The sequence below is a fragment of the Geobacillus proteiniphilus genome, assembly GCF_001908025.1.
GTDB classification, from domain to species: Bacteria; Bacillota; Bacilli; order Bacillales; family Anoxybacillaceae; genus Geobacillus; species Geobacillus proteiniphilus.
In genome coordinates, this window is sequence record NZ_MQMG01000023.1 from 1 (window position 1) to 52,294 (window position 52,294).

The 52,294-nt window shown below is 51.5% G+C and carries 60 protein-coding genes, 1 tRNA gene, 2 pseudogenes and 1 riboswitch; of the genes and pseudogenes, 23 read left to right on the forward strand and 40 right to left on the reverse strand.

The annotated features are described in order from the left end of the window. Positions 1-303 precede the first annotated feature (303 nt). Positions 304-2,022 carry a methyl-accepting chemotaxis protein gene (locus tag BRO54_RS09365; RefSeq protein ID WP_044743661.1) on the forward strand — a complete coding sequence of 573 codons (1,719 nt, stop codon included), beginning with the start codon at positions 304-306 and terminating at the stop codon, positions 2,020-2,022. 227 nt (positions 2,023-2,249) lie between these two features. Here the strand turns inward: BRO54_RS09365 and BRO54_RS19470 are convergent, their stop codons facing one another. From BRO54_RS19470 to BRO54_RS09400, 8 genes are all read right to left on the reverse strand, one after another. Further along, positions 2,250-2,591: a hypothetical protein gene (locus BRO54_RS19470; protein ID WP_044743662.1), complete on the reverse strand. Its 342-nt coding sequence runs from the start codon at positions 2,589-2,591 to the stop codon at positions 2,250-2,252. A 47-nt stretch (positions 2,592-2,638) separates the two neighbouring features. Then, complete coding sequence (locus BRO54_RS09370) at positions 2,639-4,069, reverse strand: restriction endonuclease subunit S (RefSeq protein ID WP_074043773.1); 1,431 nt, start codon at positions 4,067-4,069, stop codon at positions 2,639-2,641. Further along, positions 4,066-5,547, reverse strand: a complete 1,482-nt coding sequence (locus BRO54_RS09375; protein ID WP_074043774.1) for a class I SAM-dependent DNA methyltransferase — start codon at positions 5,545-5,547, stop codon at positions 4,066-4,068. The genes BRO54_RS09370 and BRO54_RS09375 overlap by 4 nt, the downstream gene beginning before the upstream one ends. Positions 5,548-5,549: 2 nt before the next feature. Beyond that, the gene (hsdR, locus tag BRO54_RS09380) at positions 5,550-8,792 is read right to left on the reverse strand and encodes a type I restriction-modification system endonuclease (protein WP_074043792.1); all 3,243 of its coding nucleotides are present in this window, start codon (positions 8,790-8,792) and stop codon (positions 5,550-5,552) included. A 189-nt stretch (positions 8,793-8,981) separates the two neighbouring features. Next, complete coding sequence (locus tag BRO54_RS09385) at positions 8,982-9,527, reverse strand: P-loop nucleotide/nucleoside kinase family protein (RefSeq protein WP_066232106.1); 546 nt, start codon at positions 9,525-9,527, stop codon at positions 8,982-8,984. 213 nt (positions 9,528-9,740) lie between these two features. Next, positions 9,741-10,796 carry an RNA-guided endonuclease TnpB family protein gene (locus BRO54_RS09390; RefSeq protein ID WP_074043775.1) on the reverse strand — a complete coding sequence of 352 codons (1,056 nt, stop codon included), beginning with the start codon at positions 10,794-10,796 and terminating at the stop codon, positions 9,741-9,743. Between the two features lie 4 nt (positions 10,797-10,800). Further along, a complete protein-coding gene (tnpA, locus tag BRO54_RS09395) occupies positions 10,801-11,199 on the reverse strand; it encodes an IS200/IS605 family transposase (protein ID WP_074043776.1) in 399 nt (132 codons plus the stop codon). Between the two features lie 324 nt (positions 11,200-11,523). Beyond that, a tRNA-Val gene (locus BRO54_RS09400) sits at positions 11,524-11,596 on the reverse strand. A gap of 311 nt (positions 11,597-11,907) precedes the next feature. On the opposite strand from BRO54_RS09400, the gene BRO54_RS20805 reads away from it, so the two are divergent. Continuing rightward, entirely contained in the window at positions 11,908-12,369 is a 462-nt protein-coding gene (locus tag BRO54_RS20805; protein WP_066232113.1) for an HD domain-containing phosphohydrolase, read from the forward strand. A gap of 38 nt (positions 12,370-12,407) precedes the next feature. Here BRO54_RS20805 and metC read toward each other — a convergent pair whose 3' ends face one another. Further along, positions 12,408-13,586 carry a cystathionine beta-lyase gene (metC, locus tag BRO54_RS09410; protein WP_074043777.1) on the reverse strand — a complete coding sequence of 393 codons (1,179 nt, stop codon included), beginning with the start codon at positions 13,584-13,586 and terminating at the stop codon, positions 12,408-12,410. Between the two features lie 3 nt (positions 13,587-13,589). Beyond that, on the reverse strand, positions 13,590-14,693 hold the full coding sequence (locus BRO54_RS09415) for a methionine biosynthesis PLP-dependent protein (protein ID WP_074043778.1): 1,104 nt from the start codon (positions 14,691-14,693) through the stop codon (positions 13,590-13,592). Between the two features lie 201 nt (positions 14,694-14,894). Then, positions 14,895-15,005: riboswitch (SAM riboswitch) on the reverse strand. Positions 15,006-15,191: 186 nt separating this feature from the next. On the opposite strand from BRO54_RS09415, the gene BRO54_RS09420 reads away from it, so the two are divergent. The 3 genes from BRO54_RS09420 (at position 15,192) to BRO54_RS09430 (ending at position 16,976) form a co-directional block, all read left to right on the forward strand. Next, positions 15,192-15,920 (forward strand): alpha/beta hydrolase, encoded by a 729-nt coding sequence (locus BRO54_RS09420; protein WP_025038942.1) that lies wholly within the window; start codon positions 15,192-15,194, stop codon positions 15,918-15,920. A gap of 98 nt (positions 15,921-16,018) precedes the next feature. Further along, complete coding sequence (locus tag BRO54_RS09425; protein WP_011230365.1) at positions 16,019-16,540, forward strand: YjcG family protein; 522 nt, start codon at positions 16,019-16,021, stop codon at positions 16,538-16,540. Position 16,541: 1 nt separating this feature from the next. Then, the gene (locus BRO54_RS09430) at positions 16,542-16,976 is read left to right on the forward strand and encodes a GNAT family N-acetyltransferase (RefSeq protein WP_011230364.1); all 435 of its coding nucleotides are present in this window, start codon (positions 16,542-16,544) and stop codon (positions 16,974-16,976) included. A 117-nt stretch (positions 16,977-17,093) separates the two neighbouring features. Here BRO54_RS09430 and spoVIF read toward each other — a convergent pair whose 3' ends face one another. The 3 genes from spoVIF to BRO54_RS09445 form a co-directional block, all read right to left on the reverse strand. Next, complete coding sequence (gene spoVIF / locus BRO54_RS09435; protein ID WP_011230363.1) at positions 17,094-17,351, reverse strand: sporulation-specific transcription regulator SpoVIF; 258 nt, start codon at positions 17,349-17,351, stop codon at positions 17,094-17,096. Between the two features lie 126 nt (positions 17,352-17,477). Continuing rightward, entirely contained in the window at positions 17,478-17,606 is a 129-nt protein-coding gene (locus BRO54_RS09440; protein ID WP_013146038.1) for a YjcZ family sporulation protein, read from the reverse strand. A gap of 76 nt (positions 17,607-17,682) precedes the next feature. Next, on the reverse strand, positions 17,683-17,919 hold the full coding sequence (locus BRO54_RS09445) for a hypothetical protein (RefSeq protein WP_011230361.1): 237 nt from the start codon (positions 17,917-17,919) through the stop codon (positions 17,683-17,685). A gap of 128 nt (positions 17,920-18,047) precedes the next feature. On the opposite strand from BRO54_RS09445, the gene BRO54_RS09450 reads away from it, so the two are divergent. Beyond that, on the forward strand, positions 18,048-18,368 hold the full coding sequence (locus BRO54_RS09450; RefSeq protein WP_011230360.1) for a thioredoxin family protein: 321 nt from the start codon (positions 18,048-18,050) through the stop codon (positions 18,366-18,368). A gap of 139 nt (positions 18,369-18,507) precedes the next feature. Here BRO54_RS09450 and BRO54_RS20050 read toward each other — a convergent pair whose 3' ends face one another. The 11 genes from BRO54_RS20050 to BRO54_RS09500 all read right to left on the reverse strand — a co-directional run bounded on the left by BRO54_RS20050 (position 18,508) and on the right by BRO54_RS09500 (position 23,775). Continuing rightward, a complete protein-coding gene (locus BRO54_RS20050; protein ID WP_011230359.1) occupies positions 18,508-18,678 on the reverse strand; it encodes a hypothetical protein in 171 nt (56 codons plus the stop codon). 20 nt (positions 18,679-18,698) lie between these two features. After that, complete coding sequence (locus BRO54_RS09455) at positions 18,699-19,559, reverse strand: DUF421 domain-containing protein (protein ID WP_013523193.1); 861 nt, start codon at positions 19,557-19,559, stop codon at positions 18,699-18,701. 12 nt (positions 19,560-19,571) lie between these two features. After that, entirely contained in the window at positions 19,572-19,778 is a 207-nt protein-coding gene (locus tag BRO54_RS09460; RefSeq protein WP_011230357.1) for a DUF1657 domain-containing protein, read from the reverse strand. A gap of 12 nt (positions 19,779-19,790) precedes the next feature. Next, positions 19,791-20,147, reverse strand: a complete 357-nt coding sequence (gene spoVAE, locus BRO54_RS09465; RefSeq protein WP_013146042.1) for a stage V sporulation protein AE — start codon at positions 20,145-20,147, stop codon at positions 19,791-19,793. Between the two features lies 1 nt (position 20,148). Continuing rightward, positions 20,149-21,165, reverse strand: coding sequence for a stage V sporulation protein AD (gene spoVAD, locus BRO54_RS09470; protein WP_042379684.1), 1,017 nt, complete (start codon positions 21,163-21,165; stop codon positions 20,149-20,151). Next, positions 21,165-21,644: a stage V sporulation protein AC gene (gene spoVAC, locus BRO54_RS09475; protein ID WP_011230354.1), complete on the reverse strand. Its 480-nt coding sequence runs from the start codon at positions 21,642-21,644 to the stop codon at positions 21,165-21,167. Before spoVAC ends, spoVAD begins: the two co-directional genes overlap by 1 nt. Positions 21,645-21,655: 11 nt before the next feature. Next, a complete protein-coding gene (locus BRO54_RS09480) occupies positions 21,656-22,132 on the reverse strand; it encodes a YhcN/YlaJ family sporulation lipoprotein (protein WP_011230353.1) in 477 nt (158 codons plus the stop codon). Between the two features lie 97 nt (positions 22,133-22,229). Further along, a complete protein-coding gene (locus tag BRO54_RS09485) occupies positions 22,230-22,436 on the reverse strand; it encodes a DUF1657 domain-containing protein (RefSeq protein ID WP_011230352.1) in 207 nt (68 codons plus the stop codon). Positions 22,437-22,594: 158 nt separating this feature from the next. Beyond that, on the reverse strand, positions 22,595-22,798 hold the full coding sequence (locus tag BRO54_RS09490) for a hypothetical protein (protein WP_013523190.1): 204 nt from the start codon (positions 22,796-22,798) through the stop codon (positions 22,595-22,597). A gap of 27 nt (positions 22,799-22,825) precedes the next feature. Next, positions 22,826-23,056 carry a hypothetical protein gene (locus BRO54_RS09495; protein WP_074043779.1) on the reverse strand — a complete coding sequence of 77 codons (231 nt, stop codon included), beginning with the start codon at positions 23,054-23,056 and terminating at the stop codon, positions 22,826-22,828. 380 nt (positions 23,057-23,436) lie between these two features. Then, positions 23,437-23,775 (reverse strand): spore coat protein regulator YlbO, encoded by a 339-nt coding sequence (locus tag BRO54_RS09500; RefSeq protein WP_042379665.1) that lies wholly within the window; start codon positions 23,773-23,775, stop codon positions 23,437-23,439. Positions 23,776-23,929: 154 nt separating this feature from the next. Here BRO54_RS09500 and BRO54_RS09505 point away from each other — a divergent pair, with 154 nt between their 5' ends. Both BRO54_RS09505 and BRO54_RS09510 read left to right on the forward strand, forming a co-directional pair. After that, entirely contained in the window at positions 23,930-24,649 is a 720-nt protein-coding gene (locus tag BRO54_RS09505; protein WP_042379664.1) for a BMQ_0737 family morphogenetic spore coat protein, read from the forward strand. 101 nt (positions 24,650-24,750) lie between these two features. Beyond that, a complete protein-coding gene (locus BRO54_RS09510; protein ID WP_042379662.1) occupies positions 24,751-25,515 on the forward strand; it encodes a hypothetical protein in 765 nt (254 codons plus the stop codon). On the opposite strand, the gene BRO54_RS19830 is transcribed toward BRO54_RS09510, so the two are convergent. Together BRO54_RS19830 and BRO54_RS09515 are read right to left on the reverse strand one after the other, a co-directional pair. Beyond that, complete coding sequence (locus BRO54_RS19830) at positions 25,499-25,636, reverse strand: hypothetical protein (protein ID WP_156100166.1); 138 nt, start codon at positions 25,634-25,636, stop codon at positions 25,499-25,501. The two genes, BRO54_RS09510 and BRO54_RS19830, sit on opposite strands and share 17 nt — an antisense overlap. Positions 25,637-25,823: 187 nt before the next feature. Then, a complete protein-coding gene (locus BRO54_RS09515; RefSeq protein ID WP_042379660.1) occupies positions 25,824-26,174 on the reverse strand; it encodes a DUF1360 domain-containing protein in 351 nt (116 codons plus the stop codon). A 179-nt stretch (positions 26,175-26,353) separates the two neighbouring features. Here BRO54_RS09515 and BRO54_RS09520 point away from each other — a divergent pair, with 179 nt between their 5' ends. The 3 genes from BRO54_RS09520 (at position 26,354) to BRO54_RS09530 (ending at position 28,901) form a co-directional block, all read left to right on the forward strand. Further along, complete coding sequence (locus BRO54_RS09520) at positions 26,354-26,656, forward strand: hypothetical protein (protein ID WP_042379658.1); 303 nt, start codon at positions 26,354-26,356, stop codon at positions 26,654-26,656. 160 nt (positions 26,657-26,816) lie between these two features. Further along, the gene (locus BRO54_RS09525) at positions 26,817-27,812 is read left to right on the forward strand and encodes an aminoglycoside phosphotransferase family protein (protein ID WP_074043780.1); all 996 of its coding nucleotides are present in this window, start codon (positions 26,817-26,819) and stop codon (positions 27,810-27,812) included. A 3-nt stretch (positions 27,813-27,815) separates the two neighbouring features. Next, complete coding sequence (locus tag BRO54_RS09530) at positions 27,816-28,901, forward strand: glycosyltransferase (RefSeq protein ID WP_239691240.1); 1,086 nt, start codon at positions 27,816-27,818, stop codon at positions 28,899-28,901. Between the two features lie 14 nt (positions 28,902-28,915). Here the strand turns inward: BRO54_RS09530 and BRO54_RS09535 are convergent, their stop codons facing one another. Further along, positions 28,916-29,101, reverse strand: a complete 186-nt coding sequence (locus BRO54_RS09535; protein ID WP_074043781.1) for a hypothetical protein — start codon at positions 29,099-29,101, stop codon at positions 28,916-28,918. A gap of 143 nt (positions 29,102-29,244) precedes the next feature. Here BRO54_RS09535 and BRO54_RS09540 point away from each other — a divergent pair, with 143 nt between their 5' ends. The 5 genes from BRO54_RS09540 to BRO54_RS09560 all read left to right on the forward strand — a co-directional run bounded on the left by BRO54_RS09540 (position 29,245) and on the right by BRO54_RS09560 (position 35,556). Then, positions 29,245-30,528: a UDP-glucose dehydrogenase family protein gene (locus BRO54_RS09540; RefSeq protein ID WP_074043782.1), complete on the forward strand. Its 1,284-nt coding sequence runs from the start codon at positions 29,245-29,247 to the stop codon at positions 30,526-30,528. After that, positions 30,525-31,481 (forward strand): NAD-dependent epimerase/dehydratase family protein, encoded by a 957-nt coding sequence (locus tag BRO54_RS09545; protein ID WP_074043783.1) that lies wholly within the window; start codon positions 30,525-30,527, stop codon positions 31,479-31,481. Before BRO54_RS09540 ends, BRO54_RS09545 begins: the two co-directional genes overlap by 4 nt. Further along, on the forward strand, positions 31,478-32,632 hold the full coding sequence (locus BRO54_RS09550) for a glycosyltransferase family 4 protein (protein WP_074043784.1): 1,155 nt from the start codon (positions 31,478-31,480) through the stop codon (positions 32,630-32,632). Before BRO54_RS09545 ends, BRO54_RS09550 begins: the two co-directional genes overlap by 4 nt. Before the next feature lie 255 nt (positions 32,633-32,887). Next, positions 32,888-33,982, forward strand: coding sequence for a CotS family spore coat protein (locus BRO54_RS09555; RefSeq protein ID WP_074043785.1), 1,095 nt, complete (start codon positions 32,888-32,890; stop codon positions 33,980-33,982). A 2-nt stretch (positions 33,983-33,984) separates the two neighbouring features. Beyond that, a complete protein-coding gene (locus tag BRO54_RS09560) occupies positions 33,985-35,556 on the forward strand; it encodes a glycosyltransferase family 4 protein (RefSeq protein WP_074043786.1) in 1,572 nt (523 codons plus the stop codon). A gap of 157 nt (positions 35,557-35,713) precedes the next feature. On the opposite strand, the pseudogene BRO54_RS09565 reads toward BRO54_RS09560, so the two are convergent. From BRO54_RS09565 to fabI, 6 genes and pseudogenes are all read right to left on the reverse strand, one after another. Then, positions 35,714-35,860, reverse strand: a pseudogene (locus BRO54_RS09565) (zinc ribbon domain-containing protein); the annotation flags it as partial. Positions 35,861-35,964: 104 nt separating this feature from the next. Beyond that, the gene (locus BRO54_RS19475; protein ID WP_137088705.1) at positions 35,965-36,294 is read right to left on the reverse strand and encodes a hypothetical protein; all 330 of its coding nucleotides are present in this window, start codon (positions 36,292-36,294) and stop codon (positions 35,965-35,967) included. A gap of 323 nt (positions 36,295-36,617) precedes the next feature. Next, positions 36,618-36,761 (reverse strand): hypothetical protein, encoded by a 144-nt coding sequence (locus tag BRO54_RS20055; RefSeq protein WP_167367375.1) that lies wholly within the window; start codon positions 36,759-36,761, stop codon positions 36,618-36,620. Positions 36,762-37,263: 502 nt separating this feature from the next. Further along, positions 37,264-37,411 (reverse strand): annotated as a pseudogene (locus BRO54_RS09570) (zinc ribbon domain-containing protein); the annotation flags it as partial. A 170-nt stretch (positions 37,412-37,581) separates the two neighbouring features. Beyond that, a complete protein-coding gene (locus BRO54_RS09575) occupies positions 37,582-37,992 on the reverse strand; it encodes a CotO family spore coat protein (RefSeq protein ID WP_011230336.1) in 411 nt (136 codons plus the stop codon). 119 nt (positions 37,993-38,111) lie between these two features. Continuing rightward, positions 38,112-38,888 carry an enoyl-ACP reductase FabI gene (gene fabI / locus BRO54_RS09580; RefSeq protein WP_011230335.1) on the reverse strand — a complete coding sequence of 259 codons (777 nt, stop codon included), beginning with the start codon at positions 38,886-38,888 and terminating at the stop codon, positions 38,112-38,114. 198 nt (positions 38,889-39,086) lie between these two features. Between fabI and BRO54_RS09585 the strand changes: the two genes are divergently transcribed. Together BRO54_RS09585 and prpE are read left to right on the forward strand one after the other, a co-directional pair. Beyond that, positions 39,087-40,262, forward strand: coding sequence for an FtsW/RodA/SpoVE family cell cycle protein (locus tag BRO54_RS09585; RefSeq protein WP_011230334.1), 1,176 nt, complete (start codon positions 39,087-39,089; stop codon positions 40,260-40,262). Positions 40,263-40,468: 206 nt separating this feature from the next. Beyond that, complete coding sequence (gene prpE, locus BRO54_RS09590) at positions 40,469-41,206, forward strand: bis(5'-nucleosyl)-tetraphosphatase PrpE (protein WP_074043788.1); 738 nt, start codon at positions 40,469-40,471, stop codon at positions 41,204-41,206. Here the strand turns inward: prpE and BRO54_RS09595 are convergent. The 4 genes from BRO54_RS09595 to BRO54_RS09610 form a co-directional block, all read right to left on the reverse strand. Then, complete coding sequence (locus BRO54_RS09595) at positions 41,203-42,114, reverse strand: RluA family pseudouridine synthase (RefSeq protein ID WP_042379637.1); 912 nt, start codon at positions 42,112-42,114, stop codon at positions 41,203-41,205. The genes prpE and BRO54_RS09595 overlap by 4 nt on opposite strands. A 157-nt stretch (positions 42,115-42,271) precedes the next feature. Beyond that, positions 42,272-43,087: an NAD kinase gene (locus BRO54_RS09600; protein WP_042379634.1), complete on the reverse strand. Its 816-nt coding sequence runs from the start codon at positions 43,085-43,087 to the stop codon at positions 42,272-42,274. Further along, positions 43,084-43,722, reverse strand: a complete 639-nt coding sequence (yjbM, locus tag BRO54_RS09605) for a GTP diphosphokinase (RefSeq protein WP_011230330.1) — start codon at positions 43,720-43,722, stop codon at positions 43,084-43,086. Before yjbM ends, BRO54_RS09600 begins: the two co-directional genes overlap by 4 nt. Before the next feature lie 150 nt (positions 43,723-43,872). Next, positions 43,873-44,250, reverse strand: a complete 378-nt coding sequence (locus tag BRO54_RS09610) for a UPF0738 family protein (RefSeq protein WP_042379630.1) — start codon at positions 44,248-44,250, stop codon at positions 43,873-43,875. A gap of 135 nt (positions 44,251-44,385) precedes the next feature. On the opposite strand from BRO54_RS09610, the gene BRO54_RS09615 reads away from it, so the two are divergent. The 5 genes from BRO54_RS09615 (at position 44,386) to BRO54_RS09635 (ending at position 47,474) form a co-directional block, all read left to right on the forward strand. Next, positions 44,386-44,979: a CYTH domain-containing protein gene (locus BRO54_RS09615; protein ID WP_042379628.1), complete on the forward strand. Its 594-nt coding sequence runs from the start codon at positions 44,386-44,388 to the stop codon at positions 44,977-44,979. Further along, positions 44,976-45,599: a lytic transglycosylase domain-containing protein gene (locus tag BRO54_RS09620; protein WP_042379626.1), complete on the forward strand. Its 624-nt coding sequence runs from the start codon at positions 44,976-44,978 to the stop codon at positions 45,597-45,599. Before BRO54_RS09615 ends, BRO54_RS09620 begins: the two co-directional genes overlap by 4 nt. A 102-nt stretch (positions 45,600-45,701) precedes the next feature. Further along, the gene (locus tag BRO54_RS09625) at positions 45,702-46,115 is read left to right on the forward strand and encodes a globin domain-containing protein (RefSeq protein WP_042379624.1); all 414 of its coding nucleotides are present in this window, start codon (positions 45,702-45,704) and stop codon (positions 46,113-46,115) included. Further along, on the forward strand, positions 46,108-47,004 hold the full coding sequence (gene spxH, locus BRO54_RS09630; protein ID WP_074043789.1) for a ClpXP adapter protein SpxH: 897 nt from the start codon (positions 46,108-46,110) through the stop codon (positions 47,002-47,004). Before BRO54_RS09625 ends, spxH begins: the two co-directional genes overlap by 8 nt. Before the next feature lie 272 nt (positions 47,005-47,276). Continuing rightward, entirely contained in the window at positions 47,277-47,474 is a 198-nt protein-coding gene (locus BRO54_RS09635; protein WP_074043790.1) for a hypothetical protein, read from the forward strand. Positions 47,475-47,487: 13 nt separating this feature from the next. Here the strand turns inward: BRO54_RS09635 and pepF are convergent, their stop codons facing one another. The 3 genes from pepF to cls all read right to left on the reverse strand — a co-directional run. Then, on the reverse strand, positions 47,488-49,311 hold the full coding sequence (gene pepF, locus BRO54_RS09640) for an oligoendopeptidase F (protein ID WP_074043791.1): 1,824 nt from the start codon (positions 49,309-49,311) through the stop codon (positions 47,488-47,490). Beyond that, positions 49,311-50,639: a competence protein CoiA gene (locus tag BRO54_RS09645; protein ID WP_033004673.1), complete on the reverse strand. Its 1,329-nt coding sequence runs from the start codon at positions 50,637-50,639 to the stop codon at positions 49,311-49,313. Before BRO54_RS09645 ends, pepF begins: the two co-directional genes overlap by 1 nt. A 188-nt stretch (positions 50,640-50,827) precedes the next feature. Further along, positions 50,828-52,294: cardiolipin synthase (cls, locus tag BRO54_RS09650; protein WP_239691242.1), on the reverse strand; the 1,467-nt coding region annotated here is incomplete at its 5' end.

Sequence of the window (52,294 nt, forward strand, 5' to 3'; positions counted from 1 at the left end):
ATCCTATCCTGCGTGCTTCCCAAAAGGGAGCGACATTCCGTGGTGCACCAGGCTGCTGGGGTTCGTCTATCTTTCGGACTTTTCCGTACCATAGATACCACGACCTTATGACCTCAGCTACAAGGAGACTATTCGACAGAAGGGGATTTTCATCCTTCCGATGGTGACAACATTTTTTGTCACGGGAGTCTCCCTTGAAAGACAGCAAAAGCAAATTAGGAACGATACACTATTTATGCCCCTTCTTCTTCTTAGTTATAATAATGGATATGTCTGACAAAGGATGGAGAGGAGGAGCACTCATTGAAAACCTTGAAGCTAGGAACAAAGATCAATATTTTGATTTTTTGCATCATTATTCTATTAACCGCTGCTTTGACGGCTGCTGCCATCATCCAAATCAAAGAGGGAATCCAAAAAGAAACGCTTGAAAGAGTCAAATCCAGTCTTTCCTTGGCCTATCGCTATCTTGACGAAAAATATGAAGGGAGTTGGATTGTAAAAGACGGAGCGCTTTATAAAGGAAGCGAGAAAATCAATGGCAACAATCAACTCGTTGACGAAATCGGAAAACTAACGGGCGGAACGGCAACGATCTTTCAAAATGAAACACGGGTTGCCACCAACATTATCGTGAACCATCGACGGGCTGTTGGCACAACCGCGCCGCCAGAAGTCGTGGAACAAGTGTTAAAGAAAGGGAACACCTTCTTCCGTGAAGTGAATATTTTACATCAATGGTATCAAGCTGCATATATGCCTATCAAAAACGATCGCGGAGAAATTATCGGGATGTTTTATGTTGGGATTCCCCAAACATATGTGGACACAGCCGTGTCTTCCCTTTTGAAAACATTGGTCCTTTCTGCAGTCATCATATTCGTGATTGCATCAGCAGCCGCAATATGGTTCTCGCGTCGCATCCATGCTCGATTGGCCGCCGTCTCTAGCGCCCTCCAGCGAGCAGGGAATGGAGACTTTACTGTTGCCATCAACGACAGAACTCGTGATGAAATTGGACAAATTGTCGAAAGCTATAACAAAATGAAAGACGATCTTTCTCAAATGCTGACCCGAGTCGCGGATGCATCAGAGCAAGTCGCCGCGGCTGCAGAGGAACTGACAGCGAGCGCGGAGCAAACAGCCTTGTCAACTGAACAAGTTTCTGTCGGCATCCAAGAAGTCGCCAGCAGAGCGGACAGCCAAAGCAGCCAAACCGATGAAATCGCCGCCGCCATGGAGCAAATGACGCAGGGCGTCTCGCAAATCGCGGAGCGCACGACAGCCATCGCCCACTTGTCCGTCCATATGACAAACTTAGCCGAAGACGGGAAAACATCTGTAGAAAAAAATGCCGAGCAGATGCAGGACATTCATCAAGCCGTGCTCCGGTCAGAACAACTGATTCACACGTTGCAGGAGCGGTCAAAAGAAATCGAAGCGGTCGTCCACACGATTCATCAAATCGCGGAGCAGACGAATCTCCTTTCCTTAAACGCCGCCATAGAAGCGGCGAGAGCAGGAGAACATGGGGCGGGATTTGCCGTCGTGGCCGATGAAGTGAGAAAATTGGCCGAACAAACGCAAGCAGCGACAAAACAAATTACCCATTTGTTGTCCAGTATCCATCAAGATGTAGAGAACACATCAACGAGCATGGAAGATGTGATGCAAAATGTTCAAGACGGCATCGATGCTTCACAAGAAACAGCAGAGAAATTCAACACAATTTTAGCAAACTCGAAAACAATCTCAGCCCAATTGGAAGACGTATCAGCATCCGTACAGCAGCTTTCAGCAGGCATACAAGAACTGGATTCAGCCGTTGCTGAACTAGCCGCTACAGCCGAAAAGACGATGGAGACGTCCAAAACAATGGCCCATTCCGCCGAAGAGCAACTCGCTTCCATGGAAGAGATTGCGTCAGCAGCCGCTTCATTGGCGAATGTATCAGAAACGTTGCAAGAAATGGTGCAAAAGTTTACGATTGCACCAAAAAACTCGCTTGATTCAAACGGGTAAAACAAAAAATGTATATGTTTTACATTCACCCTTTTTCTTTCTAAAATAAGCCATTTTTGATCATTCTGATTCAACCGGGTTCGACAGTGGCCGGGCAGACAAAATGCCTCTCATCCTTTGAGACAGAAAGGTTGGGAGGCATTTCAACCCACCCCATGGTGATTTAGGGGCAATGTTTAAAGAAGGCTTCAGCCCCAAATCTGTAAAGCACTGCGCTTATTTGACCGTCAGTTTGGTTCATGAGCAACTGAAATCGTTCTGCGTGCTTCCACAATCCTCTGCAGCTCTTCAATAGATAAATTCCCCCGATGCAACATCGCATGGCAATTTGGACAGACCGGGTGTTTTCGAACAATGCGTTTTCCTAACCTTCCTATTTGAGCGTTGAAAGGGGAATGACTCGCTTTGTTTAAAACGCGCGCTAACTCTTTTCCCGATGCGCGGCAATCTGGGAAATAATATAAGGTTCGAATCAATTCCACATCCTCTTCATGGAAAACACTTCGATCGTTTAGCATGGACAGCCATTGATCCGCTGATATCGCCAACGGCTCGTCATAAATTTTCATCGCCATCCCCCACAATGCAAAATCATGATTGGATCAAGCGAACAGCGTCACCGCTGTCCGCTTGACGAGAGCAACGCTTCTTTGACCAACTCCATCGCGTGTCCATCGTTCGGGTCATTCGTCCCCAACTCGCCGCGGAAGGCTTTCTGGAGAACGGATTGTTTTAATAAATCGAGCTTTTCCTCCACTGCCAAAACGAGTTGTTTTTCGTTCTCTAATTTTTCTAATAAGTTGTCGAGTTTCTCGGCGATGCGTTTTTGTTCGTTTAGCGGGGGGAGTGGGAAAGGCAGACTTTCAATGAGAGCACCACTTATATTTGGCTGTGCTCCACCATACGCCAATTTCGAAATTTCTGTCGAGGAACTAATCACAAAATAATTTCTATACGCTGCATATAAAATGTTATCATTAATCGTTTTGATATTTCCAACGCGTTGGTTTTGCATAGCGATTTCGTCCGAATTATATATACCTATTTTCCCAGTAGTAGCCCCAGACATTGCGATTAATAAGTCGCCTTTGCGCACCAAAAACTTTTCATTGTAGAGCTCCCTAGGAACCCTAACAGCGGTTTCGGGAGTTGTTTCCATACCATTTAAATCGGATATTCGAATTATTGGTATACCCTCATCAGAATAATCAGTGCTTTTAAATGCATATCCATTAAATAACTTGGCAACAACTCCAAATTTCACCCACACCCAATTCCCCGGCACCTCATAAGGCCATTGTTCTTTCGGAATGACGTCTTTTTCACTTAGATCATCGGATGTTTCCAATATACTTTTCTCGCTCGGATCATTTGTCCCTAATTGCCCTTTAAACGCCTTCTCCAAAATTACCGCCCGCCGCTGTTCGATCGACTCCTTCACTTCTTCAATCAGCCGCTTTGCTTCGTCGATTTTCGCAAACAGCCGCTCAATTTTATCGGCGATGCGTTTTTGTTCGTTTAGGGGGGGGAGTGGGAAAGACAGACTTTCAATGAGAGCACCACTTATATTTGGCTGTGCTCCACCATACGCCAATTTCGAAATTTCTGTCGAGGAACTAATCACAAAATAATTTCTATACGCTGCATATAAAATGTTATCATTAATCGTTTTGATATTTCCAACGCGTTGGTTTTGCATAGCGATTTCGTCCGAATTATATATACCTATTTTCCCAGTAGTAGCCCCAGACATTGCGATTAATAAGTCGCCTTTGCGCACCAAAAACTTTTCATTGTAGAGCTCTCTAGGAACCCTAACAGCGGTTTCGGGAGTTGTTTCCATACCATTTAAATCGGATATTCGAATTATTGGTATACCCTCATCAGAATAATCAGTGCTTTTAAATGCATATCCATTAAATAACTTGGCAACAACTCCAAATTTCACCCACACCCAATTCCCCGGCACTTCGTACGGCTGCTCGTCTTTGGGCACGAGCGCTTCTTCGAGCAGCTGTTCCATCGATTTTGGTTTGGCCTTGCTCATCGTTCTGACACCTCGAGTCGTTCAGCGACGTGGAGCATTTCGGTTTTTGCCGGTTCGTAGCGGGTCGGGTGTTCGGCCGCTTTCAGTTCGGCAATGACTTCATTGAGCAGCGAGATGGCGAGCTCTAATTTCTCCACCGCTTCTTCAGCCGAGTCGATCGGGTCGGGCAAGTTGTCGTACACGGACAGCGATTCGTCGGCGATGAGACCGATGTCGAGGCTGTCGCCTTTTTTGGCGATGTCGTCGCGGGTGAAGACGTTCCACCGTTCATCGTCGACTTGATGGCGGTCTTCGGCGGTGTAGGCTTTCATAAATCCGGCGAAATGGTCTTTCGTCAGCGGATTGCGCTTGCCAAACGACGGCATGTTCGTGCGAAGATCGTACACCCATACTTCTTTCGTGTTGCCCGTGTCTGTTTCCCCGCGGGTGAAGAACAAGACGTTCGTTTTCACCCCTTGGGCGTAGAAAATGCCGGTCGGCAAGCGCAAGATCGTATGGACGTTGCATTTGTCCATCAAGTCGCGGCGGATGTCGGCGCCGACGCCGCCTTCAAACAGCACGTTGTCGGGCACAACGACCGCGGCGCGCGCCTTGCCGTTTGGTCTGAGCGCCCGGTAAATGTGCTGGAGGAAGTTCAGCTGCTTGTTTGACGTCATAAACGTAAAGTCGGTCCGTGTCGCCCGTTCCCCGCCTTTTTTTGTGCCAAACGGCGGGTTTGTCAAAATGACGTCATACCCTTTCAGCTGTTCGCCAAGGGGAGAGAGCGTGTCGCCAAGCAAAATGTCGCCGTGCACATCATGCAAGAGGGCGTTCATGACCGCGAGGCGGTGCGTGTCGCGGACGAGCTCGACCCCGGAGAACGCTTCATATTTCTGGAACCGAATTTCTTCTTCCGATAAATCAAAATAGTCGTCCGTTTTCGCCCGGACGTGGCGGCTGGCGGCGATCATAAAGCCGAACGTCCCCGCCGCCGGGTCGTGGCAGCGCTCGCCGGGCTTCGGGTCAACGAGTTCGACGATGACGTCAATCAGCACGCGGGGGGTGAAATATTGCCCCGCGCCTGATTTCAATTCGCTCGCGTTTTTCTCGAGCAGCCCTTCGTACAAGGCGCCGAGCCCTTCTTCTTTCGCGTTGTACCAGTCAAGCGCGTCGATGGTGCGGATGATTTTTTCCAAGTTTTTCGGCTCACGGATGTTGGACGTCGCTTCGGTGTAAATTTGCCTTAACAGTTCGTTCTCTTCCTGCCCAAGCGCCATGAGCAGCTGTTGGTAATACGTTTTCAGCTCGATTCCATCCTTTTTGGCGAGCACGTCCCAACGGTATGGCTCGGGGATGATGTATTCTTGCCCGGTTTCTTTCATCATTTTCAAAAACAGCAAATACGTCAGCTCGGTGACATATTGGTGGTACGTGATGCCGTCGTCGCGCAAGACGTTGCACAAGTTCCACAGCTTTTGGACAATTTCTCGGTTGTTCATCTCTAGGCTTGCTCCTTCTTGGCGTAGTTGTACAAGTTTTCATTAATTTCGCGCACGATTTGCGGCAATTGACCGCCGAAAATATTGTTCAGCTGCTTAAAGCCGCCGTGGCTTTTAAACGGTTCGTAGTCAAACGCTTTTTCCGGGTCGGGATGGAGGACGTATTCTTGCAGCAGCTGTTTTTCGATCCGCTCAAGCCATTTCTTTTGCAGCGGCGGCCATGGTTTCATCCGGTAAATGGCGTTCATGGCGCGGCGAATTCGTTCTTCATGACTGATGAGCGGGTCGCCGAGCGCCTGTTGGCGGATGAAGGCGATAATGTCGGCGGCGATGTCCTCATTTTTCGCCTCCCGCCATGCCGCCTGCAGTTTTTTCTCGGAAAAGCCTCTTCGGTCAAGTTCCAATCGCAGTTGTTTCAACTCTTCCCTCGTCAGTTCGGACGGCCGCTGGCAGACAATCATCAGCGCCGGGATTTTATTCATGTTCGTGCGGATAAATTCACCGAACGCCTCTAAATAGTCGTCCGGTTTTTCCGCATTGCCGTAGCCTCGTTTGACGCCAAGCAGCTTGTCTTCATGGTGGGAAATGTATTGCTTGCGCTCGCGGTACCGGTTTTCGTCCAAATAGCGGAACATCGATTTATATTCTTTCAGCCCGTCTTTCAGTTCATCAGACGGCAGCGATTTCAGCCAGTCGATGAATTCATCGACCGTTTTTCCGCCGGAGAGCACGCGGAAATCTTCGTGCTGCCTGTCGGACCACGTCCGCTTTTTCCGTTGCATCTTCGCAATGATTTGTTCTTTTTGGTATTCCAGATGGGCGGTCTGTTCAAGCGGTTCGAGTTCATCGAACAGCTCCGTCAGCGTCGCCTGCGGGCGGGCGACGACCGGTTTCATGCTTGTATACGGCTTTAACGTTTCGTAAATGCCGACGGCGTCAAAGATGTTGAAATGGTCTTTCCCAATCTCATCGCACCGCCTTGTCGCCCGGCCGAGCATTTGTTCATACAAAATGCGCGAGCGAACGCGGCGCAAAAAGACGAGGTTCGTAATCGCCGGCACATCGACCCCTGTCGTTAACAAATCGACCGTCACCGCGATTGTCGGGTATTTTTCGTTTTTAAACCTGCGGATCGCTCCTGACGGGTCTTTGATCGATCCGGTGATTTTCATGACCGCATTGTCATCGAACTCTCCGTATATGCGCGCAAATTCTTCTTTCAGCAGCCGGACGACGAGATCAGCGTGATCGTCCGTCGCGGCAAAAATGAGCGTCTTCCCTTCATCATCCGGAGCGATATAGTTGACGAGCTCGCGAATGATGACGCGGTTAAAGCTTTCCGTTACGACTTTCGTGTTAAAGTGCGAAACATCAATGTTCAGTTCATCCTCCAAATACTCTTGCGACACCGTATGGGATACGGCGTCGTAGACATCAACCGTCTCTCCTTTCGCCCACGTAATCCCTTCCCGTTTCAGCACCGTATCAAACTGATACGGCGGCTCATGGTCGACCAAATACCCGTCGATGACCGCCTCGCGATACGAATACGTAAACACGGGCGGGCCGAAAATGTCCGTCGTATGCAAGGCGGGCGTCGCGGTCAAACCGATGCGGACGGCATCGAAGTAATCGAGCACTTGCCGATACTTGCTTACATAATCGCGATGGTCTTTAAACTCCAGCTCGATTTCGTTCATTTCTTTATCCAACGTATAGCCGCGGTGGGCTTCGTCGACGATGATGCAGTCATACTGGTCAATCGGCGGAACGTCTTCGGGACGGTCGTTGTAAAAAATGCGCTTCAACATTCCTTGAACGGTGGCGATATGCACTTTCGTCTCCGGATCGGGCTTTTGGTCGTACAGCGACTGCAAACCGTAAATCTCGGCAAACGTCTGAAAGTGCTCCATTCGGCTTTCTTTAAACGCCGCTTCCGCTTGTTCGGCGAGCGCTTTTCGGTCAACGAGAAACAAAATGCGCCGAAACCGTTTCGCTTTGAGCAAGCGGTAAATCAAGCCGATCGCCATGCGCGTTTTTCCCGTTCCCGTCGCCATGGCGACAAGCACGCTCCGGCGCTTGTCTTCAAGCGCCCGCTCAACAGCCTGAATCGCCCGCACTTGGTACGGCCGCAGTTTCAAATAATCGAACGTCTCATCGCGCAGCCGCTGTTCGGATCGTTCAATGTCTTGTTCCAGCAGCTGTTTCAACCCGTCCGGCGTATACCAGCCTTGCAGCGGGCGCGGATGGTTCGTCGATTTCCGGGCGTCCAAAAACCAAATGCCGGACTTTTGTTCAAGCTGTTTCACGTACGGACGGCCGTTGGTGGCGAACAAAAATGGAACGAAATACTCCCCCCACGGCTCGTGAATCACTTCTTGCCCATGGCGCACAACGAGACGGGCGTATTGTTTTGCCTGTTCGATATCGGCGGGGATGTCTTTGCTTGCGCGTTTCGCTTCAATGAGGCCGACCAGCTCCAAGCCGATAAAAAGAGCATAATCGGCAACCCCGTGCCGAAGCGGCCATTCGGCAATCGCCAAATTCCGCCCCTTCTCTGGCCGCGCGCCTTTGGCAAAGCGCAGTTTTTCCGAATCAGCCTCCCAGCCAGCCGCCCGCAGCTGTTCATCGATGATGAGGCGCGTCTCTGCCTCAGTCAGTTCGAAATTCGCCACCGCCCGCCGCGAATAGTCACGCCGCTTTTGTTTTTCCTCGGCACTCGTATACAGCCCCGTCTCGCGGATGTGCGAAAGCTCCGCTTCCAAGTCGGCAAGCCGCTGTTTATACGATTCGATGAGCCGATTCAGTTCATCCGTCGATTCAGACGATGGCGGCAGCGGCTCTCGATACTGGGGAGCTTCGAACGACCAGTCGCCGTACACTTCCATAAACCATACAGCTAGGCGAAACGCCATGTGCAATAGCGTCTTTGCCTCATGCACGTCCCCATAATTGGGATCATGCACCGCTTGATTGCCTTTTAAGCGGATCATCGTGAAGATGTCATATATCTCTTTTGGGATGATTTGTTCATACAGCAGCACCTTGAGGCGGTCTTGCTGATCGGTGCCGCGCTCTTCGCGAATGCCTTCGAACGCCAATATGTATTTCGTCATCGCCTCGGCCAACTTGCGCAGCTCGCTGATCGCCACGTTTGGGTTTTGATGCACATGCCGCTCGGCCGTCTCCCCTACCCGGGCAAGCACATCCCATTTTCCTTCTAGAAATTGAAAGTTATGCGCCATGTCCATCCCTCATCTTCGTCTCTTTTGCAACTTTCTTCTTTTGTTATTATCATATCATGAAAAAAAGCCCGCTGAAAACGGGCTGTTTGTGTTCACCGGCAGAGCAATAAAATTCGCAGTGTCATTGCTTCAAAGATGTGAGAATCAACTCGCGATGGCAAGGAAAGAGCAGCGCCAATGAAACATCTTTTAACAAATTCGAAATCTTTGATTGCTCATGATTTCATCAATCATCTCATCTATGTCATCCTTACGTTTCCCGCTAGTATCCAAAAGATGCTTTCGATCGAATCCTGATGCATGGAACTCATTCAGCAAAATGAGGCAGCGTTCCCCCATTTGTTGCTCGGGGGCCCTCATCTCATCCCTTTGCCTTAACGTTTTCCCATCTGCCCACAAAACAACATACATAACCGTTACGTTTAAATTCTTTACATTTTCATACAACCATATCACTTCATGAGGAAAGGCAATATAATCCACTACCACATCATTGCCGTATTTTACAAAATTTCTTGCAAGACTTAGAATATTATCCCAAATTAATGAAAGCTCTTCTTTACTTTCCCACGGTTTTTTCCGTCCATTGATATGCATATGGCTGATGTCATCGCCCGAAATATACGCACTACGCTCCAACTTGTTCGCCAATGCTGTTGAAATTGTTGATTTGCCAACCCCAGCGGGGCCTGATATGACATAGACTGTGCTTGTTTGATTATTTTTCATATGCATCCCTTTTTACCTATCTTTCAACCAAATTTTTTATAGAACGATCGACTTCTTTTTGACACTCCGCACGCCTAAATCCGTGGGATTCTTGGGTCATTCGCGTCCTCATCCATTTCTGGTTCGGACAACGCCCAAGTTTAGGGGTGTGTCATCACCCCGTCCCATCGGGTTAAGCTGTACCCCCATGGGCGGCGCACCTGTGACCAGTGCGCTAGGTTAGGAGGCGAAACCCGAAATCGCTTTGGCGATGTTGATCGCGCCATTCAAGTCGGCGTGGAGGGTGTATCCGCATTGTTTACACTGAAAGTGGATGCCATTGCGATTTCCCTTTTCCCGATGTCCACATTTACACGTTTGGCTCGTGTAGGTTGGATCCACCCACTCCACCCGAATGCCTGCCATTTCCGCTTTATAGGCAATCATCGTTTGCAGTTGGTGAAATGCCCAAGCATGAAGGCTTCGCCCCGCTTCTTTGGCCGATTTGGCCCGTTTCCGAATCCCCGTCAACGCTTCCATCCGAATCACGCCAACACCGTTGGCGAGGGCAAAATTCACGAGTTGACGGCTGATTTTGTGATTTTGATCCTTCATCCAGCGGGACTCTTTACGGCCGATTTTGCGAATCATATGGAGCTTTTTGGCTTTGCCCAACGTTCGCCGCAAAGCCGCATAGCGTCGGCGCACAAAGGCGCATTGGTTCCCTTTGAAAAACAACGATTTCGTTCCCACGCTGGCCACGGCGATATAGCGAAGTCCCAAATCAACGCCCATTGCCTTTGTTTCGTGCTGTGGCTTCACGTCAAAGGTGATCGCGATCGCCAAATACCATCTCGTTCTCTTTTTGTAGAGCTTGGCGGCCCCTTGTTTGGCGGTTCCGTCCAACAGCCGCTTCAGCCACCCTTCTTGATAGGGGCGCGCAACCACTGGCACGCCAATTCGCTTCTCCAGTGTGGGGAAGGAAACCGTGTAGAACGCTCCTTTCTTTTCCACCTTCACGTTTTGATTGTTAAAGCAACACCAGAATGTTCGGAACTTCTTTGCCTTTTGTTTTTTCTTTTGGGACTTCACTTCTCGAATCGTCTGATTGACGACGGCGGAAGGAAACCGCTGCGACGAAAACGTTTTAAAAATTTTGCTCGTCGCTTGATTCAGTTCGGGATGATTCAACAGCCAATTCGCAAACGCGGTATTCACTGCTGTCATCCGTTCATACATATCTTGTTTGGCTTTCGTTGGCTTGTGCAGCTCCAGCCTTAGGGTGATCGTCGGCATGGATTCACCCCCTTTTCTTTTGAGATTCCACATAACGTTTTATTGTCTCACTTGATACATTCCCTGCTGTACTAACGAAGAAAGAGCGTGTCCAAAGACTCGGCAGATGAGACAAGTGTTGAAATTCTTGTCTTAATCGTCTGGAAGTCGCTCCTTTCACTTTTGCCATCATATCTGATGGAGAATCAGAAGGGAGGCAATTCAAGAACAAATGACAATGATCAGGCATCACTTCCATAGCAAGGATGATCCAATCATTCTCCTGGCAAATTTCTTCTACTAACTGCTTGAATCGCTCTTCCACTCTGCCCACTAACACCTTTCTTCGATACCGTGGACAGAAAACAAAATGATAGTTAATCAACGATACAATTGTTTTCGTTCTTCGATATTCTTGTTCCATATTATTAATTGTATCGGTTTAATGGTTATACTGAAACGCCATACCGCCAAGATACGGTTGCTTTTGCCATTCTTGTATCGGTTTAATGGTTATACTGAAACCCTTAAAGATAAACATTGTTGCGCTAAACAATCCCATTAAGGGATTTACCGAGCAACACCGTCTTTCATCCCACGATTGAAACCGTGGGCTTTCATACGGTTTTTTCTGTAAATGTTTTCGCTAAACATAGTCTCCCACATACAACCCAAACATTCAAATTAAAAACGACAACATAAACAAAAAAATCCCTTTAAGCCTTGCAGCTCAAGGGATTTCACTTGATGATTCCGACTGGGCTCGAACCAGCGACCTCCACCCTGTCAAGGTGGCGCTCTCCCAGCTGAGCTACGGAATCATATGTTGTTGTTCACTGTTAAACACATTTTTAATTATATAAACGGGAATACAGGTTGTCAACTATTTTTTTAAAAAATGAGTGTTCACCGTGAAAAAGGGGAAGCTCGTGCCGCCCCCTATCAAAACAACCCGCTCTCAAACGGCTCGAGCAAAAGCGGGGTGTACCGGCGGCGGGCGGATTCGTACTGCGTGATGATGCGGCAGCGCTGCTGTTCGGCAAGGGGGGCAGGGAGATCAGCTCGGTGGCAAGCTGCAAGCTGGCCGTCGAGATGACGCAGCGTTCAAGGGCGCGTGAGACGGCGAAGTCGAATGTTTTTATTGGCACAGCTTCAACAAATCCTCAATGTGCTCGTTAACGTGCAAACCGCTTTTCAGCAACGGCTGCCAGCTGTTTCCCTCACGACAATAGAACCTCCGACCATTTCCTCTGTCTTGCATCCCGTCAGCTTACTGCTTACCCATATGAAACGGGAGGAAAAAGAAGTGTATCAACCGATCGTTCATAACGTCTATCACGAGCGCATTGATGGCAAGGGATATCCGGACGGCTTAACAGGCGACGACATTCCGTTGTTTGGCAAAATCATCGCGGTGGCCGATGCATTTGACGCCATGACTTCGGATCGTCCGTACCGTAAAGGGATGGATATTCATCAAGCGGCAGACATCTTGAGAAAAGGAAAGGGAACCCAGTGGGACGGCGAACTCGTCGATCTCTTTTTGAAACACTTAAAAGAGGAGCGGCTGTTGTCAACCTCAGCGGCATCTTGACCCGCCCGCCGAGCTGTGAAGGCTTGGCGGGCTGATGGCTATGTCGTTGAAACCGATGGCCGCTCTTTCACAAACGACAGCGCCTGCTCAAAATCGGCGATCAAATCGTTGACATCCTCCAGTCCGACGCTCAGCCGCAGCAAGCCGTCGGTGATGCCGCGACGAAGCCGCTCGTCTTTCGGCATGGCGGCGTGCGACATTTTCGCCGGGTGCGATAAAATCGACTCGACCGCGCCAAGGCTGACGGCGAACACGGGCAGGCGGACGTTGCGGACGAACGTCCGGGCCGCTTCTTCATCGGCCAAGCGGAACGACAGCACGGCGCCAAACCCGTCCGCTTGATGGCGCTGGATGTCATGGCCTGGGTGGTTCTCGAGCCCCGGATAATACACTTCTTCGACCTTTGGGTGACAAGCCAAATATTGGGCGATGGCGGCCGCTGATTCAGATGACTGCTTCAGCCGGACGTGGAGCGTTTTTAATCCGCGCAGCACAAGCCACGCATCTTGGACGCCAAGGACAGCGCCAAATGCGTTTTGCAGTTTGTACAGCTCTTTTCCCAACTCTTCATCTTTCACGACCGCCAGCCCGGCGACGACGTCGCTATGGCCGGCTAAAAACTTCGTGGCGCTGTGAAGGACAATATCGACGCCAAGGTCAAGCGGCCGCTGCAGCGCCGGCGTCATGAACGTATTATCCAAGAACGTCAAACAGCCGTGCGCTTTCGCCAGCTTGACGACGCCTTGAATGTCGGTCACTTTTAACAGCGGATTGGACGGCGTTTCCATATAAATGACTTTCGTGTTCGGACGAATGTTTTCCGCTACTGTGTTTAAATCCGTCATATCGACAAACGTATGCTCGATGCCAAAGCGGGTCAACACTTCCGTGATCATCCGGTACGTGCCGCCGTAGACGTCTTCAGTCACGAGGACGTGGTCGCCTCGGGACAAGAGCAAAAACGCCGTCGAAATGGCGGCCATGCCAGAAGCGAAGGCGAATCCGCGCACGCCGCCTTCTAACGCCGCGATCGTTTCCTCGAGCGCCTCGCGCGTCGGGTTGCCGGAGCGGCTGTAGTCGTATTTGCCGAATAAATCGAAATCGAACTGATGGAACGTGGAGGCGTGCTGGATCGGCACGCTCACCGCCCCCGTCTCGCGGTCGACTTTCCATTCGTTATGGAGCAGTTTCGTCGAAAACGCCCATTCCCGTTCCATCGCTTACACCTCTTTCATGTTTTTCAATGCCTGCGCCAAGTCGGCGATCAAATCGTCAGCGTGCTCAATGCCGACCGAGAAACGGAGCAGCCGGTTGCAAACACCGTTTTGGATGCGGATTTCCTCAGGAATGTCCGCATGCGTCTGCGTCGCCGGGTACGTGATGAAGCTTTCGACTCCGCCCAGGCTTTCCGCGAACGTAATGAGGCGCAAGCTTTTTAAAAACCCGTTCACCCACTTTTCATCGGCAATCCGGAACGACAGCATCCCGCCTCTTCCCGGATACAACACATCGGTGACATCTTCATGTTCGCGCAAAAAGGCGCTGATGCGCTTGGCGTTTTCTTCATGTTGGCGCATCCGCAGCGCCAGCGTTTTCATCCCGCGAATCAACAGCCACGAATCAAACGGCGACAAAACCGCGCCGATGGCGTTCTGATACTCGGCCAGGCGTTGACAGAGCTCCTCGCCCTTGGCGACGACAAGGCCAGCCAAGACGTCGTTATGGCCGCCTAAATATTTCGTGGCGCTGTGGATGACAATATCGGCGCCTTGTTCGATCGGGCGTTGAAGCACCGGTGTATAAAACGTGTTGTCAACGATCAACAAAAGCCCGTGCCGCTTGGCGAGCTCGGAGACGGCGCGGATATCGGTCTCATGCATAAGCGGGTTCGTCGGTGTTTCCAAGAAAATCGCTTTCGTTTTTTCGGTGATACACGCTTCCACCGCAGCGAGATCGGTAAAATCGACGTAATGGAACCCAAGACCGTACTTGCGCCAGCCGCGCTCAAACAGGCGGTACGTGCCGCCGTAAAGGTCGGCCGATACGAGAAACTCGTCTCCGCTCTCAAACAAGGCGAGCACCGTCTGAATGGCGGCCATGCCGGAGCTGAACGCATAACCTTGGTCGCCGCCTTCCAGTCTCGCGATCGCTTCTTCGACGATTTTGCGCGTCGGGTTGCCGGTGCGGATGTAGTCAAACCCGGTCGACTCTCCGATGCCGGCATGACGGTAGGCGGTGGAAAAATAAACCGGCGGGTTGACCGTCCCCGTCACCGTTTCGCTCCGGTTGCCAATTTGCGCTAACAACGTCTCCAGTTTCTCCATCTCATCTCTCTCCTTCTGCTGAAAATTCCATCATGGATCAACGGCCGACCACTTAATGCCCAACGAAGCACCACTGTCCGTTGGGCAGCGGCCAAGCGCCTTCGTCCGAAACCGCCTCGCGGTTGATGGAAGCGGCCGCTTGAGTAAATAAAAAAAGTCTTCTAAGAAGAAGACTTTTCCATACGCACATGGTCATGCTTCTTCTTATCTGCCGAATTGAATGCTCAATTCGCTGGATTTAGCACCTGGCCGCCGGGCGGCTGGTTGCTGAAGCTTCATTGGGCCAGTTCCCTCCGCTTCTCTTGATAAGAATGGGACGCGTATTCAATTTTTTTAAATTTAATAAAAATGTAACGCATTCCCCACGTTTTTGCAAGCCATTTTTTTGTCAGCGGTGCGATTCGGCAAATTCGCGAAAAATTCGAGCCCTTCATTAACATCTTTGGGCGCAAATATGTTACAATAACAGATGAACTTACGCTTTCATGGAGGATGGTCATGGCGACAGCAACAGGAACGATGCGCGACTGCAAGTTGTACAGCGGAGAGCTGCAAGAAGAAATCGAACTGCTCATCTACTTGCCAAGCAATTTTTCGCCGCTTTACAAATATTCTTTATTAATCGCGCAAGACGGCAAAGATTATTTTATGTATGGAAAAATGAAAACCGTCATCGAAACGCTGATGGCAGAAGGAACAATCGACCGGACGATCGTCGTCGGCATCCCGTATCGGAACGTCAACGACCGCTACGAGAAATACCACCCGGAAGGACGAAAGCACGAAGCATACCTTCGTTTTTTAGCCCATGAGCTCGTCCCGTTTTTGGACCGCGAACTGCCGACATACCAAATGGGCAAAGGCCGGGCGCTGATCGGCGATTCGCTCGGCGGAACGGTGTCGCTTCTAGCCGGGTTGTTGTATCCGCATACATTTGGGAAAATCGCCATGCAGTCCCCCTATATCGATGACTCGGTATTGGCGCGCATCCGCTCATTCCGCGATCCATCGCTCCTTTCGCTTTACCATTCTGTTGGCACAGAGGAAACAGCGGTGAAAACGACGGATGGCCATGTGCGCGATTTTATCACCCCGAATCGAATGGCGCGGGACTTGTTTATGGAAAAACGGTTTGCTTATACGTACCATGAGTTCGAAGGCGGCCATGCGTGGACGTATTGGCAGCCGGATGTCCCCCGAGCCGTAGCCGCTGTTTTATCATTATAGGACAAAACGGAGCAACTTCAAAGATGTCGAAGCCGCCGCATCCATTCCGTGCGTTTCCTGTGCATGGAAAAAGAACTGGTTCAAGGAGGGAAAACAAAATGAAGTACGGCATTGTGATCTTTCCGCCAAAACGGATTCAGGACTTCGCCAACTCGTACCGGAAACGGTACGACAGCCATTACGCCCTCATCCCGCCGCATATTACGCTGAAATACCCATTTGAAGCGGATGAGGAGCAAATAAAAAAAATGGCGAAAGAGTTGCGCCGCATTGCGGCGGAAACACCTCCCATTCCGATCAAAGTGACGAAATTCAGCTCGTTTTACCCGACAAGCAACATCATTTATTTGAAGGTGGAACCAAACGACGTGCTCGAGCGCCTTCATGAACAACTGCACAGCGGCTTGTTCGCCGGAAAGCCGGAGTTTGTGTTCGTGCCTCACATTACGATCGGCCGCGATTTGCCGGGCGCAGAATATGCGGACGTCTACAGCCAGCTGAAGCTGCAAGATGTGCACTTCGAGGAGACCGTCGACCGCTTCCATCTTCTCTATCAGCTGGAAAACGGCTCGTGGACCGTCTATGAAACGTTTATCGTCGGAGGAAAGGAAACGGTCTGAGATGAACATTGCGATTGGCACAACGCAAGATCGCGCTTTGTACGAAGACGCCTTGCGCGTCCGCCGGCTCGTATTCATTGAGGAGCAAAACGTGCCGGAAGACGAGGAAATCGACGCATTCGAGGACGACTCGTTCCACCTCGTCCTGTATGATGGCCAAACACCGGTGGGTGCTGGGCGACTCCGTTTCATTGACGAAGGCGTCGGCAAAATCGAGCGCATTTGCGTCCTGCCGTCCTACCGCGGCCGCGGCGCCGGACGGATGGTGATGGAAGCGATCGAACAGCTGGCGAAAACAAAAGGGGCGAAAACGGCGAAACTGAACGCCCAGACGCACGCAGAACCGTTTTACCAAAAGCTCGGCTATACGACCGTCTCCGGCGTCTTTATGGACGCCGGCATCCCACATGTCACGATGGTGAAATCGCTCGAATGATGGCCATAGAACAGCCTCGTCTACACTGATCCAAGGCTTGGGATCATCGAACATCGTTTCGCTCTCCTGAGCCAAGCAGAGCAAAAGGGAGCTGTGCGCACGCAAGCTCCCTTTTGCTTACTTTTTGTTGTTCAGCATATTGGCGATCGTATTGAAATCAATTTGCTTGCCGTTATGGACGATCGCCTTGACGATTTGATCCTCAAGTTCTTTTGGCACTTTCCGGTTGGCAATTTGCGCCACCCGCTTCACCACTTGGCGCACCGTTTTTTCATCGCTGAAATTGGCGTTTTGCAGCGAGTTGGCGAGCTCAAAAACGTCTTTCATATTGACACCTGTTTTCTTTTCGATGTTTTTAAAAAATTGCTGATCCATCGTTCCGCCTCCTTCTCCCTGCTATATCGTATGATGCTCCCGCCTCGGCGTGCATCAAATTAGGGAAAGAAAAATACGAGCCGCTCCGTGGCGCCGAAACGGCCCGTATCCCTTTCGCTTTTTCCGTTAGGCGACAAATGCCGCGCCGACAATAATCAACAAAATGAACAACACGACAATCAGCACAAAGCCACCGCCATAGCCACCGCCATAGCCGTAGCCGTAAGGATAACCATAACCGCAGAAGCCCATCATAATGTGCACCTCCTTCTCCGTTTACTGTATCGTATTCACCGGCTTAGCGGGGCGTATGGGCGCAAAGGCCATTTTGTCATCCAAATCGGCGGAACAGCTCGGCAAATTCCCGCTCCTTTTTCGCAAACCATTGCTCGATGTAGTCTAAGTTGCCTTGCACACTTTTTAAAAATCCATTGTTCAATTTTTCGATTTCTTGCAACTGTTTGTTAAAGTCCTTTCCCCATTGTTCAAACAGGCGGATGAACGTTTCATGCCCTTCTTTGCGTGACGCAACCCAACCTTCGAGCGCCTTTTCCAGTTCTTTGCTCACACTTTCCCCCCCTTTCTTACTGTTGTATGCAAAAACGACTGCCCGAGGTGAAGGCATCCCCGTTCTTTTTTTGCCTTGCCATATGATAAAGTAAAGATGAACGTCAACATGAAAGGGAGGAAACGAATGTGAAACGCATTGAAACAGTGGAGCAATTCGAGGCGGTCATTTCCGGTGATAAACCAACGATCATCAAGTTTTACACAACTTGGTGTCCGGACTGCGTGCGCCTCAATATGTTCATCGATGACATCGTTCGCGACTATAGACAATATGATTGGTTTGAAATCGACCGTGACCAGTTTCCGGAACTTGGCGAGAAATACCAGGTACTTGGCATCCCGAGCCTGCTTGTCTTCCGCAACGGAAAAAAAATTGCTCATCTGCACAGCGCTGACGCCAAAACGCCGGAAGAGGTGCGCGCCTTTTTGCAGTCCCTGCCGGAGTAAGACGGGGCGGCATCCTTGCCTCGCCAGAGAAGAAGGGCAACAAAAAGAGGCTGTCCGAGAAGGAAGCTTTCCTTCTCGGACAGCCATGCGAATGAACAGACAGCTCCTTATGGATCGCCGATTGTGGAAACGGAAGCCGTCAATATTCAATTTCGTCGTAGTCTTTCGGCTGGCGCGTCAGCTGCGGGCTGTCAAACATCAATTCAATCGAAATTTCCTCATCGGTCGTCCGCGTCCGCTCGGAGCGGTCGTTTGGTTTCAATTGGACTTGAATTTCCTCATCCGTCGTTTTTATCCGTTTGTCTTCCATCGTCTTTTCCTCCTGTGTCATCAGTTTCGCAAGAGCGGTTCGACTTTTTGCACAAGCTCTGCCATTTTTGCGGCGTTTCGTTCATACAGCGCCTTCGCCTCTTCGGAATTCGTCTGCAACGCATACAGCTCCAGATCAGCCTGCACTTTTTTCATCGCGGCCAAGAGCAGCTTTTTCTCCTGCGGCTCGGCAATTTGGATCTTATCATCGTACAAATCGATCGTCAGCTGTCCGTATGAATCGACTTGGGCGAGAAACACATTTTCAATCGCCACTCCTTGTTTGTCAAGCTGTTCCTTCAGCCAGCCGCGGCCAAGCCCCATCGTAGCGAGTGGCTCATCCAAAATCATGCCGTCCATAATGACCGTTTGCGGCTCTTTTTCCCGCGGTGGGTTTGGGAACACATCTCCGACGGTGAGCGGCTGCTTTTCCCGCTTCAGCAACACGTTCAAGTCGCCGTTTGGCTCAAGCACCGCAAACTCGACGTCGGCGACGCGGAACACATCTTTTTTGCGCAACTGTTCGAGCAGCTCGTCAACCGTATATTTCTCCCGTTTCAAGTTTTCCTCTAAAATTTTGCCGTTTTTAATAAAAACCGTGGAATTGCCCTCGACAAAATCGCGAAATTTCTTGTTGCGCAGCGAGAGACGAGCGACAGCCACTGGAAACAGCGACCAAATCAAAATGCTGGTGATGCCTTCTTGCAACGAAATCCCTAAATCAACCGACATCGTTCCAGCGATATCGCCGACGGTAATGCCGACGATGTATTCAAAAAACGACAATTTTGATAATTGCTTTTTGCCGAGAATGCGGGTAATAACAAATAACCCGATTAAAATGCAAATCGAACGAATGGCGGTTTCTAACCATATAGGCATCGATCATGCTCCTTACTTTCCGTGGTATTGCGGCTCTTCGAACTCGAGCCGGCCGATCCGGTCTTTGATGTCCGCGATGATCTCCTCTGTCGCAAGCATCGCTTCATGAAACGTCCGCTGCGCCGTTTCATCCTGGGAAGTGAGCGCCAGCTGTTGCAGCCCAGCGTGAATGCCTTTTAAGCTCGCCAACGTTTGTTTCACCTGCGAAGCAACGGTCATGGAAGATCCCTCCTATCCTTTCGGGCGGAACAAGAGCGCCCCGATAAACCCAAAGACGATCGCCGCGGAGATGCCGGCGCTCGTCACTTCAAACATGCCGGTCAATACGCCGATAATGCCGTGTTTTTCCGCCTCTTGCATCGCGCCGTGAACGAGCGCGTTTCCAAAGCTCGTAATCGGAATCGTCGCCCCGGCGCCGGCAAAATCAATGAGTGGCTCATACAAACCGAATCCATCCAAAATCGCCCCGACGACGACGAGAATCGTCAACGTATGCGCAGGTGTCAGTTTAAACACATCCATCAAAATTTGCCCGATCACGCAAATCAGCCCGCCGACGACAAACGCCCAAAAAAACATAGCCAACACGCTACGCCTCACCTCCATACTCGATCGCCACCGCGTGGGCGATGCATGGAATCGTCTCGTTTTGCTGGAACGATAGCGGCGACAATAGCGCTCCTGTCGCGACTGCCAAAATGCGCTTCAGCTCGCCGCGCCGCATCCGTTTGATGAGATGCCCGTAAACGACAACGGCGGAACAAGCCGCTCCACTTGCGCCGGACAAGACCGGCTGCCCATCGCGGTAAATGAGCAGCCCGCAATCTTGGTAGCGCTCTTCATCGATGTCAATGCCGTGCTGACGCAACAAGTCAAGGGAGACTTGGCGGCCGATTCGCCCTAGATCGCCGGTGACGATCAAATCGTAATACGATGCATCGATTTGCATGTCGCGCAAATGCGCCTCAATCGTATCGACCGCCGCTGGCGCCATCGCTCCACCCATGTTGAACGGGTCGGCAAGCCCCATATCTACAACGCGGCCGATCGTCGCCGCAGTCACGCGTGGCCCGTCGTCCCCTTTCGAGCTGACGATCGCCACGCCTGCTCCCGTCACTGTCCACTGCGCCGTCGGCGGCTTTTGCCCGCCGTATTCCGTCGGGTAGCGGAACTGCTTTTCGACGGCGGCATTGTGGCTTGAGGCTCCGGTTAATATATAGTCTGCCCCGCCGTAGTTCGTAATAAAAGCGCTTAGCGCCAGCCCTTCCATCGAGGTGGAACAGGCGCCAAAAACACCGAGATACGGCATGCCGAGCGTCCGGGCGGCAAAGTTCGTCGGGGTCATTTGGTTGATCAAGTCGCCGGCAATGAAAAATTGCACTTTTTCTTTCTCCAGGCCGGCTTTTTCCATCGCCTGAAACGCTGCTTCTTCAATGAGCACGCGGTGCGCCTTCTCGTACGACTCCTCTCCGAGCCATAAATCTTCGTGAAGAAGATCAAAGTCGTCCGCGAGGCGGCCGTTCGCCTCAAAAGGCCCGCCGACCGCCGCTGTTGCGATGATCGCCGGCTTGTTGGCAAACACCCATGTTCGGTGCCCTTTGAGCATTACAATCCCCCCCACTGGGTCGCAATCGTTTTGACAAGGGCGATAACAAAGGCGGCAAACGTACCGAACAAGATGACCGATCCGGCGAGCTTGAACATGTTCGAGCCGACGCCTAACACAAATCCTTCCGTCCGGTGCTCAATCGCCGCCGAGATGACGGCGTTGCCAAACCCTGTCACCGGCACGGCGCTTCCCGCCCCAGCGAATTGGGCGATCCGGTCATAAACGCCAAGCCCAGTTAAAATCATCGACAAAAAGACCATCGTCGCCACCGTCGGATTGCCTGCCGTTTGCTCGGTAAAGTCAAAAAAATACATGTAAAAATAAGAGATCGCCTGTCCAATCACGCAAATGATTCCGCCAACGAGAAACGCGCAAACACAGTTGCGAACGATAGGGCGCTTCGTTTCCCGCTCTTTTTCGAATAAATGATATTCCTGCTGAACCGGGGTCAGCTTTTTCCGTTTTTCATTCGCCATAATAACACCTCTTATGTCTGCTCTTTGCTTAGCTTTTCAATGCGCCTGATTTCCCGATTGACTTTTCGTTCATCCCAGCGTCGATTGTCCATGTTAGCTTTTAATTCCTTCGTCTTCCAAAAAATTTTCAAATCGCTCGAGGAAACAACGTCATAGCCAGGAAACAGGTCGCGCAGTTTTTGGTCAATGTCTTTCTCAATTTGTTTTCGACTCCACCGCTTCATATGGGGAATTTGATAAGCAATGAGCAACCGATCCCCGCTGTTGACCGCCACCACGTCCCGAACATCGTCGCGCCCGCGCAAATAGCTGGCCGCCCGCTCGGCCGGACCTTGGTTCAGCTCCGCATGTTTCGCCGTCCCGGACGTTTGGGTTCTCAGCAGGTTTGCCCCTTGCAGCGATTGCTTTTGTTCCGTTTCTTCTTTGGCGCAGCCGCCGACCGCGATCATCGCAACGACGGCCGCCAACCACCATTTTTTCATCTTCATCAACCCATTCGTTTTTATGTATTTCCGCCAAGTCGGGAAAGGTTGGCGTGCTGTGCCAACCTTTCCGCCTAAACCATCCCATTCGCTTCTGCGAAGGTTATTGTTGTTTATATTGTGGCTCTTCGTTTTGAATTTCTTGCATGCGCGAGTTCACCAAATCAATGACCGCCTGCGTTTGTTGGGCAGCTTGTTGGTAAAGCTGTTTCGCGGCTTGGTTTTCGGTTTGCAAAGCAAACGTTTCGAAGCTCGCTTGAGCCGATTTTAACCCCGCCAATGTTTGTTTCACTTGTGTTGCAACCGTCATGATTCATGTCCTCCTTATATGGTGTAAGATTGGTGGTGACAATGTTTAGAATGGTTTTTCGCCGCCAAATTATAATTGTCATTTTCTGCAAAACGTTCTCCCGCCTTTCCCGCCTTTCCGGGCACGAAAAGGGCGCCTTCTGCAGGCGCCCATACGGTTTACGACTTGTTATCAACTTTATCGGAATAACCGCGGCCGAGCGACGGGTTGTTTAAAATACCGGCCATCACCAAAATGCTTAAGAAGGCATGGTACAGTTGTTCATATTTGCCAAGATCAATGTCGACGCCGAATGTCTCAAGCGCAATCACGGCAAACGATCCGATTGCCAGCCAAAGCCCGTAATTTTTAAAACGCTCCACCGTTTGCGTCCCCCATTTGCTTTATGGCTAGATCCACGAGAACGGTCTCCGTTCTCCTTCGTTTCGATCATGACCTCCTTCAACATGTTCTTCCTTATCCCGGTCCTGCACATCTTCAGCAGCTTCCATTTCCACATCATCGCGGTGCGGGAACAACCATGGATCGCGGATGCGGCCGCGCGGCATAATGACGATGTCATCGGCATGAATGATCAATTTATCGACATGAATGACTTTCGCTTTTTTCCGATCCGACATGCCCTTCCCCCCTTCCTTTCGCCTAGTTGCACTGTTAGACTATGCAAGGAGGCGAAGCGAAGTATAGGCATCTCTCACGGATTTCAGTTATTTCTTGATGACTGCTGGCCGACCGCAGCCGCAGCCGCTTGGGCGCCGCACAGGCTGCGTTGTCGAAGAGAGCACCCTTGTCACCGGTTTCGACGGAGTTGGCTTCTTCATTCCTCATCCCCCCATCCCGAAAAAAGTGTAGCCCTCGCCGATCAACCAATTTATGTTCAAGTCCATTTCCGTACGATTCGTCTCTAATCGAAACGGCATAAAAACAAACAATGTCTAACGGCGAGAGGAAAAATGAGCGGCTACTGCTATTGTATGGCTTGGTGAGCCAAGGGTGCCTCTCATTTTTCTTTGTTTCGCTCCGGGCGGGGCATGATGGCATTTTCTTGCCTCAGTGTGCGGAAAAACCAGCTGTCCGGCCGTTCGTCCTCATCCACCTTGCCTGCTTCTTCGATCCATGGAGATTGCAGCAGCTGACGGCGGAGTTCGTCATTTTCCTTCGCCAGCTGTTTGAGCTGCTCGTAGCGCTTGGCGCTTTGGTAAGCTAGTTCCTTTAACACAATGTTTTCGGCTTCCACCTCTTTCAGCCGGCGCTCAAGTTCAGCAATTCGCTCAGTGAGCCGCTGTTCACCCGTCCCCCTTCTCTCTGCGTTCATCGCCCCGTGTTTGTCTTTCATCATTCGACATCTCCCCCTTTGATTCATCGTTGTCTGCGCCCACCAACAAAAAATCCGCATCTGTCCCAACACATTTACCTAAGCCGTTCCATAGTATACAGTAGTCCCAAACCACCAGGCGTTGGGGAACAAATGAACGATAGGAGGAACGAAGAAAATGGGTCATCATCACCGTCGCGATACAGAAAGAGTATGCATCAGAACGCGCAAAATTTACGACTGGGTGACGCGCCAAATCGATGTACCATTGCGAAGCTTCAGCGGCGAGGATTTGGAAGCGATTTTCCCGATGGACCACTGCCGGCGGGAAGGAACGATTTGCGATTTTTTGGGAGCGCAACATACAAACCCGCAACACTTGACGATCCGCTGCTTCCTGACGGACGCCGATGGAAACCCGATCGACTCGGTCGTTGACCAGGACGCATTGATTTGCCAGGAAATTACGCAGCCAAACGGCCGGCAGTCCGTAAACGTCACCCTTCCTTCTGGGGAAACGGTGACGCTGCAAAAGGTCAAAGCGCTCGTCAAAGGGCATGTCGTCGTGCAAATTGTCAGCCCAACCGGCACGGTCATTTGCCAATCGAAGCCAATTCCGTTCGCTACAGCACAAACGTTCATCTTGTGCGCCCCGGAAGGCACGCAGCTCAACTGCCATATTTCGTTCTTCGAATGCGACACGAGCTTAGTCTGCACAGACAACTTTGCTCAGCTTGATGTTTCCATCACCTTATGCCTTGAAGTCCAAGTGGAAGCTGACGTCAAAATCGAAGTCGAAGCTCGTTTCTGCCAACCGCGCGAAGAATTGGCCGAAGCCGTGCTTTGCCCGACAACCAAGTTCCCGCCGCAATGCCCGGACGTATTCCCGGCCATGTAGCGTCCTGCACCGTTCAGGCTGTTGTTCCAACAACAGCCTTTTTTATATGGCATGCGCCCGCAATGGATACATAAGATGAGAATGGAAGGGGTGGAAACCGTATGAAAAACAAAAACGACCAACATCTCCGTCTGCAGCAACAAATCATCCACTACCGGTCAGAAGCGGCCTCATACCGGCAACAAGTGCAACAGCTGGAGGCCGAGTTGGCCAAGGAAAAAATGCGCAGCGCCTATTTGAAAGAGAAGCTGCGTGAAGCAGAAACAACCAACGTTGAAACGTACAAGAAAAAAATCGCCGCCTTGGAACGCCAGCTTCTCTTATGTGAAATCGCTTTGGAAGAAGCAGAGCACAATGTCTCAAAGCGGGCGCCAACGTCCGATCTTAAGCAAACTGCCTCAGTGTTGGCGCTGTTTCACTATTCTGTCATCGTTCCGACGCATCTTGACGAGGAAGAGCTGACCATCATCGGCGATTTCATCATTCGCAATCACGGAACGGCGCCGCTTCACCATCTGATTATCTGCCTCCGCCTTTCGCCTCCAAAAACAGCGGTGCTCAGCGGGAAAATCATTTTGCCAAACAGCGTGCAGGCCGAGCAGGAAGCGCTGATCTCCAATAGCGCGGAAAGCTGGACGTTCACCCAAGAAAACTGGCGCGAAAAAGTGCGGCAAAGCGGGGAATACTGGCTTGCCCCGCTTTATGACGCCCCGCTCGAACCAGGCGGGGAGCGGCGCTTTTCCCAGTTTGAAATCACTGTTCGCCCGTCCAGCAGCACCCGCTCATTGACGGTTGATGGGTTCGTGTATTGCGCGGAACTTCCAAAGGGCGTTCCTGCCGCCAACCATATCACCATTCAATGGTGACCCGCTCGTTTTCCGCCTTCATGCCGCCCAGCGGCGCACCTGCTGTTTTGGCCGGCCGGTTTGGGCCGGCCTCCGTGATTTCAGACAATAGCGGTTGGGCGTTTCCTTCCGTCAACAGCATCCCGACAAGCTTCGCGGCTGTTTTTGCATCACCGGCTGACGACGGCTTCCATCCACACCTACGGCCATTCCTTCAGCGAACGTTGCCCAATCAGCAAGAGCGGTTCGCTGTCCATTTTTTTGACCAAAACGACGCCCGCCGGCATCCCTCATCGGCTGTGTCATGACTGCAATAGCCGCCTTTCTCCTTACGTCAGCCATTTGCTGACGATCGTCTCAATGATCGCCGCCCCGCCGGCAATAGCTAGAAGCACGATGAGCGGCTCAAAAACGTTCGGCCAAAGAGTCAGGCCAATGTAACAAAACGCCGCACACCAGATCCCCGTGCACCAGTAGCAGCTCAGCAGTTCGCCAAACCAGCGACGCAGCCCGTTGCCCTTGAAAGAAAGAAATACTTGTTTGCTTCCGTCCGGAAGTTCCTGCTCCGTCCATTCGTGAAATGGACGGCGAACCCAGGCGGTGATCGTGTCATATACGATGAGCCGTGTCAGGCGAAAGATGGCTAAACAAAGAAGGACAAATGAAAACGGATCGTCCATGCTCCCCTCCCCTTTCCGTCGGTCATGACCGCCAAAAAAAAACCGATTGCCTCTTGTCGTTCCAACTTGGCAGCCAGCGAATTCTCTTTGGCGCGGACGTTTACCCAAACGCTCTCCTACGCCAATCATATGATGGAGTATAGGTTTTTAACACAAGGGACAAGAAAGGAGGCGACGCGATGTACCATGTATTTTTCGACCGGCGCCCAACCCGCCCCCGCCTTCCACACGCTCTTTACGAACAGCTGACTGCACTTCCGCCCAACGTTGAAATCAACGTGCACACCGCCAACGAGACGCATTACAATGCGCTCTTTCTCGGCTTCGAGCCGCGGACGAACAACGTCTCACTGTTGGTTGACCGCTTTTATAAAGATGAGGGGCGCTCCCTTACGATCGATGCAGCCACGATCACCGCAATCGATCTCCCTGTTTCTATGCGGCCGGCTTCATCCGTCGATCCGGATGACGAGGAAGAATAACCAGGAAACAAGGCACAGCCGGCTGACGCCAACCAGCGCGGCCGGCGCTTATTTTTTGGCGGCGCCGTTTTCTCATTGACTAGTGCGCTTGTCTATATATTCTCTTCTTCTATTACATACACTTTTACTAATCGACAATGGATGCTAGGAGGAACTGATCTTGGCTTCGAAACGATCTCGCTTGTTGTTTGACATTTTAAGCAGTTACGACCTGACTGGAACTGAAGTCGATATCATGAAGGAACTGAAAAACGAAAAAGTATGGCTTGTGCGAAACAAGAAAACGAGGGAACGGTACGTGCTGAAACGGCTGAGCGAAGACAAAACGAATTTTCCGATTTTGCTTCATTCAAAGCTGTACCAAGAAGGATTTCATGTCCCAAAAATCTTCCAAACGAAAACAAACCAATATTACATCCACCGAAAAGGCCATTACTACTATTTGATGGACTACATCGTCCCAAGCGGAACGAAGCCCTCTTTCCAACAACGGATCGAAGGGCTCGCCCGCTTTCATGCTCACAGTCTGTTTGCCGATTGGATCGGCCCCTGCCCTTCATCGTTTCCGGAGCCGAAAGACGTGCTGAGTGCGCATCGGCAAAAAGCAGCACAGTTAGAGGAGCAGGCAAAGGCCATTGATCATGGTGACGCTCTTTCTCATATAATGGAACAGATGGCCCGGCTCGCCAATCAAAGTTATGCATTGCTTGAAAAAAGCAACCTAGCTGATTTTTGCCGCGCAGCAAAAGAACGAAAGGCCATTTGCCACGGGGATTACAACAGCAACAATCTGTTATTGATGAAAAACAACGAAGTCATGATGATTGACTTTGACCGCGCCTACTATGGCCTCCCGCTTGATGATTTTCGCTTTTTGCTTATTTCTTTGACGAAAAACCCGAAAAACGATGCGGTAAAACGAACGGGGCTGCTATTTGACCTTTATTTCTCCATTTGTCCCTTGTATGCTCCATACAAAAGTGTCTATTTGGCTGATGCCATGTTTCCGCACGTGTTTTACAGCGAAACGGTCGGCCAAGAAAAGCAAAAGCGGGCGGTAAACAGCCCATCGTCCTTGAACTTGCTCACCCGCCTCGCCGAACAAGAAAAGAAAAAGTTCGCTTTTTTGTCTGATTTCTTCAAAAGCGAGGGATAAGAAATGATAAGAAAAACGATCGCCCACTTTATCCACGAAAAAATGAAAATTAACCAACGCTTTATTTACAACCAAATGGTTCATTTAAAAAAATACCGCCCGATCATGATCGGGTCATTCGCCGATGACGGCAGCCATCCGTTTCCTCTCATCAACTATTATCACCTCAACGACATCGATAATTTCGGCCGCTTCGCCAAAGAACAAAATATTGTCGCCATTCATGCTCACCATGGAAAGCATGCCGTCGAAATTCTCCCGCTTTGCATCGCCCATCGCATTCCGCTTGTCGTCAGCATCCGTGGCCGCGATGGATCGGCGAAACATCAAAGCTTGCGGCGCAATCAAAAACGGTACAGCCTGCTCAAACAGCACGGGGCGCTCTTTCTTCCTGTCTGCCGCTACCTCGCCAATGAACTGATCACACTAGGCTTTCCGCCGAAAAAAATTCATGTCCTCTATGGCGGCATCGAGCTCGATTTATTTCCGTACCGAGAGCGGACGATTCCTGAGAACGGAGACATCATCATTCTCTCGATCGGCCGGCTCGTCGAGAAAAAAGGCTTTTTAACGCTCGTGCGCGCCTTTAGGCACGTGCATGCAAAACATCCGCGCTGCCGCCTCCGCATTATCGGCAGCGGCAAAGAGGAAGAAAACATCCGCCGACTTGTCAAGGAGTTGGGGCTCGACCCGTTTGTCAATATGCTTGGCGCCATGGACGCCGCTTCGATCGCTCGCGAAATGGAGCATGCTCATCTATTTTGCCTCGCGAGCGAGACCGCTTCTGATGGAGACATCGAAGGCATCCCCAACGTGTTGAAAGAGGCGATGGCAAGCGGGCTGCCGGTCGTCTCAACGAATCACGCCGGCATCCCCGAGTTGATCGAACACAAACGCACCGGATATCTCGCGCCGGAAAAAGACGATCACGAGCTGGCGAACGGCATCCGGTTTTTTTTGGAACATCCGGAGCAAATCCCGGCGTTTACCAAGCGGGCGCGCAAAGTGATCGAACAGCAGTTTGATGTCGCCAAGCAAATTAAAGAGCAAGAACGGTTGTATGATTGGCTGACAAAAAAAAACAGGTGATTTGCACCTGGTTTTTATTTTCCTTTCCAAACAGCGGAAAGAAGCGCCATGTACCCGTCAGCCGTACCGATGTCAAACCGCGTTCCGGCAATGAGCTTCCCTTGGCATCCCTCTCCTGCTGCCAGCAAGCTTCTTGTCCCATATCCAGCCGCGGGGATGATCGCTTTTTTGACCTTTGCTTCCCCTTTGTCATATCGCATTCGCTTCGGAATGACGGGGAAGGTTGTCCGACGAAAATAGGCCGCACCATTTCCAGCGTTTTAGGCGCTTGCCATGTAGCAAACGAAGCTTGTCCATTAATACGCTATAAAAGCCGGAGATTTCACGAAGGAGGCCTATTAGCATGAACATCTGCATCATTGGCGCTGGCTACGTCGGACTAACCACCGCTGCCGTCCTTGCTGAACTTGGGCATGAAGTGCATTGCATCGATCATGATGAACGGAAAATCCGCCTGCTCAATAACGGGGAAGTTCCGTTTTATGAGCCAGGGCTCGAAGAATTGATTGCCAAAAATGATAATTATTTGACGTTCAGCGGCCGCTGGGATGATATCAAACGGGCGGCCGTCGTTGTCATTTGTGTCGGCACCCCGCCGCGGCCCGACGGCGGCACCGACTTACGCTATATTGAAGCGGTGCTCGACCGCTTGGCAACGACGATCAAATCGTACAAAACGATCGTCACGAAAAGCACTGTCCCTCCGGGGACGAATGAATGGATGCGTGCCGAGCTCATCCGCAAAGGAGTGAAACCGCAGTTGTTCCGCATCGTATCCAACCCAGAGTTTTTGCGGGAAGGGTCGGCTGTCTACGATATGTTTCACCCAGACAAAATCGTCGTCGGACTCGAACCGGATGATGACCAATCGCTTGCCGTCATGCAGGCGGTGTATGCCGGCATCAATGCCCCTTACCTCACAACGAGCCTGACCGGCGCGGAACTGATCAAATACGCCGCCAACGCGTTTTTGGCGACCAAAATTTCCTTTATTAACGAAATGGCGCGCATCTGTGACGCGTTTGCCGTCGATGTCAATGACATCGCCCGCGGGATCGGCCTCGACCCGCGCATCGGCCCACACTTTTTGCGGGCCGGCCTCGGCTATGGTGGCTCCTGTTTTCCAAAGGACGTCAAAGCGCTCGAACATGCGGCGCGCTCGCGCCAAGTGGAGCCGCATTTGCTGAAGGCAGTGCAGACCGTCAACGCCACCCAGCTTGACGTTTGCTTCCAAAAACTCAATGAGCAACTTGCCCCATTGACGGACAAAAAGATCGCCGTGCTTGGCATCTCCTTCAAGCCGAATACAGACGATACGCGTTTTTCCCCCGCTGAAGCGCTCATCCGCCGATTGAGTGAAAACGGCTGTACGGTTGCCGCCTACGACCCGAAGGCAACGCTCTCGGAGCCGCTCGCCCGCGTCACACAAGTCCAGTCGGTGCACGAAGCGATCCAAGGGGCGGATGGCTTGGTCATCGCCACCGATTGGGACGAATTCCGCACGCTTGACTGGGGGCAAGTGAAAGCGGCGATGAATGGGACGTTCGTGTTTGACGGTCGAAACTGTTTGGATCGCCATGCAGTCGAACAAAGCGGTTTGCGCTACATGGGGGTGGGGCGCCCGTGAACATTCTCGTCACCGGTGCGGCCGGATTTATCGGCTCCCATTTATGCGAAAAACTGCTCAAAAACGACGAGCATCATGTGATTGGCGTCGACGGCTTTCTCGGACCGACGCCGGCGCCGCTAAAAGCGAAGAACATTGCCCATTTGCAGTCTCATCCACGGTTTACCTTTCTTGAGCTGGATTTGTTGACAGCCGATTTGCCGTCCTTGCTGCAAAACGTCGAAGCGGTCTACCACTTAGCCGGCATGCCCGGCGTGCGAACGAGCTGGGGGACGGAGTTTGCCGCCTATGCTGCACACAACATTTCCGCTACCCAGCGGTTGCTTGAGGCATGCAAAGACCGGCCGCTCAAACGGTTCATCTACGCTTCGACCTCATCCGTCTACGGCGAGCGGAGCGGCCCGTTGTCGGAAACGCTTGAACCGGCCCCGCTCTCCCCATATGGCATTACGAAGCTCACCGGCGAACATTTATGCCGCGTCTATTTTCGCGAGTTCGCCGTACCGATCGTCATTTTGCGCTATTTCACCGTCTATGGCCCGCGCCAGCGCCCGGACATGTCGTTTCACCTCTTCATCCGCCAGCTGCTCGCTGGACAACCGCTCACCGTGTTCGGCGACGGAACACAATCGCGCGATTTCACCTATATTTCTGACTGCGTTGATGGAACGATCGCCGCGCTCGAGCGGGATGGCGTCATTGGAGAAACGATCAATATCGGCGGAAAAGAACGAGCATCGGTCAATGAGGTGATCCGTCTGCTGGAAACGCTGACGGGAAAACAAGCGATCATTCAGTATACCCCCGCCGCCCGCGGAGAGCCGAAACAAACGTGGGCCGACTTGACAAAAGCGGAGCGGCTGCTCGGGTACAAGCCGGTTGTAACGCTTGAGGGCGGCCTACAAAAAGAGATCGAATACATCCGTTCGCTGTATGAGGGTGAGCATTCATGAAAATCGCCTATATCTGCACGGAAAAGCTGCCCGCCCCGGCAGTGCGGGGCGGGGCCATTCAAATGATGATCGATGGGATTGCTCCGTTGATCGCCCGACGCCACGAACTGACGATTTTTTCAATCGCTGATCCGCTTTTGCCGCCTGAAGAGACAGACGGAGACATCCGCTACATCCGTTTTCCGAAGCCGACATATGAAACGGATGTGGCACGTGCGCTGGCTGCGTACAAATTTGATGTCGTCCACGTCTTCAACCGTCCCATTCCGCTTTTGGATTACCGTACATCGGCCCCGCAAAGCGCCTTTGTGCTGAGTCTCCATAACGATATGTTTTCGCCGCTGAAAATCACAGCAGAGCAGGCGAAGCGGGCGCTAGACGCCTGCACCTTGCTGACCGCCGTCAGTGAATACATCAAACGGACGGTGACAAACCGTTACCCAATCGATCCTCAGAAAGTAAAAGTCGTTTATTCCGGGGTCGATCTTGCCCAATACATCCCCGTCTGGACGGAAGAAGGCAAGCGCATCCGCCAGGCAGAGCGCCAAGCGTACGGACTCACCGATAAAAAAGTTGTGCTGTTTCTCGGCCGGCTCAGCAAAACAAAAGGACCGCATTTGCTGATTCAATGCTTGCCATCCCTTTTGGTCCGCCATCCCGAGGCAGCGCTTGTCATCGTCGGCGGAAAATGGTTCGGCGACACCGGACGAAGCGAATACATCGACTGGCTTCATGAACTCGCGGCGCCGATGGCCGATCGCGTTCTGTTTACGAATTACGTTCCGCACAGTCATATCCCCAAACTGCTCTTAATGGCCGATGTGTTTGTATGCAGCTCGCAATGGCACGAGCCGCTCGCCCGCGTTCATTACGAAGCGATGGCCGCCGGCATTCCGGTCGTGACAACCAACCGCGGCGGCAATGCCGAAATCGTCCGCCACGGCGAAACCGGCTTTGTCATCGATGACTACCAAAACCCGCACGCTTTTTTTGAAGCGATTGATTACATGCTTGTGAACAAACATGAAGCGGAAACCATGGCGAAAAAGGCAAGAACGCTCGTTGAACAGCAATTTCAATTCCACCATGTGGCCAAGCGGTTTGAAACGGTTTATATCGAAGCATGTTCCTCCCTTTCCCCAAACCAATAAGGGCTGTCTAAGAGAAATGTTTTCGGGACAGCCTTTTTCTCTTTCTCCGATGAAATCAACCATGCCGCTCCTTGTGCATCTATCCCCACTCGTCACACTTTCGCCGCCCCCCAGTTCGTCAAACTGCAGAGGCTTCGGGAAATATCCTCTATTTAATGAGCTTACCCAGTCCAATTTCGTTCTCCATACATATCCTAGTAGCAATCACACATATTTCGCTTCGTCCATTCCCAAATACCTGACAGGAGGGATAGCATGAAAGACATCGTTATTGAACCATGGCTCGTCGATGAAACGACCCATGAATTTTTTATCCCTGAGTATATGATCCAGCTGGCAGAGGAAGTGCTGAAAAACTACGATTTATCCGTTCAAAACATGCAAATCGTTACGACAAAACCGGACAAGGGAGGAGCGATTTGGAAGCTCGAAACGAAATCAGGCCCGAAAAGTTTGAAGCTGCTGCACCGGAGGCCGACAAGGAGCCTATTCAGCCTAGGAGCACAAGAATATTTAGTGGAAGTGCGCAAGGCAAGAGTGCCGCCAATTGTAAAAACAAAGGATGGAAAAAGTTATGTCGAGGCAGGAGGAAAACTATGGTTTGTGGCGGAATGGATTGAACCGTTGACGCCAGTTACAAAGGATTTGGAAGGAGCAAGAAAGCTTTGTTATGCCCTTGGTGAATTCCATCGGCTAAGCAAAGGGTATGTCCCCCCAAAACAGGCGGAAATGGCTTCGCGGCTGCACAAATGGCCAAAAAACTATGAAAAAATGATTACGAAAATGGGCTGGTTTCGGAACATTGCCAAATACTACCCTGAAATGCCGGCAAGCCCACCGTTATTAGAGGTAGTTGACCGATTTGAAGAACAGGCGCGAAAAGGCATGGAACGATTCCTGCAATCCAGCTATGTTGAATTCGTCAAGCAAGGAACGGCTCATTGGGGGTTGGTTCACCAAGACTACGGTTGGTCCAACGGCCAAATGGGCGCGGACGGAATGTGGATTATTGATCTCGACGGAGTTGCCTTTGACCTTCCGATTCGTGATTTACGAAAACTCATTAGCGGCACAATGGCGGATTTATACAAATGGGATGCAACATGGGTGCGGGAAATGATTCTAGCGTACCACGAAGCAAATCCAATCACACCTGAATTATACGAGCTTTTGATGATTGACTTGGCCATGCCAAACGAATTTTATAAAAATATGAAAGAAGTCGTCTATGAACCGGAAATCTTTCTCAATGAACAAACAGCACAGTTAATTCAAACGATTGTCGAAACCGACCAGTCAAAGTGGCCTGTATTGGCAGAAATCGAAAATGACTGGAAAGGAGTGGGATAAATATGAGGATTTTGATGGTTTGTACAGAAAAACTCCCCGTTCCCCCTTTATTAGGCGGGGCCATTCAAACGTATATTTCCGGCATTCTTCCACATGTAAGCCAATTCCATGATATTACCGTTTTAGGCATCAGCGATTCGTCGCTTCCCGAGCAAGAAACGATCCATGGCGTTCACTACGTGCGCGTACCGGGAAAAATATTTGAAATATACCGGGAAAACGTTGTTCGTTATGTGGAAGCGAACAAGTTCGATCTCATCCATATCTTTAACCGCCCCCGCCTTGTTCTGCCCATCCGGCAGGCAGCGCCCGACGCCAAAATGACGTTAAGTATGCACAATGATATGTTTCAACCGGAAAAAATCGATCCAGAAGAAGCAACGGCGGCCATCGCAGAAGTGGCCTACATCGTAACAGTGAGCGATTATATTGGCAATGTCATCCGCAGTCTATATCCGCAGGCATCGCCAAAATTGCACACGATTTATTCTGGAGTAGACAGCGAACGATTTTTGCCGGGAAATCATCCAAAAATGCAGAAAATACGCAACGACATTCGGCGGGCACATGGGTTGGAAAACAAAACGGTCATTTTGTTCGCCGGAAGGCTGTCGCGCAATAAAGGGGTCGATAAACTCATTCTAGCATTGCCGGAGCTGGCAAAAAAATTTAAAAACTTAGCCCTGGTGATTGTCGGGAGCAACTGGTTTAGTGAAAATGACATTACTGATTATGTCGCATATGTAAGAGCACTGGCGAAACGAATGCCTGTCCCCGTTGTCACGACAGGCTTTGTCCCACCGAATGAAATCCAAAATTGGTTTGCGGCGGCTGATTTGTTTGTATGCACCTCGCAATGGCAGGAACCGTTGGCGCGCGTCCACTACGAGGCCATGGCAGCAGGCCTTCCGATCGTAACGACCGCGAGAGGCGGCAATCCGGAAGTCATTTTCGCCAATGAAAACGGCCTTATCGTAGAAAATCCGGAGGACCCAAGTGATTTTGCCGACAAGATTGCCCAAATATTATCGGATCAATCATTGATGAGAAGAATGGGAGAAAAAGGCCGGCAGCTTGCTGGTTCGATGTATCATTGGGAGCGAGTCGCTTCCGAGTTATTGGAAGTTTGGGAGCAGGCGGAGAAAATAGAACAAGCTGTAGTGAGTGAAGAACAAGCAGCCGGCATGACAATAGAACCGCTGAAAGAAGATGCAACAGAACAACTGAACCGGCCAACCCCTAAAGCGGATGCAAAAGAAAAAGTCCACTCGAAAAAGAACGCGGCAGCGTCATCCGACAAAACGAAAAAGGGAAAAGCCAAAAAAGAGCGTGCCATATCAATGGAAGACAATCAACAAACAGCTAAACAAAAAGAAGCTGCGGCAGAGCGAACAGAACCCGTGAAAAGCGCCCCAGCTCCTAAACAGCCCCAAACCGGCCGCCACATAAAACCTTTTACAATTACAAGCGGCAACCAACAAACGCTGGACGCGTCGCCTAAAACGCATTTGAACCGCAACCAAGCTCAAGCGAAACATGACACAAAACATTTTACGATTGCAAGCTCACACTAACACGAATCGAAAATCGCCAACAAAGAAAATGACGGACATCCAAATTGAACGCTCCCCCATCTACGCTTACGCTTAGAGGCGGGAGATTCTTGGGAACACCTGCCCTACGGCAGATGATTCACCAAGCCATCCCCGTGCGTCCCACGGTTTGGCTGCCTTACGAAGACAGCAAACGAAGCCCCTCATTCAAGATATTCCGGGCGGCGTTCTCGTCCCGGTCGTGTACTGCCCCGCAGTGCGGACACACCCATTCGCGGACATGCAGTGATTTCACGTCGGCCTGCCGGCGCCCGCAGCATGAGCACCATTCATCCCCCACTTACGCTCACGCGTGGAAGTGGGGGTCTTCTCGGTTCAAGATGATAAAATAAACCCAGACATTATCCTCGATTTATTTTCATATGTAGATTAAATACCGTGGTAACTTCTAAATGCAGAAAGAACACGCTGAAAATCATATGGGTGCATCATGCCATAAAATTTTCGAAATCTAGTAGTAGTAGGTATTTCATTATACCAATCATATTGAACACAAGAAGGTGATCGTAAACCAGCATATCTCCAATGAATAATTTCTATACGATGAGGAAAACGTTTAGATTTCTTTGATCTTGTAATCTTCAATCCAATAGCAAGTACACGACTGCCTCTGAAACCCAAAATAAGAACAGGACGATAAGCACCGCCCTGCCCTTCTTGAAATTGAAAATAAATATCGTATATTCCTCCTGGCACCATCAGTCTTCCAACCACCGTCGATGAACAGGATTATTCGGATCAACAATAACAACACCGTTGGAATTAACATCGAGTATATCACCAGGAGGTAGTCGATCAAAATTGATTTGCGAACTTAAAGCAGCATTCATTTGTGCATATCGAACTTGTCGAAATCGTCTAGAGCGAAAGGATCTGGATTGTTGAAATCCTTTTCTTCTCCTAACAGGAGCTTTCAATCGCCGATTCTCCTTTCGTTTCATATGCCATCACCACCTGAAAAGGGTAGTAATAGCATATGTAATATTAAGCAAAAAATTTATAAATTAAACATAAATGGAAATTTATTCTTCAAGCCATTCCAAGTCATCTGGATCATTTTCATCCAAAAGAACCCGACCTTCATCATCTGCTTTAAATACCTTGATTTTTCCAGTTGCAATTAATGATTGAGGATTTGACCTTTTAGTCTCTGTTGTTGGGGTCATATCTTTACACTTTTTTCTTTATTTTTCACCATCCAAAAAACAATTTTGGTGATACCAATTATCCCCATAAATCAGGTGATTTATGATGATAAGTTGTATATAATTATATCATAATCCCCACAAAATGAGGTGAGTCCCCCGTAAAAATTTCTATAAAAGTAATATAGGGGAGTATGTATTGATACATCAAATGTTAATCTGTTTAATTTTCTGGTTTGCATAAGATGTATCCTAGGAACTTATCCAAGATTATCTTAATTTTTTAAGTAATCTTGGTTTTGATACAGAAAAATAAAAAAGAGAAGTCAGATTAATTCTAAATCCAACTGAACATAATCTAAACGCTGTTCCATACGCTTACGTTTATGTTTTACATATAATGAACCGCAGTCTTTTTGAACGCTCCCCCACCTACGCTTAGAGGCGGGAGATTCTTGGGAACACCTGCCCTACGGCAGATGATTCACCAAGCCATCCCCGTGCGTCCCACGGTTTGGCTGCCTTACGAAGACAGCAAACGAAGCCCCTCATTCAAGATATTCCGGGCGGCGTTCTCGTCCCGGTCGTGTACTGCCCCGCAGTGCGGACACACCCATTCGCGGACATGCAGTGAATTTCACGTCGGCCTGCCGGCGCCCGCAGCATGAGCACCATTCATCCCCCACTTACGCTCACGCGTGGAAGTGGGGGTCTTCTCGGTTCGAGATGATAAAAATGAGAATACAATCCCACAGCAAATGAGGGAAACAAACCATAACCATCCCTTTCCCGGCGCCGCAACGCATTCAGGCAAAGATGCGTTTCAACGCAAGGAAATGCGTTACTGCACAAACCCGATCATCGTCACCGCGAGAAGCTGCGCGCGCCCGATGACCGTTTCGTTTCCCTGTTCATCGGCGATCGTCAACTCGGTCGCCGTGCACTTCTTTAATATGCCTTCATAGCTCTTATCCTTCATGACAAATTGGCATTTCAGCGGCGGCAAATGGCCGGGCAGCTCCGCCAAAAAGGCCAGCCGCTCGTCGAGCGCCATCGCTTGGAATTCTTTTTTGGCAAAAAATTCAGTCGGTTCCTCCTCGCCGCCTCGTTCATCGTTGGAATTTCCTTCCTCTTCCTGTTGCGTTCGGCTAGTCCACATAAACGTTTCTTGCATATGCGCCGCCGCCCGCATCGCTTTTGGCTGCACAATGTAAAGCAACGGCTCCGTCTCCACAACGTTTTGTTTCCGCACGTCGATCCCCCTTTTCCATGCTTGCCTTACCTTATATATGTATGCCCGTGATCTCAATAATTGCCCAAGTCAAGCAAAAAACAGCCGCTCCATCAACAGGAACGGCTGCTCGCACGTTTTTAATATCCTAAAATGTGGTATCCCGAGTCGACGTGAATAATTTCCCCGGTGATGCCGCGCGACAAGTCGCTGAACAAAAACAGCGCCGCATCGCCGACTTCTTCTTGGGTCGTCGTCCGGCGGAGCGGAGCGCGTTCTTCGATTTGCTTTAAAATCGAGTTGAAATCGCTCACCCCTTTGGCCGACAGTGTGCGAATCGGTCCAGCGGAAATGGCATTGACGCGGATGCCGTATTTGCCTAAATCGTTCGCCAAATATTTCACGCTCGCATCAAGCGACGCTTTCGCCACACCCATAATGTTGTAGTTTTGCACGACGCGCTCGCCGCCTAAGTACGTGAGGGTGACGATGCTGCCGCCTTCCGTCATCAGCTCTTTCGCCTCGCGCGCAACCGCGGTGAGCGAATATGCGCTGATATTGTGGGCGAGCAAAAAGCCTTCGCGGCTGACGTTCATATATTCCCCGCTCAAGTCTTCTTTATTGGCGTAGGCGATGCAATGAGCGACGCCGTGGATGACGCCGACTTGTTCTTTGATTTGCGCGAAACATTGAACGATGTCTTCATCTTTTGCCACATCGCATGGCAGCAGAAGCGAACGTTCGTCCCCAAGCGTATCCACAAGCGCCCGCACCTCTTTTTCAAACCGCTCTCCGGCATACGTAAACACCAACCGAGCGCCGGCAGCGTGAAGCGAACGAGCAATGCCCCAGGCGATGCTTCGTTTGTTCGCCACCCCCATCACGACATATGTACGTCCTTCCAACGATAAGACCATTCGTTCATCCTCCCAATTATCATTTATTCTTAGCACCAGGTGTTAATTCTATTATAGGCGATGCGGCGGCCGATGTAAATGCACGCTTCCCTTTTGCCTTCCGATTCCTTCATGCTGGCGGCGGTTTTTCCCACTTTGCAAAACCGGCGCGATTCGCTAATATGGTATATGGCACATTTGAATGGAGAGGATCGTTCCATGGATCATGATCGTTTTTCCAAATCGAAGCTGGATTACCATATGCTGTTCCTTTTATTCTTGATGGCGGTCGTCAGCGCCATCGCCATCCATAGCGCAGAACCGATGCTGCCGGAGAAACTGCAAAACGTCAACTTCGCTTCGAAACAGCTGCAATGGTACGCCATCGGCGCTGTCGTGATCGCCTTGACGATGATCATTGACTATGATCGGCTGTTTCAAATCGCTTGGTATTTGTATGGATTCGGGATGTTGCTGTTGCTTGGGCTGGAATTGAACGTCCCAGGATCAGTAACCATTAAGGGGGCGACGAGCTGGTACCATCTACCTGGAGGCAACTTTCAACCATCCGAGCTGATGAAAATTTTTATGATCATCGTCCTAAGTCGCATCATCGTCAACCATCGGGAAAAATATCCCGAACCGACGATCAGCGATGATTTTAAATTGCTTGGCAAAATCGCTTTGACCGTCTTGCCGCCGCTCATTTTGCTCGCCAAGCAGCCGGACATGGGCATGTCGATGGTGTTTATGGCCATCACCGCCACCTTGGTGCTCGTTTCCGGCATCCGCTGGCGCATCATTTTCGGCATTGTCCTTTCCGGTGTAACAATGGTGGCAGTCGTTGTGTTCATTTTCTTTTATTTTCCTGATTTCTTCCATAAGTACATTATTAAAGAAGATTACCAGTTGAACCGGTTTTACGGCTGGCTGGCTCCATATGAATATTCCAACGAACAAGGCTTCCAGCTCATCCGTTCGCTTATGGCCATTGGGTCAGGGGAACTGTATGGGAAAGGATTGGGCAACTTACAAGTCTATTTGCCGGAGGCGCACACAGACTTTGTGTTTGGCGTCATCTCAGAACAGTTCGGATTTGTCGGCTCAAGCATCGTCGTGTCTCTCTTTTTCCTGCTCATTTATCGCATGATCCATATTGCCTTGGAGAGCAACGATTTATATGGCAGCTATTTATGCGCCGGCGTCGCGGGCATGATTACGTTCCAAGTGTTCCAAAACATTGGCATGACGATTGGACTTTTGCCGATCACGGGGTTGCCGCTTCCGTTCATCAGCTATGGAGGAAGCTCGCTGGCGACTTATATGCTGGCGATCGGCCTCGTCTTAAACGTTCATTCGCGAACGCGGAAGTTTATGTTCGCAAGCGATGAATAAAGCCGCTTGCTGTGTCCGCAGGCGGCGTTTTTTGTCGCCATCAAGCTCAACTCCACTTCTTTGTTTCCTGGCCGCGGGCTCCGCCGTTTGGGCGTTGCCCCCGCAAAAGCCGCGATGAGACGGGCAAAACCGCCGCATCTTTTCTTTTCCTGACTGAACGGACATACTGGTAGTACAACCACTATGGCGAGAAAGGAGCACATTCGATGCAAGTGGACATCATCGGCGACATTCATGGCTGCTTCCGTGAATTCGCCGCATTGACGGAAACACTCGGCTACCATTGGGACGAAGGGGTGCCGATTCATCCCGACGGACGAAAGCTCGGCTTCGTCGGCGATTTGACCGACCGCGGTCCTGAATCGCTGAACATGATCGAGATCGTCTGCGCCCTTGTTGAGCGAAATTTGGCTTACTACGTGCCAGGCAACCATTGCAATAAGCTGTACCGCTTTTTTTTAGGACGAAACGTGCAAATCGCCCACGGGCTTGAGACGACCGTCGCCGAGTACCGCTCCTTGCCTCCAAGCGAACAGGAGATGATCCGCCGCAAGTTCATCCGCCTGTATGAACAGGCGCCGCTGTATGCGGTGCTCGATGAGGGGCGCCTTGTCATCGCCCACGCCGGCATCCGTCACGACTATATCGGGCGGACGGACAAAAAAGTCAAGACGTTCGTCCTGTATGGGGACATCACCGGCGAAACGAACCCGGACGGGACGCCGGTGCGCCGCGACTGGGCGAAACGGTATCACGGCAGCGCATGGGTCGTATATGGCCACACGCCGGTCGAAAAACCGCGGTTTGTCGGGCGGACGGTCAACATCGACACCGGCTGCGTATTCGGCGGCACGCTGACCGCCTTGCGCTATCCGGAAATGGAAACGGTCTCCGTTCCTTCCTCAATGCCGTTCGTTCCAGAAAAATTCCGCACGTTCTCCTAATCAGCGCACCGTCTGCGCGCTGCCTCGATGAGGAGCTCCATATCGTCAGGAAGCGGGGCGGAAAATGTATACCAGCGCCCGGCAAACGGGTGAAAAAACGACAGCTGCCGGCTATGAAGCGCCTGGCGGCCGATCATCTCCCGGCTTCCGCCGTACAGTTCATCGCCGGCGAGCGGGTGGCCGAGATAAGCCAAATGGACGCGGATTTGGTGCGTGCGCCCCGTCTCCAGCCGGAGCGAAACGTATGTATAGCCATAAAGCCGCTCCAGTACACGAAAATGAGTGACAGCCGGCTTCCCGTCTTCCCGCACTTCGCGGGCAATGATGCTGTCGCTTTGGCGGCCGATGGGGGCGTCAATCGTCCCTTCATCCTCGACGATGACGCCATGGCAAATGGCCTCATACGTGCGCACAACGTGCCCTTTTTGTTGCAATGCCGACAACAAATGATGAACATGGCGGTGCTTGGCGACGAGCACGAGCCCGGACGTGTCGCGGTCAAGCCGAGTGACGATATGGACGGTCGAGTCGAGCTGCTGCTTTCGATAATGGTGAAGCAAGCCATTGGCGAGCGTCCCGCCCGGATGGTGGCGCGACGGAATCGTCGCCAATCCCGCTGGTTTGTTGACAACAAGGACGTAATCGTCTTCATACAGAATGTCAAGCGGCATCGGTTCGGCGTCCATCCAATCGCTTGTCCGCTCCGGCGGAAAGACAACCGACAGTGTCTCGCCGGCGCGCAGCATATGGCGGACGGTGACGGGCTGCCCGTCAACCAACAGCGCCCCGCCATGGAATTTAATATCGGTAAGCGCCGTCCGCGAAATGCCGTTCTCTTGCAAAAACTGGCGCAGCAGCTTTCCGTCGTGCTGTTCATCAATGGAAAAGGTCATGGTAAACGGCGGCAATGTTCGTCACCTTTCTGACTAAAAAATCTCCGTCTTTTGGTCATCGTGTCCATCCGCCTTTCTTTAACGCCGCTGCAACGGAATCGGCACCGTGCCAAAAGACCATCACCTCGCCGCAAACGGGAAGCCTTGCCTAACCAAGGAGGCGGGCTTTCCCTCAGTCGGCGATAAACGAGTCGCGCACCCGCCGCCAAAACGGAAACGGCCGAAAGCGGGCGAAACGCACCTTTTCATCGGCCACCCGACATTGAATTGACTTCACTTCTTTATGCAACAGTGACAAATGGTCGATCGTAATTTGAAAATCGACGTGGTTGACCGGCTTGAGTAAACACGTATGGTGCGCCGGCAGCACGAGCGGCGAGCCGATCGTCCGAAAAACGCGGTTGTTGATCGACGCCATCTCGGTCACTTGAATCGCCTCAAGCGAAGGATGCAAAATCGCGCCGCCGAGCGCTTTATTGTAAGCCGTGCTGCCGGTCGGCGTCGAAATGCACAACCCGTCGCCGCGGAACCGCTCAAACAAGTCGCCGCGAATCTCGACATCCATCACGAGCGTCCCGCTGACGCACTTGACTGTGCATTCATTGAGCGCTAAATACTTTGCCTCGCTTCCGCCGTTGAGATAGCGGATCGTCACCTCAAGGAGCGGGTATTCGACCACTTGGTACGGCGTCTTGGCGATGGCGATGACGAGCTTTTCAAGTTCCTCCGGCACCCAGTCGGCGTAAAAGCCGAGATGGCCAGTATGGACTCCGACAAACGCCGTCTTGTCCAACCGATGGCAATAGCGATGGAACGCATACAACAGCGTTCCATCGCCGCCAACCGAAATGACGAGATCAGGTTCCTCTTCATCGTAACGCAAGTCAAAGTCAAGCAAATACGTTTTCATTTTTTGCGCCAAGGCGTTCGATATGTCGTCGCCTTTGGACGTGATGGCAAACACGAGCGGCGCGTCCATCCGTTTCATTGCCCTTCTCCTTTTGCTTCTTGTTTTCGGGAAAAAGCAGCCTGCGCTTCTTGAATTTCAAAGCGGATTTTCGACATCTCCTCATCGAGACGGTAGGCCGCCTCCGCGGCGCGCTGCAACCGAACTTTGATATCTTCGGGGAAACGTCCGCTGTACTTATAGTTCAACGAATGCTCAATCGTCGCCCAAAAGTTCATCGCCAACGTTCGAATTTGAATCTCCGCCAAAATGTTTTTTTCACCGCGGATCGTCTGCACCGGATAGCGGATGACGACATGGTACGAGCGGTAGCCGCTCTCTTTTTTTTGCGTGATGTAATCGCGTTCTTCGACAATCGTAAAATCGTTGCGCTGGCGCAATAGCTCGACGACGGTCTTAATGTCATCGACAAACTGGCACATGATGCGCAACCCCGCAATATCTTGCATCTCTTCCTCGAGACGGTCGAGCGGGATGTTTTTCTTTTGCGCCTTATCCAAAATGCTGGCGACGGGCTTCACCCGTCCGGTGACAAACTCAATCGGCGAGTGCGCTTCGATCATCTCGAATTGGGCGCGAATGCCCCTTAGCTTCACTTTCAGCTCCTCAACCGCCTGCTTATACGGAGCTAAAAACAAATCCCAATGGTTTACCATCGTACCACCTGCCTACATGTTTTCAATCTCCCGCGGCTAAAGTCAAGAGGGCACAACCGCGCCTCTGCCTTGCTGCTCGATGGAACCGCTCATCTGCCGAATTCACCGGGCCGCTCCCTGTTCTAACGCGCCGAAAGGGAAGCCACCGGCTTATTGCTCAAAAAACACGTCTTGCACCGCCTGTTCAAGCGCCTCGCCATAGTTGGCGTTGCCGCGAATATTTTCAAGCAAATAAGACAGTTCGTCTCCAAACTGTTCAAGCTCGACCGCCGCTTCCCCACATCGAAGCCAGACCGGCTCCCGAGCGTCAAGCGCCGCCTTTAACTCAGGCCACCATGGCTTCGGAACCATGACATATAGAAAGCGGTCATCGGTTTCCAAAATGTACGCAAACGCCAACGCATCCGAGTCGACAAGCATATGGCGTTTCGGCGTCACGCGGGCAAGCGGAACCGGAGCATCATTGACATACAGCCAAAGCCGGCCGCCTTCCCGCTCCGCCCGCTGAACAATCACTTTTTCGTTCATGCTTTCTCTCCTTCCGCATCAACCATCCGCCCTTTATTTTACCATATTCACCCTATACAGACGAAATAATTGATATTCGCCGAAAAACAGCTGATAATAGAGGGAGACGACTATCCTGTCTGAAGGAGATTCACGATGCATCAAGAAATCGAAATCGAATTGAAAAACTTGTTAACGGCAGCGGAGTTTGCTGCCGTCTGCGCCGCCTTCCGCCTCGATGAGGGCGCTTTCCGCCGCCAGGAAAACCATTACTTTGACACCCCGTCATTCGCCCTGAAAGAACGAGCGGCAGCGCTGCGCATCCGGGCGAAAGAGGGACGCCTGACCTTGACGCTGAAACAAACGCAGGCGGACGGGACAATTTTGGAAACCCATGAGCCGCTTTCGTTATCTGAAGCGGAAGCGTTGCTTGCCGGTATGGCGGCGCCGCGCGGGGCGATCGCCGATTTGCTTGCAGAACTGGGCATCAATCCACACGAGGTGCGCTGCTTTGGCTCCCTTGTCACCGACCGCGCCGAATGGCCGCATGAAGGCGGCACGCTATGCCTTGACCATAACCGTTACTTGCAAAACGAAGATTACGAACTTGAATATGAAGTGGATCACGCGGAAGCGGGTGAAAAGCGGTTTTTGCGCCTGCTTGAGGTGCTCGGCATCCCGCGCCGCCCCGCGCCAAACAAAATCGCCCGCTTTTATGCCCGCATGAAGGAAATGGAGGAAGGACGATGACCGTTTCGCCATTAAAGCTGCTCGTTGAATGGCAGGCGCTCAATGCGTTCTCACCCGGACGCTCAAGCCTGTTGCCATCGCCGGCTTCATCCTTGTTTTCAAGCTTGCTTGCCGAATCTCTCAGCCGCGGGGAGGAATCATCTGCCGAGGCGCCTCAAGCCGCCTCAAGCGGTCAGCCTCCGGCGCCCGCCGGCCATAGCGGCGCACCGCTCGAACATGAAGCGGGCACCGCAATCAACGCATCTTCTTCCATCGATGCCTTGATTGCGGCGGCAGCGGAAAAATACGATGTTGACCCGCAGCTCATCCGCGCCGTCATTCGCCATGAGTCAAACTTCCGTCCCGATGCGAAAAGCCCGGCTGGAGCGCTTGGACTCATGCAGCTCATGCCAAGCACGGCAAAAATGCTCGGTGTGGACGATCCGCTTGATCCGGCGCAAAACATCGACGGCGGCGTAAAATATTTGCGCCAGCTCCTTGGCCGGTATAGCGGCAATATCACTCTCGCCTTGGCCGCCTACAACGCCGGACCCGGGAACGTCGACCGCTATGGGGGCGTGCCGCCATTTGCCGAAACGCGGGCGTATGTCGAACGCGTGTTGAAAAGCTACCGCACATAAACGAGCGGCGCTCGAGTCACTTTGTTTGAGATCCATGCGTGCTGTTGATAAAATAGCAATCAAACGACAACGAATGATTTTCAAACAAAAGGAGCATCCGCGATGGGAGAACAATGGCAAACCCTTTATGAGGCGATCGGCGGAGAGGAGACGGTTGCGAAACTTGTCGAAGCATTTTACCGACGCGTGGCCGCGCATCCGGACTTGCAGCCCATTTTCCCTGACGATTTGACGGAAACCGCCCGCAAGCAAAAACAGTTTTTAACGCAATATTTAGGCGGACCCCCGCTTTACACGGCAGAGCATGGACACCCCATGCTGCGGGCGCGCCATCTCCGCTTTGAAATCACGCCAAAGCGGGCGGAAGCATGGCTTGCCTGCATGCGGGCAGCCATGGACGAAATCGGCTTGTCCGGGCCGGCGCGCGAACAGTTTTATCACCGGCTTGTACTCACCGCCCACCATATGGTCAACACCCCAGATCATCTGGACAGAAAGGAGCATATCCTTGAGTGAGAAGTTTGCTGGGAAGACGACGGCGCCCGCCTGCTACCCTTCCCAGCCGCTAGGCAACACGAACAAACCGCTCGAGCTGTATTTGTTTATCGATCCTTTATGCCCGGAATGCTGGGGGCTTGAACCAGTCATCAAAAAGTTGACAATCGAATACGGCCGTTTTTTTACCTTAAGGCACATATTAAGCGGAACATGGGCGACATGGAGCGCGCGCAAAGGAACGAAGCCGGAGGCAATGGCCAAAGCGTGGGAGTGGGCAGCGTGCCGCACCGGCATGTCATGCGACGGCAGCGTTTGGCTCGAAAACCCGATTTCGAGCCCGTTCGCCCCATCGCTTGCCATTAAAGCGGCGGAAATGCAAGGAAAGCGGGCTGGCCTTCGCTTTTTGCGCAAGCTGCAAGAACAGCTCTTTCTCGAAAAGCAAAATGTCGCCGATTTGTCGGTGCTCGCCGAATGCGCCGTCGAAGCGGGCTTGGATGTCGATGAATTTCTGCGCGACATGCACTCGCCGGGAGCGGCGAAAGCGTTTCAATGTGATTTAAAAATCACCTCGGAAATGGACGTCGACGAAATTCCGACGCTTGTGTTGTTTAATGAAAACATTGAAGACGAAGGCATTAAAATTTCCGGATGCTATCCGTACGACATCTACGTCGAATTGATCGCCGAAATGCTCGGCTTCCATCCTGAGCCGTCCTCTCCTCCTCCGCTGGAATCATTTTTAAGCCATTTTAAATTCGTCGCCACAAAAGAAGTTGCCGTTGTGTACAACTGGACGATCCAAGAAGCGGAAACGGAAATGAAAAAGCTGCAGCTAAAGCAAAAAGTTGAGCGGGTGCCCGTCAAACACGGAACATTTTGGCGCTATATCGATGAGGCTCGTCCCTAGCAGCAGGGACGGGCACAAGAAAAAGCCCGGCTGACGCCGGGCTTTTTCTTGTGCCAAGACAACAAAGGGGATGGGAGAAATTGTTCACGGTCAAACAAAGGGGTATCAGGTTTTGTCTTCCGTTCACAACTTTATCTTAACAAATGGTCGATCAAATTAGCAACCCGTTTGCTCGTTTGTTCACATTATTGTCATAATTCGCCCTGCGTCATGATCAGGCAGACAAACAGCATATAATCAACTAAGGCAAACGGAAAGAGGAGGCCATCCCCATGAAGCAGCGCATCGTCTTATCTCTTTGGACAGCAGCATCCGCTGCCGCATTTATCCTGAACTTGTTCGGCCTCATGCGGCTCCTTCCGCTTTGGGCGACCATGCCGCTTTTGTTTCTCTCCTTGCTTGGCCTGGCAGCGACATGGAACCGCCGCCATCAGTTTCGTGGATTTCCGTCAAAACGAATGCGGCTGTAGCGTCGCATTCGTTTCATTTCTCAAGCAGCCGCTCCATCTCTTCCAGCTTTTCGGCAAACACTTGGCACGCTTGGCGGATCGGCTCGGCGCTCGTCATGTCGACGCCGGCTTTTTTCAGCACTTCAATCGGGTAATCAGAGCTGCCGGCTTTCAAAAAGTCGATGTACCGTGTCACCGCCGGTTCGCCTTCTTCCAAAATTTGTTTGCTGAGTGCAATCGCCGCGCTGAAGCCGGTTGCGTATTGGTACACATAGTAGTTGTAATAAAAATGCGGAATGCGCGCCCACTCGAGGCCGATTTCTTTGTCCACGACAATATCATCGCCAAAATACGTTTTATTTAAGTCGTAATAAAGAGCAGTCAACATTTCGGCCGTCAACGCTTCACCTTGTTGCGCCTTCAAATGGATCAAATGCTCAAACTCAGCGAACATCGTCTGGCGAAAAACCGTGCCGCGGAACCCCTCAAGATAATGGTTGAGCAAATAGAGCCGCTTTTTCTCATCATCGATCGTTTTCAGCAAATAGTCGTTCAACAGCGCCTCATTGCACGTCGACGCCACTTCGGCGACGAAGATTGAATAATGCGCATACGGATACGGCTGCGTTTTGCGCGTATAGTAGCTGTGCACCGAATGGCCAAACTCATGCACAAGTGTAAACAAATTGTTCACATTGTCCTGCCAGTTGAGCAAAATGTACGGATGGGTGCCGTATGCTCCCGACGAATAGGCGCCGCTTCGTTTTCCTTTGTTTTCGCGCACATCGACCCAACGGTTGTCAAGACCTTCTTTCACGATCGCCACATATTCCTCGCCAAGCGGCGCTAGCCCTTCAAGCATATATTGCTTCGCTTCGTCGTACGTCACTTCCATTTTCACATCTTGGACAAGCGGCGTGTACAAGTCGTACATATGCAGCTCATCAAGCCCAAGCACTCGTTTGCGCAGCCGTACGTACCGGTGCAACAGCGGCAAATGTTCGTGAATCGTGGCGATCAAGTTGTCATAGACGCTCTCCGGAATGTTGTTCGCATCCAACGCCGCTTCCCGCGCCGAGCTGTAGCGGCGGATGCGGGCGAAAAAGTTGTCTTTTTTCACCGTGCCGGCAAGCGTATTGGCGAACGTGTTTTGAAACTTCTCATACGTATGGTATACGGCGTAAAACGCATCGCGGCGGACGCGGCGGTCAGTGCTTTCTAAAAAGCGGATGAACCGGCCATGCGTTACTTCGACTTCCTCGCCGTTTTCGTCGATGATCGTCGGAAACGTCAAATCAGCGTTGTTCAACGCGCTGAACGTGTCGGATGTCGCCTGCATCACTTCGGACGCCTGCGCCAATATCGCTTCTTCTTCCGCCGACAGCACGTGCGGGCGCTGGCGCGTAATCTCGTCTAACGCGTGCGCATACAAGCGAAGCGGCTCGTATTGTTCTAAAAACGAGCGCAGCACCGCTTCATTGATCGCCAAAATTTCCGGCACGATAAACGCCATCGCGCTCGATGCTTCGCTGTACAAGCTTTTCGCCCGGGCGTCGAGCCCTTGGTAAAACGAGTTGGTCGTATCTTGGTCATAGCGCATATGGGCGTATGTATACAGCTTGCCTAGGCGCATCGACACTTCATCTTGGTATTGCAATGCTTCATACAACACTTCCGGCGATTCGCCAAGCCGCCCTTTGTATTCGCCAAGCTTCGGAATCATTGCCTTCACTTGTTTGAACTCTTCTTCCCAGGCGTCATCGGTGGGAAAAATGTCCTCAAGCCGCCACGTTTCCTCAACCGGAATCTCGCTTCGCAGCGGCAGCGACTTTTTCGCTTTCTTTTCCTCCACCGTCATCATTCCTCCTTATACAAATAATCGATACACGAATTATTATTCACCATTCCGTTCATCTTTTCCTGTTTTCTGCTCATTTTTTCCACTCCTCCGAACTCAAGCGATGACCAATAGCGGCTAAGCGCTGACGTTTGGCGAATTTGATCAAGAAGCGCAGCATCTTGATGAATCATCTGATCGACGGTCGACGGAAACGACAGCGGCTTCACCAAATGAAGTCGGCCGCCCTCTTCGCGGCGGAGATAGCCGAGCAGGCTCAACCAATGCAAATACTCGCCGACGGCCTCACGATACGTATCCCGGCCGACAAGCGGCAGCCGGCGCGGAACGAGGCGGCCGGTGCGGATTTTGTCGTCGAGCCACTGAAATAAAGACGCTGCCGTTGCCGGCCGTCCGGTCTTTCCTAGAAGAAACAAAAGGACATACGTTTGCCAAATGAACGGCGCCGTCTCCCATAAATACCCGCGCGGCACTGGCCAGCCCGCTTCGGTCGGAAACAGTGACGGAACGATGCCCGCCTGGTAAAAATCAGCACAAATGCGGCGCACGGTTTGGTTCGGATAAAGCGGAAACGTCCGCCGCCATTGTTTTTTTCGTTCGAGCCATCGTTCCCAAAACGCGGGCGGAAGCGGCTGTGGACGGGGGGTCATCCAATCGGTGAAGGACAGGGAAGAAAGCGGAATCGAATCGATAGCGGTCAACGTGCGCTGCACCGATAGCGGCAGCGGGCGGAAAAGGCGGATGAAGCGCTTCGTCTCTGGGCTGTAGTACCATATATGCGGAACAGCCGAATGCGGGGCACGATGGGCGAACAGCCACTGAAAGCGGGAGAGCTGCACTTCGCTCGAATATTTCGGTGAGCGCCGCAAGTGATGGGCTCCTAACACCCACAACGGGCGGATGCCGAGGCGACGGTAGCCGTCATTGCGTTCGCGAAACAGCGATTCATCGATCGTGGAACATTGGTATTCGAGGGCATAAAGGTGAGGGCCATGGCGGAACAATACGTCAGGACGTTGCTTGATGGCGGGCAAATACGGCTCGAGCTTCGCCTCGGTGCCTTGGCGAATGAGCCACGCGAACAAGTCTCGCTTCCCGGTTAAGTGGCGCTCCGACTCCGGCTCGTGCTCGACCGGGCAAGTCGCCCCTTTGCGGTGGGCGAAATGCGGCAAACGGTAGCGGCCCGATCGGAGCACCACTTCTTGACGGCATGCGGGACAAAAAAACGGTTCCTGTCGTTTCAGGCGCATCAGCCCCTCTCGTTCCCATCTTTCCGCCCCGGCAAGCGAAACCGGCCTGCCATCAGCTGAGAGAGCGACAAACAACATGATCACTTCCTTTCCAGTGAAAAATGGTTGCCTGTGGGCGGGAGCAGCTGGGATGTTCTCTGCTGTTCCCCCTTAACCGTCCGGTTCTTCCCTTTTATTCGTCGACCATCGCCGGTTTTCCTGCCCTGAGCCAGATTGCGCCGAAAAAAGTCCGCCGATTCGGCCGGACTGGTGTTACAAGCGGTTTGTTACAACAGAGGCGACAACAGCCGGGAGACCGATTCAGCGACACGCACCCGGAACGGGCGCTGTTGAAACTGTTCGTAATCGATCATGGAAGCGTGGCGAAAATCTTCCAAAAAGTCGCGGACGAGTTTATGAATGCTGTCGGTATAATACAAAAAGGCGTTCACTTCAAAGTTTAAATGAAAACTGCGCATATCCATGTTCGCCGTGCCGATCGAGGCGAGCTCGCCATCGACGACGATGACTTTGCTGTGCAAAAACCCTTTCTCATACTCGTAAATTTTCACCCCAGCCTCGAGCAGCTCGGGAAAATACGAGCGCGAAGCGTAAAAGACAATTTTTTTGTCCGGACGCTTTGGCGCCAGCAGGCGAACGTCAATGCCGCTTAACGCCGCCACTTTGAGCGCCGTCAAAATGTCCTCATCCGGCACAAAGTACGGCGAGGCAACCCAAATCGATTGTTTCGCCGACGTAATCATGGCAAAATACAGCTGTTTGATCACTTCCCACTTTTGGTCCGGACCGCCGGCGATGAGCTGCACCCCGCCTTGCCCTTCCTCGACGATGAGCGGCGGCGACAAATAGTCCGGCGTCAACAAGCGTTCCCCCGTCATGTAATACCAATCTTGCAAAAAAATGAGCTGGAGCGTCCGGACGGCTTCACCGCGGATCAATAAGTGCGTATCACGCCAAAATCCGAAATATTTGTTTTTTCCTAAATACTCATCCCCGATGTTCAGCCCGCCGACAAAGCCGACGCCTCCATCGATGACAATGATCTTTCGGTGATTGCGGAAATTGATCTGGTTGCTTAAAAACGGCAGGCGCACTGGCGAAAACGGGATCATCTCGACTCCCGCCGCGCGCAACTCCTCGATATAGGCGTTTGACAACTTCCAGCTTCCAACGGCGTCGTACAAAAAACGGACGCGCACCCCTTGGCGCGCCTTTTCCATCAAGACGCGCTTCAACTGTTGACCGATTTCATCATGACGGACGATATAATATTCTAAATGAATATGGTGTTCCGCTTTTTCCAGTTCGGCAAAAATGGCCGAAAATGTCTCCTCACCGTTGGTCAACACCGCCGTCTGCGACGCGAGTGAAACCGGATGCTGGCCGATGCGATAAGCAAGGCGCAAAAGCGGACGCTGATGGGGCGCCATCGGCAGCCGCTCGACGGCAATCGGCGACGGCTCTTGGAACTTGAGCAGCACCGCCTCATCAAAATCGGCTTTCTTTTTATAGCGCCGTTGTTGCCAGTAGTTGCGTCCGAACAATAAATAAAACAAAAAACCGACAATCGGAAAGCTCCCCAGCACCGCCAGCCAAGCAATCGTCTGCGCCGGCTTTCGATTCTCAAGAGAAATGACCAGCGCGATAAAGATGACGGAACAAGACATCAATACGCTGAAAAGACCAAGCAGCTTCCCTTCCCAAAACCCGTTCGTCAATGCCAGCAACGCGCC

Excerpts from the sequence above, each read along its gene's own strand:
- BRO54_RS09500 (WP_042379665.1), bottom strand. The coding sequence starts at position 23,775 with ATGATGAAAGACAAACACGGGGCGATGAACGCAGAGAGAAGGGGGACG.
- BRO54_RS09560 (WP_074043786.1), top strand. The coding sequence starts at position 33,985 with ATGAGGATTTTGATGGTTTGTACAGAAAAACTCCCCGTTCCCCCTTTA.
- BRO54_RS09540 (WP_074043782.1), top strand. The coding sequence starts at position 29,245 with ATGAACATCTGCATCATTGGCGCTGGCTACGTCGGACTAACCACCGCT.
- BRO54_RS19830 (WP_156100166.1), bottom strand. The coding sequence starts at position 25,636 with ATGCTGTTGACGGAAGGAAACGCCCAACCGCTATTGTCTGAAATCACG.
- BRO54_RS09455 (WP_013523193.1), bottom strand. The coding sequence starts at position 19,559 with ATGCCTATATGGTTAGAAACCGCCATTCGTTCGATTTGCATTTTAATC.
- fabI (WP_011230335.1), bottom strand. The coding sequence starts at position 38,888 with ATGGTCTTATCGTTGGAAGGACGTACATATGTCGTGATGGGGGTGGCG.
- BRO54_RS09370 (WP_074043773.1), bottom strand. The coding sequence starts at position 4,069 with ATGAGCAAGGCCAAACCAAAATCGATGGAACAGCTGCTCGAAGAAGCG.
- BRO54_RS09535 (WP_074043781.1), bottom strand. The coding sequence starts at position 29,101 with ATGCGATATGACAAAGGGGAAGCAAAGGTCAAAAAAGCGATCATCCCC.
- BRO54_RS09390 (WP_074043775.1), bottom strand. The coding sequence starts at position 10,796 with ATGCCGACGATCACCCTAAGGCTGGAGCTGCACAAGCCAACGAAAGCC.
- BRO54_RS09520 (WP_042379658.1), top strand. The coding sequence starts at position 26,354 with ATGTACCATGTATTTTTCGACCGGCGCCCAACCCGCCCCCGCCTTCCA.
- BRO54_RS19470 (WP_044743662.1), bottom strand. The coding sequence starts at position 2,591 with ATGAAAATTTATGACGAGCCGTTGGCGATATCAGCGGATCAATGGCTG.
- BRO54_RS09610 (WP_042379630.1), bottom strand. The coding sequence starts at position 44,250 with ATGAACGAAAAAGTGATTGTTCAGCGGGCGGAGCGGGAAGGCGGCCGG.
- pepF (WP_074043791.1), bottom strand. The coding sequence starts at position 49,311 with ATGACGGTGGAGGAAAAGAAAGCGAAAAAGTCGCTGCCGCTGCGAAGC.
- prpE (WP_074043788.1), top strand. The coding sequence starts at position 40,469 with ATGCAAGTGGACATCATCGGCGACATTCATGGCTGCTTCCGTGAATTC.
- BRO54_RS09375 (WP_074043774.1), bottom strand. The coding sequence starts at position 5,547 with ATGAACAACCGAGAAATTGTCCAAAAGCTGTGGAACTTGTGCAACGTC.
- BRO54_RS09485 (WP_011230352.1), bottom strand. The coding sequence starts at position 22,436 with ATGACGGTTGCAACACAAGTGAAACAAACATTGGCGGGGTTAAAATCG.
- BRO54_RS09425 (WP_011230365.1), top strand. The coding sequence starts at position 16,019 with ATGAAGTACGGCATTGTGATCTTTCCGCCAAAACGGATTCAGGACTTC.
- spoVIF (WP_011230363.1), bottom strand. The coding sequence starts at position 17,351 with ATGGATCAGCAATTTTTTAAAAACATCGAAAAGAAAACAGGTGTCAAT.
- BRO54_RS09625 (WP_042379624.1), top strand. The coding sequence starts at position 45,702 with ATGGGAGAACAATGGCAAACCCTTTATGAGGCGATCGGCGGAGAGGAG.
- BRO54_RS20055 (WP_167367375.1), bottom strand. The coding sequence starts at position 36,761 with ATGACCCCAACAACAGAGACTAAAAGGTCAAATCCTCAATCATTAATT.
- BRO54_RS09495 (WP_074043779.1), bottom strand. The coding sequence starts at position 23,056 with ATGTCGGATCGGAAAAAAGCGAAAGTCATTCATGTCGATAAATTGATC.
- BRO54_RS19475 (WP_137088705.1), bottom strand. The coding sequence starts at position 36,294 with ATGGTGCCAGGAGGAATATACGATATTTATTTTCAATTTCAAGAAGGG.
- BRO54_RS09620 (WP_042379626.1), top strand. The coding sequence starts at position 44,976 with ATGACCGTTTCGCCATTAAAGCTGCTCGTTGAATGGCAGGCGCTCAAT.
- BRO54_RS09420 (WP_025038942.1), top strand. The coding sequence starts at position 15,192 with ATGGCGACAGCAACAGGAACGATGCGCGACTGCAAGTTGTACAGCGGA.
- BRO54_RS09550 (WP_074043784.1), top strand. The coding sequence starts at position 31,478 with ATGAAAATCGCCTATATCTGCACGGAAAAGCTGCCCGCCCCGGCAGTG.
- BRO54_RS09600 (WP_042379634.1), bottom strand. The coding sequence starts at position 43,087 with ATGAAACGGATGGACGCGCCGCTCGTGTTTGCCATCACGTCCAAAGGC.
- BRO54_RS09555 (WP_074043785.1), top strand. The coding sequence starts at position 32,888 with ATGAAAGACATCGTTATTGAACCATGGCTCGTCGATGAAACGACCCAT.
- spoVAC (WP_011230354.1), bottom strand. The coding sequence starts at position 21,644 with ATGGCGAATGAAAAACGGAAAAAGCTGACCCCGGTTCAGCAGGAATAT.
- metC (WP_074043777.1), bottom strand. The coding sequence starts at position 13,586 with ATGGAACGGGAATGGGCGTTTTCGACGAAACTGCTCCATAACGAATGG.
- BRO54_RS09505 (WP_042379664.1), top strand. The coding sequence starts at position 23,930 with ATGGGTCATCATCACCGTCGCGATACAGAAAGAGTATGCATCAGAACG.
- BRO54_RS09430 (WP_011230364.1), top strand. The coding sequence starts at position 16,542 with ATGAACATTGCGATTGGCACAACGCAAGATCGCGCTTTGTACGAAGAC.
- BRO54_RS09615 (WP_042379628.1), top strand. The coding sequence starts at position 44,386 with ATGCATCAAGAAATCGAAATCGAATTGAAAAACTTGTTAACGGCAGCG.
- BRO54_RS09635 (WP_074043790.1), top strand. The coding sequence starts at position 47,277 with ATGAAGCAGCGCATCGTCTTATCTCTTTGGACAGCAGCATCCGCTGCC.
- yjbM (WP_011230330.1), bottom strand. The coding sequence starts at position 43,722 with ATGGTAAACCATTGGGATTTGTTTTTAGCTCCGTATAAGCAGGCGGTT.
- BRO54_RS09415 (WP_074043778.1), bottom strand. The coding sequence starts at position 14,693 with ATGGAGAAACTGGAGACGTTGTTAGCGCAAATTGGCAACCGGAGCGAA.
- BRO54_RS09460 (WP_011230357.1), bottom strand. The coding sequence starts at position 19,778 with ATGACCGTTGCTTCGCAGGTGAAACAAACGTTGGCGAGCTTAAAAGGC.
- hsdR (WP_074043792.1), bottom strand. The coding sequence starts at position 8,792 with ATGGCGCATAACTTTCAATTTCTAGAAGGAAAATGGGATGTGCTTGCC.
- BRO54_RS09530 (WP_239691240.1), top strand. The coding sequence starts at position 27,816 with ATGATAAGAAAAACGATCGCCCACTTTATCCACGAAAAAATGAAAATT.
- BRO54_RS09510 (WP_042379662.1), top strand. The coding sequence starts at position 24,751 with ATGAAAAACAAAAACGACCAACATCTCCGTCTGCAGCAACAAATCATC.
- BRO54_RS09480 (WP_011230353.1), bottom strand. The coding sequence starts at position 22,132 with ATGAAGATGAAAAAATGGTGGTTGGCGGCCGTCGTTGCGATGATCGCG.
- BRO54_RS09385 (WP_066232106.1), bottom strand. The coding sequence starts at position 9,527 with ATGCATATGAAAAATAATCAAACAAGCACAGTCTATGTCATATCAGGC.
- BRO54_RS09645 (WP_033004673.1), bottom strand. The coding sequence starts at position 50,639 with ATGTTGTTTGTCGCTCTCTCAGCTGATGGCAGGCCGGTTTCGCTTGCC.
- BRO54_RS09440 (WP_013146038.1), bottom strand. The coding sequence starts at position 17,606 with ATGATGGGCTTCTGCGGTTATGGTTATCCTTACGGCTACGGCTATGGC.
- BRO54_RS20805 (WP_066232113.1), top strand. The coding sequence starts at position 11,908 with ATGTTTTTATTGGCACAGCTTCAACAAATCCTCAATGTGCTCGTTAAC.
- BRO54_RS09515 (WP_042379660.1), bottom strand. The coding sequence starts at position 26,174 with ATGGACGATCCGTTTTCATTTGTCCTTCTTTGTTTAGCCATCTTTCGC.
- tnpA (WP_074043776.1), bottom strand. The coding sequence starts at position 11,199 with ATGGAACAAGAATATCGAAGAACGAAAACAATTGTATCGTTGATTAAC.
- BRO54_RS20050 (WP_011230359.1), bottom strand. The coding sequence starts at position 18,678 with ATGGAAGACAAACGGATAAAAACGACGGATGAGGAAATTCAAGTCCAA.
- spoVAD (WP_042379684.1), bottom strand. The coding sequence starts at position 21,165 with ATGCTCAAAGGGCACCGAACATGGGTGTTTGCCAACAAGCCGGCGATC.
- BRO54_RS09585 (WP_011230334.1), top strand. The coding sequence starts at position 39,087 with ATGGATCATGATCGTTTTTCCAAATCGAAGCTGGATTACCATATGCTG.